This window comes from Burkholderia sp. F1 (assembly GCF_050813845.1).
Lineage (GTDB): Bacteria > Pseudomonadota > Gammaproteobacteria > Burkholderiales > Burkholderiaceae > Burkholderia > Burkholderia ubonensis.
Window position 1 is genome coordinate 1,843,636 of the sequence record NZ_CP172421.1, and the last position, 57,671, is coordinate 1,901,306.

Annotated in this window: 37 protein-coding genes, 1 pseudogene and 2 riboswitches (2 of these 40 only partly in view); of the genes and pseudogenes, 27 read left to right on the top strand and 11 right to left on the bottom strand. The window is 70.3% G+C overall.

Annotated features, from left to right (window positions below; genetic code table 11):
- The 11 genes and pseudogenes from ACFIMZ_RS08845 to bamE form a co-directional block, all read left to right on the top strand.
- Nucleotides 1-9,374: pseudogene (locus tag ACFIMZ_RS08845) on the top strand (amino acid adenylation domain-containing protein); it begins 263 nt to the left of the window's first position.
- A gap of 9 nt (nucleotides 9,375-9,383) precedes the next feature.
- Nucleotides 9,384-14,360 carry an amino acid adenylation domain-containing protein gene (locus tag ACFIMZ_RS08850; RefSeq protein WP_431822287.1) on the top strand — a complete coding sequence of 1,659 codons (4,977 nt, stop codon included), beginning with the start codon at nucleotides 9,384-9,386 and terminating at the stop codon, nucleotides 14,358-14,360.
- Entirely contained in the window at nucleotides 14,350-15,366 is a 1,017-nt protein-coding gene (locus tag ACFIMZ_RS08855; RefSeq protein WP_431822288.1) for a GNAT family N-acetyltransferase, read from the top strand. The genes ACFIMZ_RS08850 and ACFIMZ_RS08855 overlap by 11 nt, the downstream gene beginning before the upstream one ends.
- A gap of 32 nt (nucleotides 15,367-15,398) precedes the next feature.
- Nucleotides 15,399-16,766, top strand: coding sequence for a lysine N(6)-hydroxylase/L-ornithine N(5)-oxygenase family protein (locus ACFIMZ_RS08860; protein WP_431822289.1), 1,368 nt, complete (start codon nucleotides 15,399-15,401; stop codon nucleotides 16,764-16,766).
- Nucleotides 16,767-16,811: 45 nt separating this feature from the next.
- Nucleotides 16,812-19,022, top strand: a complete 2,211-nt coding sequence (locus ACFIMZ_RS08865; protein WP_431822290.1) for a TonB-dependent siderophore receptor — start codon at nucleotides 16,812-16,814, stop codon at nucleotides 19,020-19,022.
- Nucleotides 19,023-19,093: 71 nt separating this feature from the next.
- Nucleotides 19,094-19,942, top strand: a complete 849-nt coding sequence (locus ACFIMZ_RS08870; protein ID WP_431822291.1) for a formyltransferase family protein — start codon at nucleotides 19,094-19,096, stop codon at nucleotides 19,940-19,942.
- Nucleotides 19,942-20,982, top strand: coding sequence for a GNAT family N-acetyltransferase (locus tag ACFIMZ_RS08875; RefSeq protein ID WP_431822292.1), 1,041 nt, complete (start codon nucleotides 19,942-19,944; stop codon nucleotides 20,980-20,982). The genes ACFIMZ_RS08870 and ACFIMZ_RS08875 overlap by 1 nt, the downstream gene beginning before the upstream one ends.
- A 259-nt stretch (nucleotides 20,983-21,241) precedes the next feature.
- Nucleotides 21,242-21,505, top strand: coding sequence for a type II toxin-antitoxin system VapB family antitoxin (vapB, locus tag ACFIMZ_RS08880; protein WP_431822458.1), 264 nt, complete (start codon nucleotides 21,242-21,244; stop codon nucleotides 21,503-21,505).
- A complete protein-coding gene (locus ACFIMZ_RS08885) occupies nucleotides 21,502-21,918 on the top strand; it encodes a PIN domain-containing protein (RefSeq protein WP_431822293.1) in 417 nt (138 codons plus the stop codon). Before vapB ends, ACFIMZ_RS08885 begins: the two co-directional genes overlap by 4 nt.
- A gap of 124 nt (nucleotides 21,919-22,042) precedes the next feature.
- Nucleotides 22,043-23,206 carry a M20 aminoacylase family protein gene (locus ACFIMZ_RS08890; RefSeq protein WP_431822294.1) on the top strand — a complete coding sequence of 388 codons (1,164 nt, stop codon included), beginning with the start codon at nucleotides 22,043-22,045 and terminating at the stop codon, nucleotides 23,204-23,206.
- Between the two features lie 204 nt (nucleotides 23,207-23,410).
- Complete coding sequence (bamE, locus tag ACFIMZ_RS08895; protein ID WP_431822295.1) at nucleotides 23,411-23,950, top strand: outer membrane protein assembly factor BamE domain-containing protein; 540 nt, start codon at nucleotides 23,411-23,413, stop codon at nucleotides 23,948-23,950.
- Nucleotides 23,951-24,016: 66 nt separating this feature from the next.
- On the opposite strand, the gene ACFIMZ_RS08900 is transcribed toward bamE, so the two are convergent.
- The 6 genes from ACFIMZ_RS08900 to ACFIMZ_RS08925 form a co-directional block, all read right to left on the bottom strand.
- Nucleotides 24,017-25,318 (bottom strand): cobyrinate a,c-diamide synthase, encoded by a 1,302-nt coding sequence (locus ACFIMZ_RS08900; protein ID WP_431822296.1) that lies wholly within the window; start codon nucleotides 25,316-25,318, stop codon nucleotides 24,017-24,019.
- A gap of 3 nt (nucleotides 25,319-25,321) precedes the next feature.
- The gene (gene cobO / locus ACFIMZ_RS08905; protein WP_431822297.1) at nucleotides 25,322-25,924 is read right to left on the bottom strand and encodes a cob(I)yrinic acid a,c-diamide adenosyltransferase; all 603 of its coding nucleotides are present in this window, start codon (nucleotides 25,922-25,924) and stop codon (nucleotides 25,322-25,324) included.
- Between the two features lie 28 nt (nucleotides 25,925-25,952).
- Nucleotides 25,953-26,327, bottom strand: coding sequence for a cobalamin biosynthesis protein (locus ACFIMZ_RS08910; RefSeq protein WP_080340768.1), 375 nt, complete (start codon nucleotides 26,325-26,327; stop codon nucleotides 25,953-25,955).
- Nucleotides 26,327-27,100, bottom strand: a complete 774-nt coding sequence (cobA, locus tag ACFIMZ_RS08915; RefSeq protein WP_431822298.1) for a uroporphyrinogen-III C-methyltransferase — start codon at nucleotides 27,098-27,100, stop codon at nucleotides 26,327-26,329. The genes ACFIMZ_RS08910 and cobA overlap by 1 nt, the downstream gene beginning before the upstream one ends.
- Before the next feature lie 168 nt (nucleotides 27,101-27,268).
- Nucleotides 27,269-27,509, bottom strand: a riboswitch (cobalamin riboswitch).
- A 58-nt stretch (nucleotides 27,510-27,567) separates the two neighbouring features.
- Nucleotides 27,568-29,430 carry a DUF3857 domain-containing transglutaminase family protein gene (locus tag ACFIMZ_RS08920; protein WP_431822299.1) on the bottom strand — a complete coding sequence of 621 codons (1,863 nt, stop codon included), beginning with the start codon at nucleotides 29,428-29,430 and terminating at the stop codon, nucleotides 27,568-27,570.
- 769 nt (nucleotides 29,431-30,199) lie between these two features.
- Nucleotides 30,200-32,338 carry a TonB-dependent receptor gene (locus ACFIMZ_RS08925; protein ID WP_431822300.1) on the bottom strand — a complete coding sequence of 713 codons (2,139 nt, stop codon included), beginning with the start codon at nucleotides 32,336-32,338 and terminating at the stop codon, nucleotides 30,200-30,202.
- Between the two features lie 187 nt (nucleotides 32,339-32,525).
- Nucleotides 32,526-32,789: riboswitch (cobalamin riboswitch) on the top strand.
- 188 nt (nucleotides 32,790-32,977) lie between these two features.
- Here ACFIMZ_RS08925 and ACFIMZ_RS08930 point away from each other — a divergent pair.
- The 11 genes from ACFIMZ_RS08930 (at nucleotide 32,978) to ACFIMZ_RS08980 (ending at nucleotide 47,468) form a co-directional block, all read left to right on the top strand.
- A complete protein-coding gene (locus tag ACFIMZ_RS08930; RefSeq protein WP_431822301.1) occupies nucleotides 32,978-34,036 on the top strand; it encodes a HoxN/HupN/NixA family nickel/cobalt transporter in 1,059 nt (352 codons plus the stop codon).
- A gap of 26 nt (nucleotides 34,037-34,062) precedes the next feature.
- Nucleotides 34,063-35,142 (top strand): cobalamin biosynthesis protein CobW, encoded by a 1,080-nt coding sequence (gene cobW, locus ACFIMZ_RS08935; protein WP_431822302.1) that lies wholly within the window; start codon nucleotides 34,063-34,065, stop codon nucleotides 35,140-35,142.
- Between the two features lie 6 nt (nucleotides 35,143-35,148).
- Nucleotides 35,149-38,952 (top strand): cobaltochelatase subunit CobN, encoded by a 3,804-nt coding sequence (gene cobN, locus ACFIMZ_RS08940; RefSeq protein ID WP_431822303.1) that lies wholly within the window; start codon nucleotides 35,149-35,151, stop codon nucleotides 38,950-38,952.
- Nucleotides 38,949-40,031, top strand: a complete 1,083-nt coding sequence (locus ACFIMZ_RS08945; protein ID WP_431822304.1) for an ATP-binding protein — start codon at nucleotides 38,949-38,951, stop codon at nucleotides 40,029-40,031. The genes cobN and ACFIMZ_RS08945 overlap by 4 nt, the downstream gene beginning before the upstream one ends.
- 140 nt (nucleotides 40,032-40,171) lie before the next feature.
- Nucleotides 40,172-40,723 carry a vWA domain-containing protein gene (locus ACFIMZ_RS08950; RefSeq protein WP_431822305.1) on the top strand — a complete coding sequence of 184 codons (552 nt, stop codon included), beginning with the start codon at nucleotides 40,172-40,174 and terminating at the stop codon, nucleotides 40,721-40,723.
- A 719-nt stretch (nucleotides 40,724-41,442) separates the two neighbouring features.
- The gene (locus tag ACFIMZ_RS08955) at nucleotides 41,443-42,096 is read left to right on the top strand and encodes a glycoside hydrolase domain-containing protein (protein WP_431822306.1); all 654 of its coding nucleotides are present in this window, start codon (nucleotides 41,443-41,445) and stop codon (nucleotides 42,094-42,096) included.
- 19 nt (nucleotides 42,097-42,115) lie between these two features.
- Nucleotides 42,116-43,246: a hypothetical protein gene (locus tag ACFIMZ_RS08960; protein WP_431822307.1), complete on the top strand. Its 1,131-nt coding sequence runs from the start codon at nucleotides 42,116-42,118 to the stop codon at nucleotides 43,244-43,246.
- Nucleotides 43,247-43,256: 10 nt separating this feature from the next.
- The gene (locus ACFIMZ_RS08965; RefSeq protein ID WP_431822308.1) at nucleotides 43,257-44,423 is read left to right on the top strand and encodes a hypothetical protein; all 1,167 of its coding nucleotides are present in this window, start codon (nucleotides 43,257-43,259) and stop codon (nucleotides 44,421-44,423) included.
- On the top strand, nucleotides 44,420-46,357 hold the full coding sequence (locus tag ACFIMZ_RS08970) for a pYEATS domain-containing protein (RefSeq protein ID WP_431822309.1): 1,938 nt from the start codon (nucleotides 44,420-44,422) through the stop codon (nucleotides 46,355-46,357). Before ACFIMZ_RS08965 ends, ACFIMZ_RS08970 begins: the two co-directional genes overlap by 4 nt.
- 200 nt (nucleotides 46,358-46,557) lie before the next feature.
- Nucleotides 46,558-47,130 carry a DUF1993 domain-containing protein gene (locus tag ACFIMZ_RS08975; RefSeq protein WP_431822310.1) on the top strand — a complete coding sequence of 191 codons (573 nt, stop codon included), beginning with the start codon at nucleotides 46,558-46,560 and terminating at the stop codon, nucleotides 47,128-47,130.
- An 11-nt stretch (nucleotides 47,131-47,141) separates the two neighbouring features.
- Complete coding sequence (locus ACFIMZ_RS08980; protein ID WP_431822311.1) at nucleotides 47,142-47,468, top strand: low molecular weight protein tyrosine phosphatase family protein; 327 nt, start codon at nucleotides 47,142-47,144, stop codon at nucleotides 47,466-47,468.
- 31 nt (nucleotides 47,469-47,499) lie between these two features.
- On the opposite strand, the gene ACFIMZ_RS08985 is transcribed toward ACFIMZ_RS08980, so the two are convergent.
- A complete protein-coding gene (locus ACFIMZ_RS08985; protein WP_431822312.1) occupies nucleotides 47,500-48,003 on the bottom strand; it encodes a hypothetical protein in 504 nt (167 codons plus the stop codon).
- Nucleotides 48,004-48,239: 236 nt separating this feature from the next.
- On the opposite strand from ACFIMZ_RS08985, the gene ACFIMZ_RS08990 reads away from it, so the two are divergent.
- On the top strand, nucleotides 48,240-48,452 hold the full coding sequence (locus ACFIMZ_RS08990; protein ID WP_431822313.1) for a hypothetical protein: 213 nt from the start codon (nucleotides 48,240-48,242) through the stop codon (nucleotides 48,450-48,452).
- Between the two features lie 56 nt (nucleotides 48,453-48,508).
- Here ACFIMZ_RS08990 and ACFIMZ_RS08995 read toward each other — a convergent pair whose 3' ends face one another.
- Both ACFIMZ_RS08995 and ACFIMZ_RS09000 read right to left on the bottom strand, forming a co-directional pair.
- Nucleotides 48,509-48,781, bottom strand: coding sequence for a hydrogenase maturation factor (locus ACFIMZ_RS08995; RefSeq protein WP_431822459.1), 273 nt, complete (start codon nucleotides 48,779-48,781; stop codon nucleotides 48,509-48,511).
- Between the two features lie 406 nt (nucleotides 48,782-49,187).
- Nucleotides 49,188-49,502, bottom strand: a complete 315-nt coding sequence (locus ACFIMZ_RS09000) for a hypothetical protein (RefSeq protein ID WP_431822314.1) — start codon at nucleotides 49,500-49,502, stop codon at nucleotides 49,188-49,190.
- A gap of 274 nt (nucleotides 49,503-49,776) precedes the next feature.
- Here ACFIMZ_RS09000 and ACFIMZ_RS09005 point away from each other — a divergent pair, with 274 nt between their 5' ends.
- From ACFIMZ_RS09005 to ACFIMZ_RS09020, 4 genes are all read left to right on the top strand, one after another.
- Nucleotides 49,777-50,928, top strand: coding sequence for a CaiB/BaiF CoA transferase family protein (locus tag ACFIMZ_RS09005; protein ID WP_431822315.1), 1,152 nt, complete (start codon nucleotides 49,777-49,779; stop codon nucleotides 50,926-50,928).
- 132 nt (nucleotides 50,929-51,060) lie between these two features.
- Nucleotides 51,061-52,362 (top strand): CitMHS family transporter, encoded by a 1,302-nt coding sequence (locus tag ACFIMZ_RS09010; RefSeq protein WP_431822316.1) that lies wholly within the window; start codon nucleotides 51,061-51,063, stop codon nucleotides 52,360-52,362.
- A gap of 36 nt (nucleotides 52,363-52,398) precedes the next feature.
- Complete coding sequence (locus ACFIMZ_RS09015; RefSeq protein ID WP_431822317.1) at nucleotides 52,399-53,565, top strand: acyl-CoA dehydrogenase family protein; 1,167 nt, start codon at nucleotides 52,399-52,401, stop codon at nucleotides 53,563-53,565.
- A gap of 72 nt (nucleotides 53,566-53,637) precedes the next feature.
- Nucleotides 53,638-54,381: an IclR family transcriptional regulator gene (locus ACFIMZ_RS09020; RefSeq protein ID WP_431822318.1), complete on the top strand. Its 744-nt coding sequence runs from the start codon at nucleotides 53,638-53,640 to the stop codon at nucleotides 54,379-54,381.
- A gap of 94 nt (nucleotides 54,382-54,475) precedes the next feature.
- On the opposite strand, the gene ACFIMZ_RS09025 is transcribed toward ACFIMZ_RS09020, so the two are convergent.
- Nucleotides 54,476-55,834 (bottom strand): chitinase, encoded by a 1,359-nt coding sequence (locus ACFIMZ_RS09025; protein WP_431822319.1) that lies wholly within the window; start codon nucleotides 55,832-55,834, stop codon nucleotides 54,476-54,478.
- A gap of 211 nt (nucleotides 55,835-56,045) precedes the next feature.
- Nucleotides 56,046-57,671, bottom strand: the 3' portion of a protein-coding gene (cobJ, locus tag ACFIMZ_RS09030) for a precorrin-3B C(17)-methyltransferase (protein ID WP_431822320.1). 78 nt of this gene lie beyond the right edge of the window; the window shows 1,626 of its 1,704 coding nt (coding positions 79-1,704); the start codon falls outside the window, past its right edge; its stop codon occupies nucleotides 56,046-56,048.

Consider the following 57,671-nt stretch of genomic DNA (forward strand, 5'->3'; position numbering starts at 1 on the left):
GCTCGACCCGCGGCACCCGGCCGCGCGCCTCGACTGGATCGTGCGCGACGCGAACCTGCGCCACGGCATCGTCGATGCGGCGGGGCGCGCGGCGCTCGGCACGCCGTTCGCGCACGCGTTCGACGTCGCGGACGTCGATGCCGACACGGCGGACGCAGCGCTCGCGTGCGCCGATGAAGACGACGCGCCGGTCCATCCGCGCGCGGCCGCCTACATGATCTACACGTCGGGCTCGACCGGCACGCCGAAGGCGGTCGTCGTCGAGCACGGGCCGCTCGCCGCGCATTGCGATGCGCTCGCGGCCGCGCTGCCGATCGAGGCCGGCGACCGGCTGCTGCATTTCGCGTCGGTCAATTTCGACGCCGCGCACGAATGCTGGCTCGCGCCGCTCGCGGTCGGCGCGAGCCTCGCGGTCGCGCCGCCGCAGCCGTTTGCGCCGGACGCCGCGCATGCGCTGATGGTGCGCGAGCAGGTCAGCGTCGCCGCGTTTCCGCCCGCCTACCTGCGCGAGTTCGCGGCGCTCGCCGCGCGCGACGGCGTGCCGCCCGCGCTGCGCGTGCTCGCGTTCGGCGGCGAGGCGCTGCCGCAGCAGGCGTTCGAGTTCGTGCGCGACACCTTTCCGGCGGTGCGGCTCATCAACGGCTACGGGCCGACCGAGGCGGTGATCTCGCCGATGCTGTGGCCGGTCGAGCCGGGCGAGACGCCCGCGCTCGCCGCGGACGACGCGTTCGCGGCGCTGCCGATCGGCCGGCCGATCGGTCCGCGCGTTGCCCGCGTCGACGGGTTCGACGGCGCCGGCGAGCTGCTGCTCGGCGGCGTCTGTCTCGCGCGCGGCTATCACGGCCGTCCGGCGCTGACCGCCGAGCGCTTCGTGCCCGATCCGGACGGCGCGCCGGGCGCGCGCGTCTATCGCACCGGCGACCTCGCGCGGGTGCGCGACGACGGCGCGTTCGATTACCTCGGCCGCCTCGACGATCAGGTGCAGGTGCGCGGCGTGCGCGTCGAGCCCGCGGAAATCGCCGCGTGCCTGCGCGCGCATCCGGCCGTCGCCGACGCGGCGGTGGTCGCGGAAACCGACGGCGGCCCGACGCGGCTCGTCGCGTGCGTCGCGCTGCGCACGGAGGCCGACGACGCGGCGCTGAAGGCGCACGTCGCCGCGCAGCTGCCGGCCGCCTGGCAGCCGCACCGGTACGTGCGCTGCGACGCGCTGCCGTACACGCTGAACGGCAAGCTCGACCGCGCGGCGCTGCGCGAGCGGATCGCCGCGGCACGTGCGGACCGCGCGGCCGGCGACGCGCCGCGCACGGACACCGAGCGGCGCACGGCCGACCTCTGGCAGACGCTGCTCGGCCTTGACGCGCCGCCGTCGCGCGACGACCGGTTCTTCGCGCTGGGCGGTGATTCGCTCGCGGCGATGCAGCTGCAGGCGGCGATTCGTGTCGAATGGCGCGTCAACCTGCGGCTCGACATGCTGTTCGCGGACCCGGCGCTCGCCGCGCTGGCCGACGCGATCGACCGCGCGGAGCGCGAAACCGGCGCGCCGCTCGTCGCGATCGCGGCGCGCGCCGGTGCGCCGGCCGGCGCACCGTATGCCGAGCGCGCGGCGTCGCTGGCGCAGCAGCGCTTCTGGGTGCTCGCGCAGACGCGCGACGCGAGCGCGGCCTATCACATCGCCGCGCACTGGACGATCGACGGCGCGCTCGACCGCGCCGCGCTGCAGCGCGCGCTCGATCACGTGATCGGCCGGCACGACGCGTGGCGCACGACGCTCGTCGAGAACGACGACGGCGTCGTGATGCAGCGGATCCACGCGCGCCTGCCGGTGGCGATCGCCGAAGTCGACCTGCGCGGCCTGCCGCCGGCCGGCCGCGACGCGCAGGCGGCAATCCTCGCCGAGCGCGACGCCGGCGCGCCGTTCGACCTCGCCGAAGGCCCGCTCGTGCGCGCGACGCTCGTCGCGCTCGCCGACAACCGCCACCGGCTGCTGCTGACCGCCCATCACGCGATCACCGACGGCTGGAGCTCGCGCTGCGCGTTCGAGGAGCTGACGGCGGCCTATGGCGCGTATGCGAACGGCGTCGCGCCGGCGCTGCCCGCGCTGCCGATCCAGTACGCGGACTATGCGGACTGGCAGCGCGACATGCTCGCGGGCGGCGAGGGCGAGCGGCAATTGAACTACTGGCGCGCCGCGCTGCAGGATGCGCCGGGGCCGCTCGCGCTGCCGGTCGACCGGCAGCCGGGCGCGGCGCGCACGCTGCACGGCGCGCGCACGTCGCTGCGCCTGCCCGACGCGGTCGCGGCCGACGTGCGCCGGCTCGCGCGCGACGCGCATGCGACGGTCTTCACGGTGCTGATGGCCGCGCTCGACGCGTGGCTGTCGCGCCTGACCGGCGCGACCGACGTCGTGGTCGCGGTGCCGGTCGCGCACCGGCAGCGCCCGGAAACGCGCGCGCTGCTCGGGCTGTTCCTGAACACGGTGGCGCTGCGCGTGCGCGTCGCGCCGACGCAGCCGTTCGCCGCGCTGGTCGACGCGGTGCGCGCGGCGGCGCTCGATGCCTATGCGCATCAGGACGTGCCGTTCGAGCGCGTCGTCGACGCGGTGAAGCCGCCGGTGCGGCGCGGCGACGAATGGCTGCGCGTCAAGTTCGCGCAGCAGTTCGACGCGCGGCTCGACAGCGCGCTGCCGGGTGCGACCGCGGTTGCGACGCCGGGGCCGGATCTCGCCGCGCGCTTCGATTTCGCGCTGGATTTCACCGACGATGCGAGCGGCATCGAACTGGTCGCCGCGTATGCGACCGACTGCATCGACGCCGACACCGCGCGCGCGTGGCTCGCCAGCTACGCGGCGCTCGTCGCGGCCGCCGCGCGCGATCCGCGGTGCGCGACCACCGCGCTGCCGTGCGACGGCGCGAGCGCGGCGCGGCAGCCGCGCGACGGCAGGGCGCTGACGCCCGAACACGCGGACGTCGTCGCGGCGTTCGCGCGGCAGGCCGCCGCCTATCCGCATCGCGTCGCGCTGGCCGATGCGGCGGCGTCGCTGACGTTCGCGGAACTCGACGACGCGTCGGATCGCGTCGCCCGCGCGCTGCAACTGCGCGGCACGGCGGCCGAGGAACCGGTCGTCGTCTGCATCGAGCGCTCGGCACGCTTCGTCGTCGGCCTGCTCGGCGCGCTGAAGGCGGGCGCGCTGGCCGTGCTGCTCGATCCGGCGCAGCCGGCCGAGCGGCTCGCGGCGGCCGCCGCCGATTGCCGCGCGCGCTCGGCGCTCGTCGTCGGCGACGCCGCATGGCCGGCCGGCACGCTCGCGCAGGCGCTCGACGTCGACGCGCTCGCGGCCGACGCGACGCTCGCGCAGGCGGCCGCCGCGCGCATCGCGCCGCACCCGGACCAGGGTGCGTACCTGATCTACACGTCCGGCTCGACCGGCACGCCGAAGGGCGTCGTCGTGTCGCATCGCTCGCTCGCCGACTACGTGCAGGGCATGCTCGACGAACTCGCGTTCGCGCCGGACGCGTCGTTCGCGATGGTGTCGACGGTCGCGGCCGACCTCGGCCATACGACGCTGTTCGGCGCGCTGTGCGCGGGTCGCACGCTGCATCTGCTGCCGGCGTCGTGCGCGTTCGATCCGGACGCATTCGCCGACGAGATGCGCCGCCGCGACGTCGGCGTGCTGAAGATCGTGCCGAGCCATCTGCAGGCGCTGCTCGAAGCCCGCGCGCCGGCCGACGTGCTGCCGAGCCATGCGCTCGTGACGGGCGGCGAAACGCTCGCGTGGGCGCTGGTCGCGCGCATCGCCGCGCTCAAGCCCGCGTGCCGCGTGATCAATCACTACGGCCCGACCGAGGCGACCGTGGGCGCGCTGACGTGCGACACGGCGTCGATGGCCGCCGATGTGCACGACGGGGCGCGCGGCGTGCCGCTCGGCGGGCCGCTGCCGAACGCGCGCGCGGTCGTGCTCGATGCGTTCGGCGCGTGCGTGCCGGCGGGCGCGACCGGCGAGCTGTATCTCGGCGGGCCGGGCGTCGCGCGCGGTTACTGGGGCCGGCCGGCGGCGACCGCCGAGCGCTTCCTGCCCGATCCGTTCACGCCGGGCGCGCGCGTGTACCGCACCGGCGACCGTGTGCGGCTGCGCACGGACGGCCGCATCGAATTCCTCGGGCGGATCGACGACCAGGTCAAGATCCGCGGCTATCGCGTCGAGCCGGGCGAGGTGAGCGCGGCCGTGCGCGCGGCCGACGGCATCGCACAGGCGGAAACGCTGGCGGTCGAGCACGACGGTCGCCTGCGGCTCGTCGCGTTCGTCGTCGCGCGCGACGGTGCGGCGTTCGACGAGGCCGCGCTGCGCGCGGCTCGCGGCGACGCTGCCGGACCATATGGTGCCGGCGCAGATCGTCGCGCTGCCACGCCTGCCGGTGACGGCGAACGGCAAGATCGATCGCGCCGCGCTGCGCGCGCTGGCCGCCGCGCCCGCCGCGAGCGTGCAAGGCGACGCGCCGCGGGGCGCGGTCGAGACGACGCTCGCGGAGATCTGGCAGGCGGTGCTGAAAGCGCCGCGCGTCGGCCGCGACGACAATTTCTTCGAACTCGGCGGCGACTCGATCCTCGTGCTGCAGGTGATCGCCCGCGCGCGCAAGCGCGGCGTGCGCTTCACGCCGAAGCAGCTGTTCGACGGCCCGACGCTCGCCGAGCTGGCGCGCGTCGCGAAGACGGAAGACGTGGCACAGCCCGCCCCGGTCGCGCAGGTTGCGACGACAGCGACCGCCGCGCGCGTGCTGACGCCCGCGCAGCAGCGCTTCTTCGCGCTCGACGTGCCGCATCCGGGCCACTGGAACCAGGCGATCGCGTTCGACGTGCGCGGGTCGTTCGATCCCGCCGCGTTCGCGCGTGCGTTCGATGCGCTGCTCACGCATCACGAGGCGTTCCGCCGGCGCTTCACGCGCGACGCGCATGGCGCGTGGCAGGCCGACGACGCCCAGCGCCCGTACGACGCGCTGCCGTTCGTCGAAGTCGCCGCGCGCGACGACGCCGACGCGCTCGCGCACTTCGATGCGCTGCAGCGCCGGCTCGATCTCGGCCGCGGGCCGCTCGCCTGCGCGTGCGCGGCGCGGCTGCCGGACGGCGCGACGCGGCTGTTCGTCGCGATCCACCATGCGATTGTCGACGGCGTGTCGTGGCGAATCCTGCTCGACGATCTCGACACCGCGTACCGCGCCGCCTGCGAGCAACGGCCGGTCCGGCTCGCGCTGCAGGGCCTGTGCGCCGACGCGTGGGCCGCGCGGCTCGCGCGCGCGGCGACCGATCCGGCGTCCCCGTTCGCGAACGAAATCGCGTACTGGACCGGGATGGCGCAAGGCGACGACATCGCGCCCGACCATCCGGACGCGCCGGCGACCCACGCGGACGCGGCCGTCGTCGTGCAGACGATCGACGCCGCGCTGACCCGCGCGGCGCTCGCCGACGCGCACGCCGCGTACCGCACGCAGACGATCGAGCTGCTCGCCGCCGCGCTTGCCATTGCGCTGACCGACGGGCGCGACGCGGCGTCGTGCCGCGTCGAACTGGAAGGGCACGGCCGCGAGGCGCTGTTCGACGATGCGGATGCGAGCCGTACGATCGGCTGGCTGACGAGCCATTACCCGGTTTCGCTGCCGGTCGCGGCGAGCGCGCGCGACACGCTGTGCGCGGTCAAGGACGCGCTGCGCGCGGTGCCGCACAAGGGGCTCGGCTTCGGCGTGCTCGCGCACTACGGCGATGCGGCGACGCGCGCGGCGCTGGCCGGGGTGCCGCGTCCGCGCGTGACCTTCAACTATCTCGGCCAGTTCGACGCGCCGCGCGACGCGACGCTCGTGCCGCGTTTCGGCGGCGCCGGCGTCGAGCGCGATCCGCAGGGGCCGCTCGGCAACGCGCTTGCGATCCACGCGTATCTCGACGAGGACCACGACGGCGGACGCACGCTGAAGCTGCACTGGGTGTACGGCGCGCCGCAGTTCGAGCGCGCGACGATCGACGCGTTCGCCGCGCGGTTCGCGGCGGCGCTCGTCGCGCTCGTCGACGCGTGCGCGGCGCGCATCGCCCATCGCGGCGGCGGCGCGACGCCGGGCGACTTCCCGCTCGCGCAGGGCGCTGGCCTCACGCAGGCGGCGATCGAGCGCGCGCCGCTCGACTGGCGCACGGTCGACGACGTGTATCCGCTGTCGCCGATGCAGCAGGGCATCCTGTTCCATGCGCTGTTCGCGCCGGGCCATGCGAGCTACGTGAACCAGCTGGTCGCGACCGCGGCGGCGCTCGACGCCGACCGGCTCGCGGCCGCGTTCGACGCATCGATCGCGCGGCACGACATCCTGCGCACCAGCATCATGCCGGACGAAGCGGCGCCGCTGCAGCGCGTGCACCGGCAGGCGGCGCTGCCGGTCGAGCAGCTCGACTGGCGCACGCGCGGCGCGACGCTCGACGCGGATTTCGGCGCGTGGCTCGCGGCCGACCGCGCGCGCGGCTTCGACTGGAACCAGCCGCCGCTGATGCGGCTCACGCTGATCCGCGTGACCGACGACGCGTGGCGCATCGTGTGGACCCGCCATCACGTGCTGCTCGACGGCTGGAGCACCGCGCGGCTGCTCGCCGACGTGCTGCGCGACTACCGCGACCCGGACGCCGTGTCGCCGTTCGCAAGCCGCCCGGCGCTGCGCTACCGCGATTTCATCGCGTGGCTCGGCGCGCGCGACCGCGACGCGGACGAACGCTTCTGGACCGGGCGGCTCGCGCGGCTCGACGCGCCGACGCTGATCGCCGAGCGCACCGCCGACCGCGCGGACGCGACGATGCTCACGTGGCGCGCCCGCATCGATGCGGGCGCGTTCGCACGCGTCGCGCAAACGGCGCGCGCGCTGAAGCTGACCGTCAACACGCTGGTGCAGGGCGCGTGGGCGCTCGCGCTGCAGCGGATGACGCACCAGCCGGCGGTCGCGTTCGGCGCGACCGTCGCGGGCCGTCCGGACGCGCTGCCGGACGTCGATGCGGTGCTCGGCCTGTTCATCAACACGGTGCCGGTGATCACCGCGCCCGCGCCGCAGCAGCGCGCGGCCGACTGGCTGCAGGCGCTGCAGCGCGACAACGCGGCGGCGGCCGAGCACGCGCATGCGCCGCTCGCCGACATCCAGCGCTGGGCGCGCGGCGCCGGCGGCGCGCTGTTCGACACGCTGGTCGTGTTCGAGAACTATCCGGTCGACGACACGGCGCACGACGCAGACCCGCGCGCGCTCGCACTGCGCGACGTGCGCAGCATCGAGGCGACCGATTTCGCGCTGACGCTCGTGATCGAGAGCGGCGCGGACCTGACGATCGACTACGGCTACGACACCGCGCGCATCGACGCGGGGCAGGTCGAGACCTGGCATCGCGCGTTCGCGTGCGCGCTCGACGCGCTGGCGAGCACGCCCGATGCGCTGCTCGGCGCGTTGTCGATCGGCGGCGACGCGGCGCGCGATGCGCTCGCGCAGCGCGAGGCGACCGCCCGCGCGTGGTCGGCGCATCAACAACTGCCGCTGCACGCGCAATTCGAAGCGGCGGCCCGCGCGACGCCCGGCGCAGTCGCGCTCGAATACGCGGACGCGCACGGCGGCCTGAACCGGATGACCTATGCCGAGCTCGACGCCTGCACGTCGCGGATCGCCGCCGCGTTGCGCCGGCACGGCGTGCAGCCCGATACGCCGGTCGCGCTGTGCGTCGAGCGCTCGTTCGACATGGTGAGCGCGCTCGTCGGCGTGCTGAAGGCCGGCGCAGCGTATCTGCCGGTCGACCCCGACTATCCGGCCGAGCGCATCGCGTACCTGCTGCGCGATGCGCGGCCCGCGGTCGTGCTGACGCAGGCGCACCTGCGCGCGCAGGTCGAAGCCGCGCTGGGCGACACCGCCGACACGCAGCTGCTGACGGTGGCGGACCTGCTCGCGCAGGACATCGCTCCGGACACGACCGAGCCGGTCGCGGTCGCCGACGCGCAGCTCGCGTACCTGATCTATACGTCCGGCTCGACCGGCAAGCCGAAGGGCGCGGGCAACACGCACGGCGCGCTCGCGAACCGGATCGCGTGGATGCAGCATGCGTACCGGCTCACGCGCGACGACGTCGTGCTGCACAAGACGCCGTTCGGCTTCGACGTGTCGGTGTGGGAGTTCGTATGGCCGCTGTCGCAGGGCGCGAAGCTCGCGATCGCCGCGCCCGGCGACCATCGCGATCCGGCGCGCCTCGCCGCCGCAATCCACGCGCACCGCGTGACGGTGCTGCATTTCGTGCCGTCGATGCTGGCCGCCTTCGCCGCGCATCTCGACGATTTCGGCGCGGCCGCGCAATGCGACAGCGTACGGCTGATCGTCGCGAGCGGCGAGGCGCTCGCGCCCGAGCTGGTCGCGAAGGTCGCGCGCCTGTTGCCGCGCGCGACGCTCGTCAACCTGTACGGGCCGACCGAGGCGGCGATCGACGTGTCGCACTGGACCTGCGGCCCGGCCGATGCGCATGCGCACGCGGTGCCGATCGGCCATCCGATCGCGAACCTGCAGCTGCACGTGCTCGACGCCGCATGGCAGCCGGTGCCGGCGGGCGCGACCGGCGAGCTGTACCTGGCCGGCGCGGGCCTCGCGCGCGGCTACCTCGGCCGGCCCGGGCTGACGGCCGAACGCTTCGTGCCCGATCCGTTCGTGCCGGGCGCGCGCATGTACCGCACCGGCGACCTGGCGCGGCGCCGCGACGATGGGGCGCTCGACTACCTCGGCCGCGTCGACGCGCAGGTGAAGCTGCGCGGCCAGCGGATCGAGCCGGGCGAGATCGAGGCGCTGCTGCGCGCGGCGCCGGGTGTGCACGACGCGGTCGTCGTGGTGCGCGACGAGCAGCTGGTCGGCTACGTCGCCGGCGGCGACGCGGGCGCGCTCGACCCGGCCGCGCTCCTCGACGCGCTGCGCGCGCAGTTGCCAGCCTACATGGTGCCGTCGCAGCTGATCGCGCTCGACGCGCTGCCCGTCACGCCGAACGGCAAGTGCGACCGCCATGCGCTGCCGGCGCCGGTGCGCGAGGCGGCGGCCACGGCCGAGCTCGCGACCGACACGGAGCGCGCGCTCGCGGCGATCTGGCAGCGCGTGCTGCGCGTCGACGCGATCGGCCGCGATGACGACTTCTTCCTGCTCGGCGGCCATTCGCTGCTCGCGACGCAGGCCCATGCGCAGGCGAACCTGCACTGGGGCCTTGCGCTGCCGCTGCGCACGCTGTTCGACACCCGCACGCTCGCGCGCTGCGCGCAGGCGCTCGACGCGGCCTGCGCGGCGCGTGGCGCGACCGACGCGGCGAGCGCGATCGACGCATTGCTCGGCGAACTGGAAATTCAATAAGGACGACGGATGACGACGGTTCAACCCGACTGGCTGGCGCTCGCGACGCGTTTCGCGCAACTGCCCGATGCGCAGCGCGCGGTCTTCATCGACAAGCTCGGCGCGGCCGGCATCGATTTCCGCGTGCTGCCGATTCCGCCGCGCACGCCGCGTAGCGAGCGCGTGCCGGCGTCGTTCGCGCAGACGCGGCTGTGGCTCCATCAACGGCTGATCGACGCGAGCGACGCGTACCACATCACCGAGCGGCTCGCGCTGACGGGCCCGCTCGACGCGCATGCGCTGCGGCGCGCGTGCGACGCGCTGATCGCGCGCCACGAGGCGCTGCGCACGACCTTCGTCGAAGCCGCCGACGGCGTCGCGCAGACGATCCATCCGCCGCTGCGCTGCCCGTGGCGCGAAACGGACCTGGCCTCGCTCGCCGAGCCGCAGCGCGGCACGCGCGCCGACGAAGTCGCGGCGGTGGACGAGGCGCAAGCGTTCGACCTCGGCGTCGCGCCTCTGGTGCGCGCGCATCTGATCCGGCTTGACGCGACGCATCACCGGCTCGCGCTGACCGTGCATCACATCGTGTCGGACGGCTGGTCGTCGGGCGTGATGCTCGACGAACTCGCGGCGTTCTATCGCGCGTACGCGACCGACACGCCGGTGCCGCTCGCGCCGCTGCCGATCCAGTACGCGGACTACGCGCTGTGGCAGCGCCGCTGGCTCGACGCCGGCGAGCGCGACCGGCAGCTCGCGTTCTGGCGCGAACAGCTCGACCCGCAGCGCGGCGTGCTGGCGCTGCCCGGCGCCGCCGCGCGGCCGGCCCGCCGCAGCGCGCGCGGCGCGCGCCACGTGTTCGCGCTCGACGCGCCGCTCGCCGCACGGCTGCGCGCGTTCGCCGCAGCCGCCGGCGCAACGCCGTTCGCGGTGCTGCTCGCCGCGCTCGACGCGCTGCTCGCGCGCGCGACCGGCGACGCGCGAATCTGCGTCGGCGTGCCGGCCGCGAACCGCGAGCGCGCGGAGACGGCCGGGCTGATCGGGTTCTTCGTCAACACGCTGGCGATCGACGTCGACGTGACGCCGGGCGACGGCTTCGCGGCGCTCGTCGCGCGCACGCAGCGCGCGCTCGTCGACGCGCAGATGCACCAGGACGTGCCGTTCGAGCAGGTGGTCGACGCGCTCGGCGTGCCGCGCAGCGCGAGCCACCATCCGCTGTTCCAGGTGATGGCCGCCTACGGCGAGCGCCGCGCGCTGCCGCCGCTCGGCGCACCCGGCAATGCGGTGGAAGTGGCGGTGCTGCCGTCCGGCACGCCGTCCGCGAAATTCGACCTGACGCTCAGCGTCGAGGCAACGCCGTCCGGCACGTTCGACGCCGCGTTCGTCTATGCACGGGACCTGTTCGACGCCGACGCGATCGCGCGGCTTGCGCAGCGCTTCGTCACGCTGCTGGCCGACGCGCTCGCGCGGCCCGACGCGCCGGTCGGCGATCTCGACTGGCTGCCGGAAGCGGAACGCGCGCAGCTGTTCGCGTGGAACGCGTCGCCTGACGCCGGCGACGACGAGCCGTTCATCCCCGTGCACGCGCGTATCGCCGCGCATGCACGGGCGCGGCCGGATGCGCGCGGCGTTGCCGACATCGATCGCGCACTGACGCGCGGCGAGGTCGATGCGCGCGCGGCGCGGCTCGCACGCCAGCTGGTCGCGGCCGGCGTGCGCCCGGAAATGCGGGTCGGCGTCGCGCTGCAGCGCTCGGTCGACCTGCTCGTCGCGCTGATCGCGGTGCTGAAGTCCGGCGCGGCGTTCGTGCCGCTCGATCCCGCGCATCCGCGCGAGCGGCTTGCGCAGATCGTCGGCGATGCGCGCATCGAGCACGTGCTGACCGATGCGCGCAGCGAAGCCGCGCTCCCCGAATTGCCGTCGCTGCGCGTGTGGCGTGCCGACGCGCTCGACGCGCTCGACGACCTGGCGCACGTCGCGCTGCCCGACGTGCTGCCGGGCCATGCGGCGTATGCGATCTACACGTCCGGCTCGACCGGCGCGCCGAAGGGCGTGATCGTCGACCACGCGTCGTTCGCGCGGCACTGCGCGGCGATCGCGGATCGCTATGGCGCGGGCGAGGACGACGTGTTCCTGCTGTTCCAGTCGGTCAACTTCGACGGCGCGCACGAGGGCTGGTTTTCGCAATACATGTCGGGCGCGGCCGTGTCGGTGACGGCCGACGTGCTGTGGCCGCCCGCGCAGACCTGCGCGATGATGGCCCGCGACGGCGTGACGATGACCTACGTGCCGCCCGGCTGCGCCGCGCAGCTCGCCGAATGGGCGCTCGCGCACGGCGCGCCGCCGACGCTGCGCTCGCTGACGGTGGGCGGCGAGGCGACGTCGCGCGAAGCGTTCGCGATGCTGCGCCGCGCGCTGCCGAACGTACGGGTGGTCAACGGCTACGGCCCGACCGAGACGGTCATCACGCCGACGCTGTGGATGTTCCGCCCGGGCGACGACCTCGCGAAGCTCGGTGACGCCGCGTATCTGCCGATCGGCACGCTGGTCGGCGCGCGCACCGCGCACGTGCTCGACGCGCGCCTGCATCCGCTGCCGGTCGGCGTGATCGGCGAGCTGTATCTCGGCGGCGAGGGGACCGGCGTCGCGCGCGGTTATCTCGACCGGCCGGCGCTGACCGCCGAGCGCTTCGTCCCCGATCCGTACGGCGCGCCAGGCGCGCGCCTGTATCGGACGGGCGACCTCGTGCGGCGCCGCGCGGACGGCGTGTTCGACTTCATCGGCCGCGTCGATCACCAGGTGAAGCTGCGCGGGTTGCGGATCGAGCTCGGCGAGATCGAGGCGCAGCTCGCCGCGCACGACGCGGTGCGCGAGGCATGCGCGGTCGTGCACGGGCAGCGCGGCGACGCGCAGCTGGTCGCCTATGTCGAACTGACCGACGACGCGCGCGCGGCCGCGCAGCCGGTCGATGCGGCGACGCTCGACGCGCACCTGCGCCGCACGCTGCCGGACTACATGGTGCCCGCGCAGATCATCGTGCTCGACGCGCTGCCGCGCAACGCGAACAGCAAGGTCGACCGCGCGCGGCTGCCCGCGCCGGTGCGCGTCGAGCGCACGTACGAAGCGCCGCGCGACGGCGACGAGGCCGCGCTCGCGGCGATCTGGCAGGACGTGCTGAACGTCGCGCGGGTCGGCCGCGGCGATCATTTCTTCGAGCTCGGCGGTCATTCGCTCGCCGCGGTGCGGGTCGCGACGCGCGTTGCCGAGCGGCTCGGCCGCGACGTGCCGGTGCGCGCGCTGTTCGAGGCGCCGGTGCTCGCGCAGTATGCGCGGCAGGTCGCCGACGCGCCGCGCGCGGCGCACGACGGCGCGCGCGCGAGCGGCGCGGCGGCGCTGCGGCCCGACGCGCACGGCGTGTGGCCGCTGTCGCCGGCGCAGCTCGGCCTGTGGTTCCTGTGGCGCGCGCAGCCGGACAGCGCCGCCTACGTCATTCCGGTCGCGCTGCGCATGCGCGGTCCGCTCGACGCCGATGCGCTGCGCGCCGCGTTCGCGGACGCGGCGGCGGCCCATCCGGCGCTGCGCACGCGGCTCGTCGCGCGCGACGGCGCGCCGCCGGGGCAACGGATCGACGCGCTGGCGCCGGTCGCGCTGCCGGTCGTCGACCTGTCCGCTACGCCCGACGCGCTTGCGCGCGCGGCCGCGCTGACCGACGACGACGCGCTGACGCCGTTCGACCTCGGCGCCGCCGCGCCCCTGTGGCGCGCGCGCGTGCTGCGGCTCGCCGCCGACGATCATGTGCTGTCGATCGCGATCCATCACATCGTGTCGGACGGCGAATCGATCGAGCTGTGGCTGGATGCGATCCGGCGGCATTACGTTGCGCGGGTGCAGGGCGGCAACGCGCCGGTGGTCGCCGACTGGCCGTTCGTGCTGCCGGCGCCCAGCGTGCCCGCGCGGGTCGCGTACTGGCGCGACGTGCTGGCAAGCCTGCCGCGGCGCGTGCTGCCCGAGCGCGCCGACGCACCGGCCATTCCGCAATGGCGCGCGACGCGCACCGCGTTCGAGTTCGATGCGACGCTGATCCGCGCCGCGCGCGACGCCGCGTCCGCCGCGCACGCGACGCTGCCGATGCTGCTGCACGCGGCGCTCAACGCCGCGCTGTTCCGCGCGACGGGCGCGGCCGACCAGCCGGTCGGCGTGCTCGCGTCGACGCGCGAGCTGACCGGCGACGCCGCGCGCGATGCGCTCGGCCTGTTCATCAATGCGGTGGTCGTGCGCACGCGGCTCGACGCCGCCGACCGCCGCGCGGACGTGCTGGCCCGCGTGCGCGACGCGGCGCTGGCCGCCTACGCGCATGCGGACGTGCCGTTCGCGGACGTCGTCGCCGCGCTCGGCGCGCCGCGCGCGGCGGCCGCGAATCCGCTGTTCCAGGTGATGTTCAACTACCTGCGCTCGACCGGCGCGGCCGCGCGCGACTGGGCGGGCCTGTCGCTCGCCGGATTCGACGACGTGCGGCACCGCGTGGTGTTCACGCTCGAGCTCGACGTCGTCGAGCATCCGGACGGCCGCGTGAGCGCGGCGTTCTCGTATGCGAACGAACTGCTCGACGGCCGCTTCGTCGACGCGCTCGTCGATACGTACCGCGACGAGGTCGAGCGCTTCGCGGTTGCAGGCGGGATGGTGCTCGGCGGCCCCGACTCGCTGGCCGCCAGCGAAGCTGCGCCTGCCGGGGCCCGTGCGCCGGCGCGCGTTTCCGCGTCGCGAACTGCTGCCACGCTCGCGGCACTGTGGTGCGACACGTTCGCATCGGCCGCACCGGCGGCGGACGCGGACCTGTTCGAGGCCGGCGCGACGTCGTTCGACGTGGTGCGCTTCGTCGATGCCGCGTGCCGCGCCGGTCACGCGCTGACGGTGGCCGACGTGTTCGCCGCGCCGACGCTCGCCGCGCTCGGCGCGCGACTCGACGCACCGGCGGATGCGGGCACGGAGGTGCGCCATGCTGGCTGAAGTGCGCCCGGACGGGCTGACCCCGATCGACACGTTCCGTCTCGCGCTGGCGAACGACCTGGTCGCCGTGCGCGACGGTGCGGAGATCCGCGTCGCGCATGGCGAGGGCATCGGCGCGCAGCTGCTGCGCGCGCAACTGGCCGACGACGGCGCGCTGCGGCTCGTCGCGTACAACCATCGCGCGGCGCCGGCCGACCAGCGGCGCGCGCTGCTGGCCGCGCTCGCGGCTGCATTCGCCGGCGGCGACGGGCATGCGACGGTGCGGCTCGATCCGGCCGCGTGGCCGGCGGCGGCGCTTGATGCGCTGCGCGCGAGCGGCGTGCTCGCCGACGGCGGCCGGTGCGTGCGCGACGGCTGGGCGCAGCAGGCGGACCAGTGGCTTGCCGGCGCGCGGCCGCCGTGCGCGACGCTCTATACGCTGACGCACGGGCGGCGGCATCCGCGCCGCCCGCCCGCGCCGCGCGGCGACGTGTACGCACGCGACCTGCCGGCGCTCGGCGTGCGCTTCACGCTGCGCGGCTGGCAGCCCGACGAGGACGGCGCGCGGCTCGCACGCTGGTTCGACGACCCGCGCGTGCGCACCGGCTGGCCCGGCGCACCGGCGGGCACGACGCCCGCCGCCGATCCGCACGTCACGCCGCTCGTCGGCTGCTTCGACGACGAGCCGTTCGCGTACTTCGAGGCGTTCTGGCTGAAGGAAGACGCGCTGGCGCCGCACGTCGCGCCGCGCGACCACGACCGCGGGCTGCGGATGCTGGTCGGCGAGCCGCGCCGGCGCGGCCCGCACTGCGTTGCCGGCTGGCTGCCGTCGGTCGTCCATTACCTGTTTCTCGACGATCCGCGCACCGAGGCGGTCGGCTGCGCCGTGCCGGCCGGCCATGCGCGCGTCGTCGACCACCTCGCGCGCCACGGCTTCGCGCGACAGCGCCGGCTGACGCAGGCCGCCGCGCAGCCGCTGTGGATGCGCACGCTGCGCGAGGCATTCTTCGCCGGCCGTCACGTCTGACGCGCCGGTTTCACCGACAAGGGAGCTGAGACATGCAGAGAGAAACCGTATTCGACCTGATCGGCGTCGGCTTCGGGCCGTCGAACCTGGCGCTTGCCGTGCGGCTCGCGGAGCGCAGCGGCACGCGCGCGCTCGCGCATTGCTTCGTCGAGCGGCAGCCGGCGTTCGGCTGGCATCGCGGCATGCTGCTCGACGACTGCCGGATGCAGATCTCGTTTCTGAAGGATCTGGTCACGATGCGCGACCCGACGAGCCGCTACACGTTCATCAACTACCTGTTCCAGCGCGGCCGGCTGAACGAGTTCATCAACCTGAAGAACTTCTATCCGACCCGCGTCGAGTTTCACGATTACCTGAGCTGGGTGGCCGACGCGTTCGACGAGCACGTCCATTACGGCGAGACCGTGACCGGCATCGAGCCGGTGCGCGGCAGCGGCGCGCGCGTCGACGCGCTGCGCGTGCTGTCGCGCGACGCCGCCGGACACGAGCGCCAGCGCGTGACGCGCGCGCTGTCGGTCGGCGTCGGCGGCGCGCCGGCGATACCCGACGCGTTCGCCGCGCTCGGCCAGGACCGCGTGATCCATTCGTCGACGTACCTGGCCGACATCGGCCGGCTCGCGGGCGCGGCGGGCGGCGAGCGCCGCCGCATCGCGGTGATCGGCGCGGGCCAGAGCGCGGCCGAGGTGTTCATCGACCTCGCGCGGCGCTTCCCGCACGTCGACGCGAGCCTCGTGATGCGCGCAGGCGCGCTGAAGCCGGCCGACGACAGCCCGTTCGTCAACGAGATCTTCAGCCCGGCGTTCACCGACGTCGTCTACGCGCAGCCGCAGGACGCGCGCCGCGCGCTGCTCGAACGCTACCGCGACACGAACTACGCGGTGGTCGACCGGCCGCTGATCGAGCAGATCTACGAAATGCTGTACCTGCAGCGCGTCGACGGCGCGCCGCGCCACGCGCTGCTCGCGAACCGCGCGATCGAGGCTGCCGCGCGCACCGCGACCGGCCAGATCGAGCTGACGCTGCGCGACCGCCTGAGCGGCGACACGCACACCAAGCGCTTCGACGGCCTCGTGCTCGCGACCGGCTACCGGCGCGACACGCACACGGCGCTGCTCGACGGGCTCGCGCCGCATCTGGGCGACGCGCTCGCGCGCGGCGACGTGACGCGCGACTACCGGCTCGACACGCCCGGGCACTTCGCGCCGCACATCTATCTGCAAGGCTACTGCGAAGGCAGCCACGGCTTGTCCGACACGCTGCTGTCGGTGCTCGCGCGCCGCGCGGACGAAATCTGCGCGTCGCTCGAAAGCGCAAGCGCGCACCCGGACGAAGACGTCCGGCCACCACAGACACGACATGAAATCGGGGTGAGCGCCGGCCGGCTGGCCGTAGCGCTTTGACAAAAGGGCGGCCGGGAGGCCGCCAAACAAGTGGAGCAACGAAAGATGGAGTGGGTAACAGGCACGCGTCGGCGTGCGATCGCAGCCGCGGCAGGCGTGGCATTTTATGCGGCGGCAGGCCAGGCGATGGCCGAGGCGGCGCCGAACCCTGCGGCCAAGGCGGACTCCGCCGCGCAGGCGAACGGCGCGGCGTCGGGCACGCTGCCGGCGATCAGCGTCAATGCGGCGTCGGAAGGCAACGGCACGGTCGGGCTCGTCGCGCGACGCAGCCGGACCGGCACGAAGACCGACACGCCGATCAGCGAAATCCCGCAGACGATCAACGTCGTCACCGCGCAGCAGATCGAGATGACGGGCGCGACCGACGTGAACCAGGCGCTGCGCTATATCCCGGGTTTCTCGTCGTACGGCTCGGACAACCGTTCCGACTGGTACGCGGCGCTGCGCGGCTTCACGCCGACGGCCTACGTGAACGGGCTGCAGGTGCCGAATACGATCAACCTCGCGAGCTGGCGCGTCGATCCGTACATGATCGACAGCATCACCGTGCTGCGCGGGCCGACGTCGGTGCTGTACGGCGCGGGCGACCCGGGCGCGATCGTCGACGTGCAGACCAAGCTCGCCGACGGCGAGCGCGTGCGCGAAGCGGGCGTGGAGCTCGGCAACTACGCGCGCAAGCAGTTCATGTTCGACGTCGGCGACAAGCTCGACGCGGACGGCAAGTACGCGTACCGCTTCGTCGGCGTCGCGCGCGACGGCAACGCGCTGACCGGCCCGAACAACGACCAGCGCGTCGCGCTCGCGCCGTCGTTCCGCTGGCGGCCGAACGCGGACACGTCGCTGACGGTGTCTGCAACCTATCTGCAGGACTGGGGCGACATCTCGTCGAACTTCCTGCCCGCGCAGGGCACGGTGCTGGGGAACCCGAACGGGCAGCTGTCGAAGGACGTGTACCTGGGCGACCCGGGCTTCAACCATTACCGCAAGAAGCAGTGGTCGCTCGGCTACCAGTTCGAGCACAACCTGAACTCGATCTGGACGGTGCGCCAGAACGTGCGCTGGATGCACCTGTCGCTCGACAACGGCTCGGTGTGGGGCGCGGGCTTCGTCGACGGCAGCACGACCGACGTGTCGCGCTGGGCGGGCCTGTTCCAGATGAACTACAGCCGCTTCGACATCGACAACAACGCGCAGGCGCGCTTCGGCACAGGGCCGCTCGAGCACACGCTGCTGCTCGGCTTCCAGTACAACCGGCAGACCTCGACCGACAGCGAATGGATCGCGGCGGCGCCGCCCGTGAATCTCTACAACACCGTGTCGCCGCCGGTGACGACCGCGCTCTTCTCGGACCCGAATGCCACCTCCCGCACCGACACGTACACGACGATGAACACGTTCGGCGTGTACGCGCAGGACCAGGTCAAGTGGAATCGCTGGGTGCTGACGCTCGGCGGCCGCGAGGACTGGGTGAACATGCGGCAGGACGACCGCGCGGGCGGCACGCAGTCGAAGGCGGACGTCACCGCGTTCAGCGGGCGCGTCGGCCTCGCGTTCCAGGGTGACTACGGGCTGTCGCCGTACATCAGCTACGCGACGTCGTTCAACCCGCAGATCGGCGTGAACCTGTTCGGCGGCGGGCTGGCCAAGCCGACGCGCGGCAAGCAGATCGAGCTGGGCCTGCGCTGGCAGCCGCCCGGCAAGAACCTGATGCTGAACGCGGCGATCTACCAGATCAACCAGACCAACGTGGTGACGCCGACGCCGACGGACCTCGACCCGCGCGGCACGACGTCGGTGCAGACGGGCGAGGTGCGTTCGCGCGGCATCGAGCTGAGCGCGACCGGCAAGGTGACGCCGAATCTGTCGATCATCGCGTCGTACGTGTACCAGGACGTGAAGAACATCAAGGCGAACGACGCGTCGCTGAACAACTGGCCGGTCGACATCCCGCGGCCGCGCCAGATGGCGTCGCTGTGGGCCGACTGGACGTGGCACACGGGGCCGCTCGCCGGCTTCGGGCTCGGCGGCGGCATGCGCTACCAGAGCGCGTCGGCCGGCGCGGCCGACAACTCGCTGTCGGTCGCGAGCTACACGGTCTACGACGCGGCGATCCACTACGACGTGCGCAACTGGCGTTTCGCGGTGAACGCGACGAACCTGTTCAACCGCCACTACATCAGCGGCTGCCAGTCGACTTCGGTCTGCATGTTCGGCAACGAGCGTACCGTGGTCGCCACCGCGAAATACAACTGGTGACGGCGCGCGCCGCGGCGTGCGGGCCGGTGCTTGCGCGTCGCGGCGGCGTCGTCCTTTTCCCATCACGACCCATGCCGAAGAAAAATCTCGTCTACATCCAGTCGCTGCGCAACGGCGCGGCCGATCGTGCCGGACAGCCGGTCGCTTACAAGGGCGGCACGCGCTACATGAAGGCGCCGCTCGAATTCCTCGTCGAGCGGCTGAACGGCTCGGCGCTCGGCGAGCGCTACACGCTCGCGGGCGTGATCGTCGACGACGACGACGGCTCGCCCGCCGACCGCGCGAAGCTCGCCGACTACGGCTTCGCGCGCACGCCCGGGCGGCCGTGGCTGCTGCCGGACGGCCTCGCGGTGCAGGGCCGGCCGGTCGACGCGCTGTTCTGCGCGATTCCGTCGACGTATCGCCGGCTGCCGCGCGATGTGCACGACGTGCGCGAGCGCGCGGCGGGCAAGGCGGCGTTCGAGCGCCGGCTGCTCGAGCGCCTGCTCGAACTGAACGCCGACATCGTCGTGCTCGACGGGCTGCTCGTGATCCTCGACGAGCTGGTGCGGCCCGGCGCGCGCTTTCACCGGCGCATCGCGAACATCCACCCGGGCATCACCGCGGACGGCTCGCCGTTCCAGCGGCGCGGCGCGTACGCGACGCTCGATGCGCTGCACGGTGCGCGCGGCGAGCGGGTCGACTGGGCGACCGGCGCGACGTCGGCGATCGAGCCGGTGACGATGACGGGCGCGTCGTTTCATTACGTCGACAACGGCATCGATTCCGGCGAAGTGATCTGCGACGTGCTCGACACGCCGATCGCGCCGGACGACACGATTCTCGAGCTGCGCTGGAACAACTTCCAGCGCAGCCTGTTTCCGGCGCTCGAGCGGGGGCTTGGCATCCTCGCGGACCGCCACGACGCGGAGGCCTTGTGATGACCGACACGCTGACGAACCCTGCCGATCCGGCGGAGGCCGCCGAGGACGCGACGGCGGCCGCCGTCGATTTCGCCACGCCTGCGCGTGGGGCGGCATCCGCATCCGCATCTGCGACGCACGACGCCGATCGCGTCCTCGACGCATGGCGGCCCGACGATCCGCCGGCCGCGCTGCTCGCTGAATTCGTCGCGCTGTTCAACACGGAGACGCAGCGCGCGTCGGCGACGCTCGCCGTGCCGCTCGCGGGCGCCGACCCCGCGGCGGTCGCGGCGTATGTCGGGCGCGCGGTGCGCGAGGGCGTGATCGACGACGCGCGGCCCGTGAACGGCCGGCTGCACCTGGGCGTGTCGCGCACGACGTTCTGGCAGCATCCGCTGCCGTGGCTGAAGGCGCCGGGCGCGGGCGGCATGCCGCTGCGCTATGCGGTGACGAACGAGCGACGTCACCCGGTGCGTGCGCCGACCGTGCCCGGCGAGATCTACGCGCGCTACATGCCGCAAGTCGGCATGACCTTCAGCCTGCGCACGGTCGACGTCGACGCGCACGCGGACCTGTTCAGCGGCTGGATGAACCTCGATCGCGTCGCGCATTTCTGGGACCAGCGCGGCACGCGCGACGAGCACGCCGCGTATCTCGCGGAACGGCTCGCCGATCCGCACATGCACCCGATGATCGGCTACTTCGACGACACGCCGTTCGGCTATTTCGAGTTCTACTGGGCGAAGGAGGACCGCCTTGCGCCGTTCTACGACGCGCACGACTACGATCGCGGGCTGCATCTGCTGATCGGCGATTCGCGCTTCCAGAGCGCGGGCAAGCTGCACGCGTGGTGGAGCGGGGTGCTGCATTACATGTTCGTCGACGAGCCGCGCACGCAGCGGCTCGTCGGCGAGCCGCGCGTCGATCATGTGCGGCATATCGCGTACATGCACCGGCTCGGCTTCCATACGCTGAAGGAGTTCGATTTCCCGCACAAGCGTGCTGCGCTGGTGATGATCGACCGGGATACGTTCTTCGAGACGTTCCGGTTGCCGTGACGGGGCGGGGCGTCCGCCGTCGCGCGAGCGGCGGGCGCGACGGTTTCCCGTCGAGGTCGCCCGCGTTGGCCGTTTGGTGTATGGACCGCGCGCATGCGGACGCGAAAAATGGGGCCTCTCACATGACGAGGACTGCAAGCTCATGGACAAGGCACTATTTGCGACAAGCTGGCGCACGGCGCCCCGCACGCAGGCATCGATATTGGCATATGCGAGCATATGTCTAAAATGGCCGCATCGTTCCCTTCAGGAGTGGGTCATGCGCACCGTTTCCATTTTCAAGAATGCCCGCAATCAGGCGATCCGCATCCCGAAGGACATGGAGTTCGAAGGCGTGACGGAACTCGAGATCCGCCGCGAGGGCGACACCCTGCTGCTTCGCCCCGTGCGTCCCACGTGGACGTCGCTCGCGCACGAACCGCTTGCGGATGCCGATTTCCTCGTCGAGCGCCCGGCCGTCGTCGAATCCGGCCGTTTCGACCTGTCCGGCCCCGACGATGCGCGGACGGAGTCCGGCCAGTGACGAAGCTCTACATGCTCGATACGAACATCTGCTCGACCATCATGCGGGAGCGGCCGCCGGTCGTTCTGTCGCGGCTGCAGTCGTGCGTCGGCGCGCAGCACCGGATCGTCGTGTCGGCCGTCACCTATGCGGAGATGCGCTTCGGCACGATCGGCCGGAAGGCGTCGCCGAAGCATGCCGACCTCGTGACCGCATTCGTCGAGCGGCTGGACGGCGTGCTGCCCTGGGATGCGGCGGCCGTCGACGCGACCACCGCCGTGCGCGCCGATCTTGCGGCGCGCGGCACGCCGATCGGCGCGAACGATGCGTCGATCGCGGGGCACGCGATCGCGGCCGGCGCGGTGCTGGTGACCCACGATACGCGCGAATTCGGCCGCGTCGACGGGTTGTCGTTCGAGGACTGGGCGGATTGAGCGGCGCGCGGCGCCTGCGCGTGATAGCCGGCAACCGCCGGTTGCCGGGCTGACGACATTTCGTCTATCCGGTTGACGTCCGACGGACTATCCTTGCCGCACATCTGACACAGGAGACGACACCGTGACGCACAGCGTGATCCCCGCAGGCCTCGCCGACGAAATGACCGCCATCCGGCACCGCATCCACGCCCATCCCGAGCTGGGTTTCGAGGAATTCGCGACGAGCGACCTCGTCGCCGAACGGCTACACGCGTGGGGCTACACCGTGCATCGCGGGCTCGGCGGCACGGGCGTCGTCGCGCAGCTGAAGGTCGGCGACGGCGCGAAGCGCCTCGGCTTGCGCGCGGACATGGACGCGCTGCCGATCCACGAGACGACCGGCCTGCCGTACCAGAGCACGATTCCCGGCAAGATGCACGCGTGCGGCCACGACGGCCACACGGCGATGCTGCTCGCGGCGGCGAAGCATCTCGCGCGCGAGCGGCGCTTCTCGGGCACGCTGAACCTGATCTTCCAGCCGGCCGAGGAAGGGCTCGGCGGCGCGAAGAAGATGCTCGACGATGGCCTGTTCGAGCAGTTCCCGTGCGATGCGATCTTCGCGATGCACAACATGCCCGGCTTTCCGACCGGCCGGTTCGGCTTCCTGCCGGGGCCGTTCATGGCGTCGGCGGACACCGTGATCGTCGACGTGCAGGGGCGCGGCGGCCACGGCGCGGTGCCGCACAAGGCGATCGATCCGGTCGTCGTGTGCGCGCAGATCGTCGTCGCGCTGCAGACGATCGTGTCGCGCAACGTGTCGCCGCTCGACATGGCGATCGTCACCGTCGGCGCGATCCACGCGGGCGACGCGCCGAACGTGATTCCCGAGCACGCGCAGATGCGCCTGTCGGTGCGCGCGCTGAAGCCGGACGTGCGCGACCTGCTGCAGACGCGCATCACCGAAGTGATCCACGCGCAGGCCGCGGTGTTCGGCGCGAGCGCGACGATCGACTACCGGCGCCGCTACCCGGTGCTCGTCAACGATGCGGAGATGACCGCGTTCGCGAAGCAAGTCGCGCGCGAGTGGGTCGGCGACGCGAACCTGATCGACGACATGGTGCCCCTGACCGGCAGCGAGGATTTTGCGTTCCTGCTCGAGCAGCGTCCGGGCTGCTACCTGATCATCGGCAACGGCGACGGGGAAGGCGGCTGCATGGTGCACAACCCGGGCTACGACTTCAACGACGCGGCGCTGCCGACGGGGGCATCGTACTGGGTGAAGCTCGCCGAGGCGTTTCTCGTCTGATTCGCGAATGTGACGCGAATGCTCATGGTGCCGTATCGAGCGGGATTTGACGCTCCTTGACATCCCGGCGGCAGGTCGCGTGCTACGCTGCGTCGCGGCGACAAGCCAGGGTTCGCCGGTCCCGCCCGAGGCTCGCGCAGCCGCCTCGTTCGGCGAGGCCGGCGCGTGGCGTCGAACCGGCGCAATGGATACGGCACATACGAAATGCGAAAACTTCTCCTGACCGCGCTGACGGCGTGCGCGGTCGGCTTTCTCGTGACGGGTTGCGACGACCAGAAGGTCGCCGACGCAGTCAATGCAATCAAACCGGATAACCTGGCCTTCGGCAAACTGCAGCCAGGCGTGTCGACGGTCGAGGACGTACTCCGCGACGCGGGCAAGCCGGAGATGGTCAGGCAGAACGACGACGGCTCGCAGCGGTTCGAGTACCCGCGCGGCCCGTTCGGCACGAGCACCTACATGCTCGATTTCGGGCCCGACGGCAGACTCGTGTCGATCACGCAGGCATTGACGGCGGAAAACATCGCGAAGGTCGTGCCGGGCATGACGAAGGACGATGTGCGGCAACTGCTCGGCAAACCGACGTCGGTCGCGCAATACGCGTTGAGCCACGAAGAGGTATGGAGCTGGCACTGGGCCGAGGGCGGCGTATCGGGCGATGCGATGTTCAATGCGCATTTCTCGCCCGACGGGACTGTCGTCAGAACGTCGCGATCGGAGGCGCCCGGACGGGAAGGGCGGTGACGGCGCGGTGCCGGGGCAGCGCGTTCTTCCGCATGCGACCCGCTTGATGGCGGACGCCTCCTTCCTTCAGAACGCCGCGCCGTCGAACAGCGCCGCCGCCGCAAGCGGATTCGACGGCCAGTACATGTGCATGTAGGTTGCAACGATCGAGCCGACCCGGTACACGGCCTCGCCGTCGGCGGCTCCATCGGAACGAACCGCGGCCGCGACCGGCGCAAGCGGCGTGTCGAGCCGCGAATAGTGGAACGTATGCCCGCGCATCGGCCCGGTGCGCGTATCGAGCTGCTGCATGCCCAGCGCAGCGAAGCGCCGCTGCATCGTCGCGCGGCCCGGCAGCAGGCCGAGCATCGGCGTCGTCGCGCCGTCGACCTCCGTCAACGCATCGCACAGATACACCATCCCCCCGCATTCGGCGACGATCGGCTTGCCGGCCGCCGCATGCGCGCGGATCGCGCCCGCGCTCGTCGCGTTCGCCGCGAGCGCCGCCGCATGCAGCTCCGGATAGCCGCCGGGCAGGAACAGCGCGTCGCAATCGCCGGGCACCGGGTCGTCGGCGAGCGGCGAGAAGAACCGCAGCTGCGCGCCGAGCGCGTCGAGCAGCGCGAGATTCGCCGGATAGATGAACGAGAACGCGGCATCGCGCGCAATCGCGATCCGCTTGCCGGCGAGCGCGCGCGGCAGCGGCCCGGTGGCGTCCGGTTCCGCGAACGCGACCGCAGGCGGCAATTCCGCAAGCGCCGTACTCGCAAGCACGTCGGCCGCGCGGTCGAGCCGCGCGTCGAGATCGTCGATGTCGTTCGGCTGATGCAGGCCGAGATGGCGCTCCGGCAGCGCGATGCCGGCATCGGCCGGCACGTGCCCGAGCCAGCGCAGGTCGTCGGGCAGCGCCTGCTGCAGCAGTTCCGCGTGACGCGCGGAGCCGACCCGGTTCGCCAGCACGCCGTGAAACGGCAGGTCCGCGCGAAACCGCGCAAGGCCGAACGCGATCGCGGCGAAGGTCTGCGCCATCGATTTCGCGGAGATCACGGCGACGACCGGCACGCCGAACGCGACGGCCAGATCCGCGCTGCTCGGCGTGCCGTCGAACAGCCCCATCACGCCTTCGATCAGGATCAGGTCGGCGTCGCGCGCCGCGTCGGCGAGCAGCGCGCGGCAGCCGGCCGCGCCGACCATGCCGAGGTCGAGCGCGTGCACGGGCGCGCCGCTCGCCCGTTCGAGCAGCATCGGATCAAGAAAGTCCGGGCCGGTCTTGAACACGCGCACGCGGCGGCCGAGCCGGCGGTGCAGCCGCGCGAGGCCGGCCGTCACCGAAGTCTTGCCCTGGCCGGACGCGGGCGCGCTGACGAACAGCGCGGGGCAGGCGGGCATCGTTCAGAACTCCACGCCGCGCTGCGCCTTCACGCCTTGCTCCTTGTACGGATGCTTGACGAGCCGCATCTCGGTGACGAGGTCGGCCGCGTCGATCAGCGCGTCGGGCGCGTGGCGGCCCGTCACCACGACGTGCAGCGACGCGGGGCGCGCGACCAGCGTCGCGAGCACTTCGTCGAGCGGCAGGTATTCGTACTTGAGCACGGTGTTCAGCTCGTCGAGGATCACCATCTGGTAATCGCCGCTTTCGATCATCCGGCGCGCCTCGTCCCAGCCCTTGCGGGCGGTCGCGATGTCGGCGTCGCGGTTCTGCGTGTTCCACGTATAGCCGTCGCCCATCGTCACGAAATCGCAGTGCGCGACCGCGCCGAGGAAATCGCGCTCGGACGTGTGCAGCGCGCCCTTGATGAACTGCACGACGCCGAGCCGCATCCCGTGGCCGAGCACGCGCACGGCCATGCCGAACGCGGCGGTGCTCTTGCCCTTGCCGTTGCCGGTGTGGACCATCAGCAGGCCCTTTTCGTTGACGGCGGCGGCCTGCTTCTTCTCGTGGCCGGCGCGGCGGCGCTCGGTCATCCGCTGGTGCGCTTCGGGATCGGTTTTCATCGGGAGTCGTCCTGTCGAAAGAATGGGTTCAAAGCGGGCCGGCGAGCGCGACCGTCACGCCGTCCCGCGCGAGCTTCGGGCCGAGCAGCCGGCCGCGCGGCGCGGCGAGCCGCGCGCACGGCTCGGCGACGCCGGCCACGCCGAAGCGGGCGAGCGCGGCGGGTGACGGCGCGCTCTCGGCCAGTTCGGGGTGTGCGGCGAGCTGCGCCGCGTCGAAGGCGACGAGCGGCCAGCCGCGCCGCGCGCAGAGCGTGCGCAGCGCGCGCGCGCGGGATTTGCCGGCAAGCGTCGCGACCACGGCCGGCTGCGCGTGCGGGTGCCGCGCGAGCGCCGCGCGAACCGCGGCGTCGAGCTGTGCGGCGGTGACGCCCGCGCGAAAGCCGAGACCGAGCGCGACCCGCATCACGCGGGCTCCGGCGGCGCAGGTTCGGCCGGTGCGGCCAGCGCGGCCTGCACCGAGGGATCGGCGGCCAGCGCCGCGACGCGGCCGACCACGATGATCGCGGGCGAGCCGATGCCGGCCGCGCCGACACGCTCGACGAGGGTCGTCAGCGTCGCCAGCACGTGCCGCTGCCCGGGCCGCGTCGCCGATTCGATCGACGCGCACGGCGTGTCGTCCGGCAGGCCGCCCGCGCGCAGCGCGGCGGTGATCGCGGCGAGGCGGCGGATGCCCATGTAGATGACGAGCGTCATGCGGGTTGCGGCGAGCGCGCGCCAGTCCGGCTCGTCGTCGCCCGCGCCGTGCCCGGTGACGAAGATCACGCCCTGCGCGTCGCCGCGATGCGTGACCGGGATGCCGAGGGCGGCCGGCGCGGCGATGCCGGCCGTGATGCCGTGGACGACCTCGACCGGAAAGCCCGCCGCGCCGAGCGCGATCAGCTCTTCGCCGCCGCGGCCGAACACGAACGGGTCGCCGCCTTTCAGGCGCGCGACGCTGCGGCCCGCGCGCAGGTGCGCGAGCATCGCGGCGACGATCGCGTCCTGCGGCGTCGACGCGTGGCCGCCGCGCTTGCCGACGTGCTCGATGCGCGCATCGGCGCGCGCATGCTGCAGCACCTCGGGATTCACGAGATCGTCGACGAGCAGCACGTCGGCCGCGCCGATCGCGCGCACGGCCTTGAGCGTCAGCAGGTCGGCGTCGCCGGGCCCCGCGCCGATCAGCCAGGCGCGGCTCATCGGAGGCGGCACGGCGCGAACCGTGGCGAAGACGGGGAAAGCGGCGAACGGGTGGCGCGAAGCCGGCCTGCGGAATGGCGATGCATAGCGGAATGAAAGCAGCCCGCTCGAAGCGGGCATAAGCGCACGCAGTCCGTCCCCCGCGGACCGGGCGTTCGGCGAGCGTATCGCTCGCCCCTTGCGTCGGCCGGTATCCGGGCTGGCCGCTTGCCAGGCCGCGGCCTTCCCACCCGAGGCAGGCGGGCAGTGGCATCGTGGGCGGCATGGGCGCGCGCGCTTGGAAGCGCGTCGCGCGGGCGGCGTACCGTTGCGGGGACAGCACAGGCCGGGCGGATGTCCGCCTCCTGTTTCCCGTTTGACTGCGCCTGCCGGAGGGCAGGCGCGAGCACCGAACGCGGCGCATACGATAGCACAGCGCGCCGGCGCAAACGCATGCGGGGCAGGCGGTCGCCAGCCGGCACCGGCGCTTACCGATACAGGATCTGCCGCTTCAGATCCTTCGAGATGCTGCGCGCGGCGTCCGCCCATTCGGCGAGCTTCGCGCCGCTGCATACGTTGGCGCCGAGATCGCGATCGAGCACGCGTGTCACGTCGACGGTCCGACCGTCACGGCGATAGGTCGCGCGATACGCGATTTCGCCGGAGCGGACGTCGGCATCGGGCGGAATCGCCAGTATCTCGACGTCGGCCGGCAGGGTGATCCGGTAGCGTTCCTCGAGCCGCGTTCCGGCGCATACGCCTTCGAAACGCTTGTCCTTCTGCTGAAGGACGAAGTCGGCGAACTCGCGGATCCGGCCGAAATTCGGCAGCGACGGCACCGCGAACGCCGCAGGGCCCGGCATCAGCGACAACTGGTTCAGCGTGCCGCGCAGCGCGATCGAGAACGGCTGGTCGAGTGCGTCGAGATGATGCGGGGTCATCTGCAGTTCGCCCGAGAGACCGGAGCGGCGCAGCATCTCGTCGGCCAGCCGTTTCGGCTGAACGTACACGAACATCTGCCGCGCGTGCTGGACCGCCTGGCCGTCGAGCGCGATGTCGCCCGTCATCGTCGCGTTGCCGTCGCGGTCGAGATCGAGCGTGTAGGCGAGCAGCGAACGGCTGTTGCGGCCGTTTTGCGGCGGCGTGCGGATCACGTTGCCCGTCGCGGTGTCGAGCGCGGGCTTGCCGCTTGCCTCGAACTGCAGCGCGCCGAACGGCAGCACGCCGGCCGTCGTATCGGCGAACACGTCGAATTCGGGCAGCCATACGACCGCGTGATTGAACGTCAGCACGTCCGGCGCGTCGGGCAGGCGGTAGCGATTGCCGAGATTGACCAGCACCGTGCGGCTCTCGATGCCCTTCGCCGCGAGCAGCGCGGACAGCAGCGTCACCTGGTCCTTGCAGTCGCCGTAGCGGTTCGCGAGCACGGCGTCGGCCTGATGCGGGACCACGGGCCCAGCGCCGAAATACACGCCGACGTAGCGGATGTTGCGGGCGACCCACGCATACAGCCGCATCGCCTGCTCGCGACGGTCGGCGGTGCCCGCGGTGATCTGGTCCGCGAGCGCGCGGATCGCGGCGGCCGGCGCCTGCTTGTCGGCGGCGCGCGCCTGATATGCGCGCGCGATGTCCGCGTAGCCCGAGAAATTGCTCGCGATGAAGACGGGAGCGACGTCCGTCCACGCGACCGTGTTCGCCTGTTCGTCGATCGGGCCCGACGGAGGCGTCTGATAGTGATACATGCGGGTCCGGCGTCCGTCGCGCGTCGCGTCGGAAGTCGCGCGCATCCCCCGCGCGTCGATCGCGACGGCCATCCCGGCCGGCGTGTCGAGCGTGACGTTCGCGGCGCGGTAGTCCTCGATCGGCGGAAACGCGAGCTGCACGCTGAATTTGCCGGGGAACAGCGTGTCCGTGTCGGTCAGCGTGTACGAAAGCCGGATCGAGTCGCCTTTCGCGAGCGCGGGGAACGCGACGATGCGCAGATGATCGGCGCTGAATTGCGGCGCCGCGACCGTGACGGGCGCGGGCCGGTCGAAGATGCCGTGCTGGACATCGACCGGCACCGTCGAGCCGTCGGCGTGCACGGTCTGCGCGGAACTGACGTCGAGCGTCTGAAGTTGCGAGTTGTAAGCCAGCACGTACTGGCCGAAGCGGGCGATTGCCGCATCCGTCAGCAGCTTGACCGACAGATCGACCTTCGCGACGCGCTTGCCGGCGGCGTCGACCTTGATCGTGTTGTCGAATTGTTCGACCTGGTAGTCGGCGGCGAAAGCGATCGGCGGCGCAAGCGTCAGCACCGCGGCGATGCCGTAGCGCGCGAGGCGCGAGAGAGGCGTCCGAAGTCGAATCATGGGTGAAATCGGTTGTCAGGAATCGAGAGGGTGAAATCGGGCCGTGGCCCGCGACTGTAGTCGGGTTTTGCTATCGCAACGTGCAACGTCACGGATACCGCTTTGATGCACGCAGCGTTTGCAGAATGCAGTACGACCACACCGGTACTTTTGCGATTGCCGCGAAGGGAGCATCTACCTCCTTCACTGCGAATGGAAACGTGACTGCCATAGTCAGCCACACGACGATGGCGGCGGATAACCGGAGCATATTCATGGTTCGAATGGGTATCGACAAGACGTCAATACGCGTGAGGTTCACGAACCATGAAAAATTGTACATTTTCCGAGATGAGATTGTGTGTGGATCTGAATGTCATGGAATAGTGATGCGATTTCATATCTCGCGCAGGGCAATCAAGAGATTTTTGCTTTACGGGCTGTTTCCTGATCCTTTCAGTAAACGATATGGCGGTGGCGGGCTCGGCGTCTTGTTGGGTGCAGCTACCCGGGCGATTCTTTTCGGGTTTGGGTCGGCGCACTGGACTGTTTTTTCGCTCCCGGAGCATTTTCTGCGGTGAATCTGATATTGATGACGATGGTTTTTTTGCGTACAGCATATTGCTGGAGGGGCATTTGACTCGTCAGTCTGATCGTCAGGAAAGGAATCCTGGTAAGAGATAGTGCGCAAGTCCTTTGGAAGCGAACTTTTCATGACGAACCCATTCAGGCGGATTCGGAGCCGTCGGCGTGCACGGTCCGCGCGGAGCCGACGTTCGCTCGCCCCGAATCAGAACTTGTACGTGGCCGTGACCGTCACCGTCCGTGGCGCACCCGGCATGACCTGCGCGACACTCGTCGCATTCGCGACATAGTCGCGATCGAACAGGTTGACGACCGCGAGCGTCAGTTCGACGTCGCGCGTGCGGTAGCCGAGCTTGCCGTCCCAGCGCGCATAGGCGGGCAGCGTGAGCAGGTTGTCGCGATCGGCGTAGCGCGCGCCTTCATAAATCACGCCGGTTTCCGCGAAAAAGCCGGTCAGCGGCGCATAACCGACGAACAGGCTGCCGTTCGACGACGACACACCGGCCGATCGTTTGCCGGCCGTTTGCGCTTCGGCTTCGACGATCCGCGCGTTCTGCCAGCCGATCCCGCCGCGCACGAACCAGTCGCCGGCCAGTCTGCCGGCAACGCCGAATTCGACGCCGCGATTGCGTTCGAGTCCCGCGAGCTCGAAAAATCCGGGCCGCACGGGGTCGGCGACCTTGCGGTTGTACAGGTCGATCTGGAACAGTGCGAGCGTGGTGCTCAGCCTGCCGTTGAGCCAGTCGCTCTTGACGCCGACTTCATGCTGCCGGCTATATTGCGGGCCGAGATCGTTCGCGTTGCCGCGCGCGCCCGGCGTGATGCCGATCAGGTCGCCGCCGACCGGCGCGAAGTTCTTGCTGTAAGAGGCGTAGACGCTATGCGCATCTACCGGCGACCACACGATGCCGACCCGCGGGCTCCACGCAGTCGACGCGCGCCGCGCGTGCAACCCGTTCAGCCGGTTCGTCGATGCGGCGGCGAAGCGGTCCACGCGCAGGCCGGCCAGCAGCTTCCACGCGCGGCCGACGTCGATGCGGTCCTGCGCGTACAGCGCATGGTCGGTCGCGAGGTGGCGGTTCGTCATGTACGGCGCCGGTGCGGAACCACCATGATCGAAGATGTCGGGATCGGTGATCGACACCGGCGCCGCGGTCGCGCTCCACAGCCGCGGCGCGCGTCGCTGCCAGCCGTACTCGACGCCGAACAGCAGGTGATGGGCGACCGGCCCCGTCGTCGCGCTGCCGCTCAGTTCGAGATCGGTCTGCACGTTCAGATGGCGCATGTCCTGCTGATAGCGGGCACGCTGCACGCGCCCGTAGTCGCGCGGTTTCGCCAGGTAGCTCTGCGTGACGTACGTGTTGTCGAACGTGCCGCGCAGATCGAGCACGCTCAGCAGATGGCGCAGTTGCCAGTCGCCGCCCAGTTGCCGGGTGAAGGTCGAGCGCCAGTTCATGTTCGCGTCGCGGATCGTGTCGCGGTCAGCGACGCCGAAGAACGTGTGGCGCGACGCGCGCGGCAGTGCGTACGCGGTCGGCTTGCCGGCCCGATCGGCCGCGGCGACCGGCGCGGGTATCCCGCGATCGGGCACGCGCGCGTAGGAATCGTATTCGAACTGCAGCAGCCAGCTGCTGCGCTCGCCTTGCCATTTCAGCGACGGCGCGACGTACTGGCGCGTGCCGTCGACTGCGTCACGGAAGCTGCGCTGGTACTCGCGTCCCGCGTTGACGCGCATGCTCCAGCGCGGCGACAGTGCGCGGTTGAGGTCGGCCGATACACCGAGCCGGCCGAAGCTGCCGGCCGTCGCCGACACGCTGCCGAAGTCGTCGGGCAGCGGCTGCTTGCTGATCCGGTTGATCACGCCGCCGCCGCTGCCGCGCCCGTAGAGCGCCGCGGCCGGGCCCTTCAGCACCTCGACGCGCTCGATGTTGCCGAGACTGCGCAGGTACTGTGCGTCGTCGCGCATTCCGTCGAGCAGCAGGTCGCCGGCGCTGGAGAAGCCGCGAATGCGGAACGCGTCGAAGCGCGTGTCCGACGTGTTCGACACACCGGGCACGCCCGCAAGCGCGTCGGCCAGCGTGCGGCCGCCGTAGGACAGCGTGTCGTCGGCCGACACGGTCTCGATGGTTTGCGGCACGTCACGCGGATCGCTGTCGGCGCGGGTCGCGGTGCTCACGCGCTCGGGGCGCGGATCGTGCGGATGGCGGCGCGCACGCACTTCCAGCGCAGGCAGGTCGCCTTCGGATTCGGTGGCCCCGGACGCGCAGGGGAGGGTCGACAGCAGCGAGCAGAGCGCGAAGGCCAGCGTATCGTGGCATCGCCCCGGAATTGGACGTTTCGGCATGGAAATATCAGGATGACTGAATGATCTGGATGGCCTGCATCGATTCGACTGAGGGATAAGTTTATCTTTCAAAGTTGAAAACGACAATCATTCTCGTCTGAAACGCGCGGTGCGCTGCCGAGCGGTCGCCGGACCGGCCCGTGCTTGCCGTGCCGCCCGCCGCCTTGACGCCCCCGCCCGCTCCACCTACACTCGCACGCGTTTCGGTGCTCGCGCGCGCCTTCCGGCGCGCGCAGTTAAACGGGAAACAGGGAGCGAGCCTGCATTGCAGCCGCGCCAACCTGTGCTGCCCCCGCAACGGTAAGCGAACGCTTCACGCCACGCGCGAAGCAGCGCCGCTTCGCCGCACGCCACCCGCGTGCGGACGACCGCCACTGGACGCGTCATGCGTCCGGGAAGGCGAAGCGGCGTGTTCGTCAGCCCGGATACCGGCCGAGACGAGGGGTTCAGCGCCGCGGGGATGCGGCGCATCGTCCACGGCCGCAGCCACAGTGCGTCCGGCGCCCGAGCGTCTCCCGTGTTCCGATCCGTCGCGCGCTTCGCGCAGACCGGCCCGGCATCCGGCGGCGTGCGCGGGCCCGCGCATCCGGCGTCGGCCGTGTTGGCATTCATCATGTCGACCGTTCGCCAGGGAGCACCATGCTCGACTCGCTTTTCCGCCTGTTCAACGACAGCCCGTCCGGGCTGCGCGGCAAGATCATCGCCATCTATTCATTGCTGATCGCCTTCAACGTCGGCGCGTGGATCTGGGCGTTCATCGCGTTCCACGGCCAGCCGGTGCTGCTCGGCACCGCGCTGCTCGCGTACGTGTTCGGCTTGCGCCACGCGGTCGACGCCGACCACATCGCGGCAATCGACAACGTCACCCGCAAGCTGATGCAGGAAGGCCGCAGCCCGCTCGGCGCCGGCCTGTTCTTCTCGCTCGGCCATTCGACGGTCGTGATCGTGATGTCCGTCGTGGTCGCGCTGACGGCGGCGTCGCTTGCGCGCTTCGAGAGCATGAAGGCGTGGGGCGGCGTCGTCAGCACGTGCGTGTCGGCCTTCTTCCTGCTGCTGCTCGCGACCGCGAACCTGCTGATCCTGATCTCCGTGTACCGCACCTTCCGCGCGGCGCGCCGCGGCGAAGCGATCGTCGACGCGGATCTCGACATGCTGCTGAACCAGCGCGGCGTGCTCGCGCGCCTGTTCCGGCCGCTGTTCCGCCTCGTGTCGCGCAGCTGGCACCTGTATCCTGTCGGCTTCCTGTTCGGCTTCGGCTTCGACACCGCGACCGAGATCGCGCTGTTCGGCATCTCCGCGACGCAGGTGCAGGGCGGCCTGTCGTTCTGGTCGGTGATGGCGCTGCCGGCGCTGTTCACCGCGGGCATGACGCTCGTCGACACGACCGACGGCATCCTGATGATGGGCGCGTACCGCTGGGCGTACGTGCGGCCGATCCGCAAGATCTACTACAACATGACGATCACGTTCGTGTCGGTGCTGGTCGCCGCGCTGATCGGCGGCATCGAGGTGCTCGCGCTGCTCGCCGACAAGCTGGCGCTGCAGGGCCCCGTGTGGGACTTCGCGTCGATGGTGGCGTCGCACTTCGGCATGCTCGGCTACTTCGTGATCGGCCTGTTCATCGCGTGCTGGGTCGTGTCGGCCGCGATCTACCGCCTGAAGCGCTACGACGAGATCGACGTGACGATCTCCGCCTGACTCCCTTTTTCGATACAGGACCATTCATGACCATGCGCAAGCTGCCCGTCACCATCGTCACGGGCTTTCTCGGCAGCGGCAAGACGACGCTGATGCGCCACATGCTGCAACACGCACAAGGCCGCCGCATCGCGGTGATCGTCAACGAATTCGGCGAGCTCGGCATCGACGGCGAAATCCTCAAGGGCTGCGGGATCGGCTGCGACGACGCGCAGGGCGAGGCGTCCGGCCAGCTCTACGAGCTCGCGAACGGGTGCCTGTGCTGCACCGTGCAGGAGGAGTTCTATCCGGTGATGGAGGCGCTCGTCGAACGCCGCGCCGACATCGATCACGTGCTGATCGAGACGTCCGGCCTCGCGCTGCCGAAGCCGCTCGTGCAGGCGTTCAACTGGCCGACGATCCGCAACAGCTTCACGGTCGACGCGGTCGTGACCGTCGTCGACGGGCCGGCTACCGCCAGCGGCCAGTTCGCGGAGAACCCGCAGGCGGTCGACGCGCAGCGCCGCGCCGATCCGAACCTCGACCACGAATCGCCGCTGCACGAGCTGTTCGCCGACCAGCTGTCGGCGGCGGATCTCGTGATCGTCAACAAGGCCGACCTCGTCGACGGCGCGCAGCTCGCGCAGGTCGAGGCGGCGATCCGCGAGGAAATCCCGCCGCAGGTGAAGATCGTCCGCGCGACGCGCGGCGAGCTGGATCTTGCACTGCTGCTCGGGCTCGAATCGGCGTCCGAGGAAACCATTCACCTGCGCCACGACCATCACGGCTCGGCCGACGATGAAGATCACGACCACCATCACGACGATTTCGATTCGGTCGTCGTCAGCGGCGACGCCGGCTCGCGGGAGGCGACGATCGCGGCGCTCAAGCGCGTCGTCGAGACGCACACGATCTATCGCGCGAAGGGCTTCGCCGCGCTGCCGGACGCGCCGATGCGGCTCGTGATCCAGGGCGTCGGCCGCCGCTTCGACAGCTACTTCGACCGCCGCTGGCAGGACGGCGAAGCGCGCGCGAGCCGCTTCGTGCTGATCGGCGAGGATCTCGACTCGGCCGCACTGCAGCGCGCGTTCGACGCGGCGCTCGCGGCCGAGCTGCAACAGGCGTAACCGGCGATGCATCTGCTGCGCACCACGCCGGGCGGCTTCGTCGACGATACGCAGGGCGTCGTCCGGATCGACCAGCAGCCCGCCGAGATCGTGATCCTGAGCTCGGCGGACACGACGCTGTCGCTGCTCGCGAGCGTCGTGCCGCGCCTGCCGGCGGGCTTTCCGAGCGTGCGGCTCGCGAACGTGACGTTCCTGCGCCAGCCGGCGTCGGTCGATTTCTACGTCGACGACGTGCTGCAGCATGCGAAGACGGTCGTGATCGACCATCTCGGCGGCGAGGCGTACTGGCCGTACGGGATCGAACAGGCGATGTCGCTCGCGTCGCGCCGCGGGCAGCGGCTCGCGATGTTCTCGGGCGACCTGCAGGAAGATCCGAACCTGATCGCGAAGAGCACGGTCGCGCCCGGGTTGTGCCGCCTGTGGTGGCGCTACCTGCGCGAGGGCGGCGCGCACAATGCCGAGGCGCTGCTGCGCAGCATCGCGTTTCACACGCTCGGCTTCGGCGACGAGCCGGCGCCGCCGCGCCCGCTGCCGGCCGCCGCGCTGTATCACCCGGCGCGCGATCCGGCGAGCATCGACGACTGGCAGCCGCGCTGGACGCCCGGCGCGCCGGTCGTCGCGATCCTGTTCTACAAGGCGCACTGGCAGGCCGCGAACACCGCGGTGTTCGACGCGCTCGCCGACGCGCTGATCGTCGAAGGCTTGAATCCGCTGCCGATCGCGGTGACGTCGCTCAAGGACGCGGTGAGCCGCGAAGTGATCGCGCGGCTTTGCGACGCGCTCGACGTCGCGCTGGTGCTGAACACGACCGCGTTCGCGGCCGGCGCGATCGATGGCCCGGAGCCTGACATCCTCGCGGGCGATGCGCCGGTGCTGCAGGTGATCCTGTCCGGCGGCAACCGCGACGCGTGGCTCGCGGACAACCAGGGCCTGCATGCGCGCGACATCGCGATGCACGTCGCGCTGCCCGAGGTCGACGGGCGCATCGTCACGCGCGCGGTGAGCTTCAAGGGGCTCGCGTACCGCTGCGCGCACACCGAGGTCGACGTGGTGCGCTACCAGCCCGACGCGGAGCGCATCGGCTTCGTCGCGGCGCTCGCGCGCGGCTGGTGCCGGCTGCGCACGCTCGACCACGCCGACAAGCGCGTCGCGCTGATCCTCGCGAACTATCCGCAAAGCGAAGGCCGGATCGGCAACGGCGTCGGGCTCGACACGCCCGCGTCGGCACTCGGCGTGCTCGCGATGCTGCGCGACGCGGGCTACCGGGTTGCGGACCTGCCGGCCGACGGCGACGCGCTGATCGCGCGGCTCACCGAAGGCGTGACCAACGACCCGGCGATGCAGGCGCTGCGGCCCGCGTTCCAGAGCTTCGCGCTGGCCGACTACCGGACCCATTTCGACCGGCTGCCGGCCGCCGTGCGCGCCGCGCTGAACGATCGGTGGGGGCCGCCCGAAGCGGACCCGACGCTGCGCCAGGGGCGCTTCACGATCGCGGGCTGGCGCGCGGGCAACGTGTTCGTCGGCATCCAGCCGTCGCGCTCGCGCGGCGAGAACGACTACGCGAGCTATCACGACGCGGACCTCGTGCCGCCGCACGCGTATCTCGCGTTCTATTTCTGGCTGCGTCATGCGTTCCGCGTCGACGCGGTGATTCACCTCGGCAAGCACGGCAACCTCGAATGGCTGCCGGGCAAGAGCGTCGCGCTGTCCGATGCGTGCTGGCCGGACCTCACGCTCGGGCCGCTGCCGCACCTGTATCCGTTCATCGTCAACGATCCGGGCGAGGGCAGCCAGGCGAAGCGGCGCGCGCAGGCGGTGATCGTCGATCACCTGATGCCGCCGCTCACGCGCGCGGAGAACTACGGCCCGCTGCAGGACCTCGAGCGGCAGGTCGACGAATACTACGAAGCGCTGATGGTCGACGCGCGGCGCGCGAAGCTGCTGCGCAAGACGATCCTCGCGACGATCGCCGAACACCGGCTGCACGACGAGCTGAGCGTCGCGCCGCCGCGCGACGCGAGCGACGAGGATGAGCTGCTGACGCGCGTCGACGCGTGGCTGTGCGAGCTGAAGGAAGCGCAGATCCGCGACGGGCTGCATGTGTTCGGCGCGTCGCCGGTCGAGCGCCAGCGGCGCGACACGCTGCTCGCGCTCGCGCGCTTTCCGGTCGGCGACGGGCAGCAGGCGCGCGCCGGGCTGATCGGCGCGCTCGCGCGCGATCTCGCGCTCGGCGCCGACTTCGATCCGCTCGCCGCCGACTGGGCCGCGCCGTGGCTGGGCCCGCGGCCGGCGCTGCTGCAGGCGGTCGATGAATCGACGTGGCGTCATGCGGGCGATACGCGCGAACGGCTCGAACGGTTTGCGCAAGCGTGGCTCGATCGCTTGTGCGCGGCGGCGCCCGGCGTCGAATGCGAGCCGCCGCCCGGCGACTGGGCGCACACGCTGCCGGTGATTGCGCGTGTTCGCGCGACGCTGATGCCGGCGCTCGACGCATGCGGCGGCGAGGAGATGCGCCAGTTGCTGCGCGGGCTCGACGGCCGTTTCGTGCCGCCGGGCCCGAGCGGCTCGCCGTCGCGCGGCCGCCCCGACGTGCTGCCGACCGGCCGCAACTTCTACTCGGTCGACACGCGCGCGGTGCCGACGCAGGCCGCGTGGTCGCTCGGCCTGAAATCCGCGCAGCAGCTGATCGAACGGCATCTGCAGGATCACGGCGACTATCCGCGCGCGATCGGCCTGTCGGTGTGGGGCACCGCGACGATGCGCACCGGCGGCGACGACATCGCGCAGGCGTTCGCGCTCATCGGCGTGCGGCCGAAATGGGCGCACGGCAGCCACCGCGTGACCGACTTCGAGATCCTGCCGATCGAGATCTTCGACCGGCCGCGCATCGACGTGACGCTGCGCGTGTCCGGCTTCTTCCGCGACGCGTTCCCGAACCTGATGCACCTGTTCGACGCGGCCGTGCAGGCGGTCGCGGCGCTCGACGAGCCCGAGCATCTGAACCCGATCCGCGCGCGCGTCGAGCGCGAGCGCGCGAAGTGGATCGAGCAAGGCGTGCCGCCCGACGAAGCGCGGCGCCGCGCGGGCTGGCGCGTGTTCGGCGCGCGGCCCGGCAGCTACGGCGCGGGCCTGCAGGACCTGATCGACCAGCGGCGCTGGCAGACCGACGCGGATCTGGCCGACGCCTATCGGCAGTGGGGCGGCTACGCGTATGCGCAGAACAGCGCGGGCGACGCCGCGCCCGACGTGTTCGGCGAGCGGCTCGCGGCGATCGACGTCGTCGTGCAGAACCAGGACAGCCGCGAGCACGACATCCTCGATTCGAACGACTACTACCAGTTCCAGGGCGGCATGACCGCCGCGGTGCGGCATCTGTCGGGCCGCCAGCCGAGCCTGTATCACGGCGATCACGCGAACCCGGCCGCGCCCAGGATGCGCACGCTGCGCGAGGAAATCGCGCGGGTGATCCGCTCGCGCGTCGTGAACCCGAAATGGCTCGACGGCGTGAAGCGCCACGGCTACAAGGGCGCGGCGGAAATGGCCGCGACCGTCGACTACCTGTACGGCTATGACGCGACCGCGCGCGTGCTGGCCGATCATCAATACGCGCTCGTCGCCGACGCGTACCTGTTCGACGACGCCACGCGCGCGTTCCTCGAACGGCATAATCCGCGTGCGCTGCAAGGCATCTGCGAGCGCTTCGTCGAGGCGATGCAGCGCGGCCTGTGGCAGCAGCCGGGCGACTATCGCGAGCGGATCGAGGCGGTCTGGCTCGCAAGCGAACACCATCTGGAAGGAGGTCGGCGATGACCGATCCGACGCACCGCCTGCGCGCGGTGTCTCCCGCAGTATTCCCGTTTACCGCGCTCGTCGGGCAGGCAGCGCTGCAACAGGCGCTGCTGCTCGCGGCGATCGACCCGTCGCTCGGCGGGGTGCTCGTCAGCGGGCCGCGCGGCACCGCAAAATCCACGGCTGCGCGCGCGCTCGCGGCGCTGCTGCCGGAAGGGCAGTTCGTGACGCTGCCGCTGTCGGCGAGCGACGAGCAGGTGACCGGCTCGCTCGATCTCGCGCATGCGCTCGCGGAGAACGGCGTGCGCTTTCGGCCGGGGCTGCTCGCGCGCGCGCATCGCGGCGTGCTGTACGTCGACGAGGTGAACCTGCTGGCCGACGGGCTCGTCGATACGCTGCTCGACGTCGCCGCGAGCGGCGTCAACATCGTCGAGCGCGATGGCGTGTCGCACGCGCACGACGCGCGCTTCGTGCTGGTCGGCACGATGAATCCGGAGGAAGGCGAGCTGCGGCCGCAACTGCTCGATCGCTTCGGGCTGATGGTCGAACTCGAGAATTGCTTCGACGCCGCGCAGCGCGAGCAGATCGTGAAGGCGCGGCTCGCGTTCGATCTCGATCCCGATGCGTTCCGCGCGCGTCACGACGACGCGCAGCGCGCGCTGGCCGGGCGGATTCGCGCGGCGCGCGAACGCCTGCCGGCGCTGGCGTTCGGCGACGCGGTGCATGCGCGGGTCAGCGCGCTGTGCATCGACGCGGCCGTCGACGGCCTGCGCGCCGATCTCGTGATGCTGCGCGCGGCGCGCGCGCTCGCGGCGCTCGAAGGCGCCGAGGCGGTGACGGTCGAGCACGTCGAGCGCGTCGCGGAGGCGGTGCTGCGGCATCGCCGCGCCGCGCATGCGACGCCGCCGGCCGCGTCGGGGCCGCGGGACGCGGAGAACCCGGCGTCGGCGGCGAACGCGGGCGGTTCGTCCGCTACGCCGCCTGACACGGCGCGGCCGCGCGACGCGGATGCGCAAGGCGACTGGGGTTATCTGCCGCCCGAACCTGCCGGCTTGCAGGCGGTGAAGGGCGTGGTGCCGCTGCCGCTAAAAAAACGCTGAGCCATCGAGCCGGCGCCGCCGCGACTTCGCTTCGCGGTCCTCGATGGCAGCAGGGCGCAACCGGGTGCACGCCGGGCGTCGCACGCGCCGGCGCGGCCGTTGCCTGGCCGGCGACGTTCGCGCTCAAGCGTGCCGGGCGATTGCAGGCCGATCATCTGCGGTTCCGGAAGCAGGCGGGCGCGCCGCGCGCGCTGCATTGCTTCGTGCTCGACTGTTCGGCGTCGATGCTGTCGTTCGAGCGGCTCGCGGTGGCGAAGGGGCTGATCGTCGCGTACTTCGATCAGGCGGCGCATTCGCGGGCGGAGACGGCGCTGATCTGTTTCGGCGGGACCGGCGCGGAACGCCGGTTCGGGCCGGCGGTGCCGAGGTGGTGGAACGCGCGCTGGCTCGAGCCGGTGGGCGGCGGCGGCGGTACGCCGTTCGCGGACGGGATCGAGGCCGCCGCGCGGCTGCTCGCGCGGGAGGCGCGGCGCGAGCCGGACCAGCAGCGGTGGCTGTGGGTGCTGTCGGATGGGCGGACGCAGGAGATGCCGGCACGGCCAGCGGCGGCGGATCATGTCGTGTTCGTCGATTTTGATGATGCCGCCGTGAGGGTCGGGCGCGGGGCAAGGATCGCGGCCGAGTGGGGCGCGGAGTGGGTGTCGCCGGAGGGGTTGGTGGCCGCTTCGCCGGTGCGTGGGCAGCGCGCATGACGACCCGGCATGCCGGGAGCAAAACGCAAATCAGCGCTCGTTGAGATATTCGGGCGTATGACTCTCCAAAATCAAGATGCTCGCTATTGAGTAGGCGCTTAGTGCAAATGCGCGATCGACGCGCGCCTGCGCCGGTTGATGACGATATTTTGCATGCCGACGCTTCCAATTGAAGCGGCCGTATCCTAGTCTTTCAGAGCGGCGCGTGTTATGCGTTGTCGATGCGCGCTTGCAATAAGCAAAACGTAAACGGGGTGTGCATTCAAACGTCAGATTTGAAGGAGGGGGCCAATGAGCGACGATATCTCTCTCGCGATAACTCAAGAACAAATATCAGCGCCCGCTGAGCAGATAAAGAAGAGTGTCACGAGTGTCGACCTGGGCGAGCCGACGGCAACGTCTGAATTCTTGCGCGGCCGCGGGAAATATTGCTTCAGGCGCCGTATGCCCTAAACCCTGACGCGCAGATCGCGCGACGACATCAGCCGAGGTGGCTGACAGATTGGCCGATGCCTCGAAGCTCCGCAGTCGAACGGGGCTTCATTTTGTCGGCGCGGCAGGTCGGTCGCTGGGTCGTCTGCGCCAATTCGGGGAAATTCCCAAAGCGGTATTCGGTGAAATTTATCGTCCGTGCTCTATGGTCGTTTGCGGGAGCGGCGGTTTTTCTCGTCAATCACCGAAATGGTAAATAAGCGGAAACAAACCAGGAGGCCAATCAAATGTCATCGACAATTTCCATACCGACCGGGTCGGTCGGATTCGATCATAGCGGCTCGCGATTAACGTCCCAGCAGGCCGCGGATTACGCCAAAGACTACAAATTCTGCCTGCGTTACATTCCCAATCCACTGTCGTCAGGCGCTACCGATTTGACTAAAGAGGAGGCCGACATAATCCTGGCGTCGGGCCTATGGCTGGGGGCAGTCCAGCATTGCTGTGCAGAGAGCAAAAACGCCCAGTTCGAGCCGACGCCTGACATGGGAACCGAATGGGGGCTGCTTGCCGCGCAGCAGGCCGCAAAAGCCGGCCTCACCGCCGGCACCACCGTCTGGCTCGATCTCGAGGGCGTCAAGGCCGGCACCGCCGTCGCGGATATCGTGGGGTTCTGCAACAATTGGTTTGCCCAGGTCACGCTGGCGGGCTTCGCATCGGGGGTCTACGTCGGATTCAGTCCGGGCCTTTCGTCGGATCAGCTCTATTCTCAGTTGACCACGCAGCATTACTGGCGCGGGGCGTCGAATGTCCCGGACGTCGCGCACCGTGGCTACCAGCTCATCCAGAAGATCGTGACCGACGCCGGAGGCAACGAGATCGACGTCGATCACGCGCAAAACGACAATCCCGGAATGAGTGCGACCGTCACTTCGCAATGACCTGACCGGGAGGGGGCAGATGGCACAACTGGTGTTCGTTCATGGTGTCGCAACGCGCGACACGCCGGAGTATCGGGCCGCGATCGCAAACCGTGACAAGCTGTTTCGCGAATTGCTGTTCACTGGACGCGACATTGCGATCCACTCGCCATTGTGGGGGCGGTACGTTCCCGCAATCCCGCACGGCGTATTCGAAACCGACCACAAGTTGGCGGCCTTCTCGCTGAATCTGGGCGCGACGCCAGGGCTTGGCGCTGGCCTGATGGGGGGCGGGCGCGCAGCGGACGCAATCGACGTGTCGATCGGCGCCGTCGGGAAGCAGGATCCCGTGGCGGCGCTTGACGCCATTTGTTCGGAGATTGCCGACCGGGCCGCGCGCGAGCAACGCGCCCTCCAGCCGGAGGAGCTTCACGCGTTCCGCAAGGCCGCCGAGCTCATCGCGTCGAACCGCGCCGCGACCGCGTTCGTCGGCGATGCCGGCGCTCAGGCGATCGCGGATCAGCTCACCGCCGACATGCCGGGCGCGTACCGCGTCGTCAGCCGGATCAGCGAAGCCGTCTCGGCCGTGACGGATCGAGTGCGCAATGTGGCGTCGACGCTCGGTTTCGGCGCGATCAGAGGCAGCCTCAGCCCTGCCATCGGTCTCTTCATCGGCGACGTGTTCGTCTATCTGAAGGAAGGGGAGCATCGCCGGAGAATCCGGAGCGAAGTCGGGAAGAGCCTTGCCGGCGCCTATGAGGCGGTCAAGGCCGGCAAGGGCCCCCTCGTGGTGGTCGGGCACAGCATGGGCGGCGTCATTCTCGTCGACATGCTGACCAACCCGGATTCGGCGGATCTCCCGGACGGGTTCAAGGTCGATGCGCTGCTGACCGTCGGCTCGCAGCCCGGCTTCTTCGCGGCGCTCGATCTTCTCGCGCCCAGCCTGCCGTCCGATTCGGCGCGTCGCAAGCCCGACTGCGTCACGCACTGGCTCAATGTCTTCGACCCGATCGATCCGCTGGCCTTTCGCACGGACATGATCTTCGAGGGCGCGGTCGACCTTGCGTTCGACTCGGTGACCGGGATTGCGGACGCGCATTCGAAATATTTCCAGCGGCCGCAGTTTTATGCGCGCTCGCGCTCGCGCCTCCAAGGGTTCGGGGTTTTGTGAGGACAAGACGATGCCACTTCTGCTCGATCGCCTCGTCGAGGGCCCCGGGACCCACGCCTTCGTCATCGGCGTGGGCCAATACCCGCACGCGAAGGCGGGCAGCGGTGTTCTGGATATCCTCGGCAAGGTTCCGGATCTCCCCAGTGCCGCGGACAGCGCCAAGCTCATGTGCGACTGGTTGCTCGACAATCAGGACAGGCTCGCTGCGCCGCTCGCCACGCTCGACGTGCTGATATCCGATCCGGCGAACCCCAATCACCGCTATCAGTGGGCGCGCGGGCCGGTCGACACGGCCACGAAGGCCAACGTCGCCGCTAGAGGACGGGTGTGGTATGAACGCGTCGTCGCCGAACCGGGCAACGTCGCGTTCTTCTATTGCTGCGGACATGGCGCCTCGCATCTCCAGCAGCCGGTCCTGTTCCTCGAAGACCTGAACCAGAGTCCGGATGACGTCTGGACGCATATCAACCTGAACCTGCTCGCGCTTGCGCTGAGAAAAAGCCAGTCCATTTCTGCTGCTTTCCTGTTTTCCGATGCGTGCGGCCAATTTGTGCCCGAGTTCGAACTTGAGAGGGACGTGCAGGATTGCCGGTTCTTCCAAAAGCCCAATCTGTTTGCGCCGAGCCGCAACCAGGTGTCGCTGCTATGTGCCGCCGCCGAGGGCCAATTGGCTTACGAGGGCGCGGACAGGGCGGGCAGCGACTGCCAGTTCGGACGCTTCACCCAGGCCGTGCTGAAAGGGCTGAACGGCTCGTCTGCGCGGTGGTCCAGGAACAGATGGGGCGTCAGCTGCCGTGACTTGCTTGGCGATCTCAAATCCCTGCGCCGCGTCTTTTTCAGCCATTGGAGCGAGAACGAACCGTTCGAGCCTTATCCGGCCGTCACGCAGACGGATCCGATCCCGATCGTGTATCCCGACGGGTTCGAATTGCCGCTCGTCGTCATGACCGATCCGCCGGACCGGATGCCCCACTACGACTTCGTCATCAGCCAGAAGCGCGAGCCGACAGGGCCGTGGTTGAAGAACAGAAACGCGGGCGACCCGAACGCGTGGCATACGACAGTTCCGCCCGGCCTCGACGCGCTCTATGCAATCGCGGTGAAGGGCGCCGATCACTATCCGCTGCTGTTCCAGCCCAAGGAACCGTTGTTCGATCAGTGGGTGCCCGTGCCATGAAAACGAGCCTGCATTTTGTCGCGCCGAGCGACCTATCCGTTGGAACCGTCAGGATCCAGGGCGAGGGACAAACGATCGCCGATTGGGTGGCGACGCCCGGCAATCGCACCTTCCTGGGATACGATCTGAAGCCCGGCATCTATTCCGCCGAAATCGGGCCCGCGGGTGTCTCGCCCCAGTCCGTCGTTTTCGAAATCGTGGAAGGGCAACCCAACCACGTGGTCCTGCCGCCCTTTTCGGCACTTGCTTCGTCCGGCAGCAATACGAGCTTCTTCGATGCGGCCAGCCTGCAAACGGTCGTGGAAGTGCCGCACTCGATCAGCCTGAGCATCCTGAATACGCCGGATCTGCCTGCATATCGGAGCGACGCATTCGCCGAGAGCGTTCGCGAGAACATCCTCGATTCCGGAGGGGCGCGGCAAGTCGACGTCTCCAGCGAAAGGAGGCGTATCGCCATCGGCCTGTCGGAAGAACAGCACGGCCGCGAAACCTTCGATACGTTCGCGGGCGAATCGAGGACGGCGCTGTTCTCCGGACGGCTTGAAATCGAGCTGCCGACGGACCCGCATCGCGATCCCTGGGCCGGTCATCGGGTCAGGCTGTCGGCCGCCATCGAGCAGGTGCGCATCGAGCGATGCCTTCTCCCGCTTTATCGAGGCGGGACGAGGATCATGGTCGCGGCGCCGCCTTTCGCACCCGCCGATCTCGAGCTCGGCATCGTGCCGGCCGATCCGAGGCTGCGAGCGCTTGCGCGGGCGCTGGACGCCGGCACTTCCGCCGAGGCGGCCGCGGTTCGCGACGACGTGGTCGGCAAGGGCGACCCGCTGGCGCAGCTCGCCGACGACGCCGATCCCTGGGCTGCCATGCTCGTGGGGCTCCTCGCAATCCGTTTTCCGGAGATATTCCCGCCGATCGAACGGACATGGGCCGACCAGCTCGTCGGACGTGCCAGCTGGGCTTTCGACGCACACGTCATCCGCGCCAGCCAGGCGCTTTCGTCGGCACAGGACGCTGCTCCCGAGGCTCAGCACGAAGCTGTCGCCGCTGCCATCGCTTTTCTCGCCAACGCGCAGGTCGCCGGTTCGCCTTATTACCGCTACACCAACCAGCTTTTCGCGGAAATGGCGGCAGGCATCGCCGACTATCTCAAGATGAACCAGTCCGGCGTCGATCCGGCCACCGCGGCGAGATTCGATCGGCTTTACGGCCGCTGGCATCGTGAGCTTCCGCTGCAACGGGGGGCGGGATGGACGTTCACGTGGCTTGCGCGCGATCTGGTTGCGCTGAAGGAGCGCAACGTCCTTGTCCCGAATCGGCACGCGTCCGGAAAGTTGCGTCGAAGAGATACGCTGATCCTGTTCGAAGGGCAGGTGAGCGCCGGCCAGATCGCGATCATCGGGGGAGGCCCGGACGCGCTTCGAGAAGCGCCGAATGGCGACGTGATTCATTCCACGCTCGACGAGCGGCCGGAGGACGTGCCCGAGCATGGCCTCTCCCGGATGCCGGCGCTAAGCCGGGCGCCGGGCCCCGACGAGGATCCTAACAGAGGCAGGTTCGGCGGGCGGGCTGCTGAAGGCGGCTTTCACCTGACGGCGGCGCTCGAGTCGGCGGAACACCGCGACCGGGCCACCGTCGTCCTGACGGTGGAGGCTGAGCGGTCGATCAGGATCGGGCTCGGCGACTTCGCATGGTTCATCCTTCACCCGACCTTCTCGCCGTCGGCGCTGAAAGTTGCCTTTCGCGGAAACCGCGCGACGCTGCGCGTTCAGGCATGGGGCGGATTCACCGTAGGCGTCTGGCTGCCCAAGGCCGGTCTCGAACTCGAATGCGATCTCGCGAAGATCGAGGCCGCGCCCGACTCGAACTCGAATGCGATCTCGCGCAAATCGAGTGCTCACCCGACTCGAATTCGAATGCGATCCCGCGCAGAGTGAGGGTGCGCCGGACATCATGAAATTGCGGTGACCCTGAATCGCGACAACGCCGACAGTCAACCGTGAAAGGCGCCGCGATCGAATGCATGCGCGCGCAACGACTGTCGGCGCGATTGCGCCCATTCATGCCGCACATCGTCGTTTGCCCTAATCTTCCCGCGCTGCTATCGTTACGCGACCCGAAAACATCGGAGGATTCCGTGTCGCTGACCCAGTTTCTCGTTCCAACCTTCACCCAGTTTTTGCGCGGCCTGTCGTCGTGGCTCGACAAGGCCGCGGCCCATCGGCAGGCGGCCGGCACCGAGCCGGATGCGCTGCTGTCCGAGCGGCTTGCGGCGGACATGTATCCGCTCGCGGCCCAGATCCGGTTCGCATGCTTTCAAGCACTCGAACCGGCCTGCCGGCTGCGCGGCGAACCGCTTCCGGACACGCTGCTGGCGGTGCGGCAGGAAGGATGGAACGCCAACGCGCAGCCGGGCACGTGGTCCGATGCGAAGGCGCGCGTTGCCGACGCGCTTGCATGGCTCGACGGCCTGTCGTCGAACGCGCTCGACGCAGGCGGCGCGCTGCCGATTGCGCTCGAACTGCCCAACGGCGTCGTCTTCGACATGACAGGCGAGCAGTACGCGCGCGACTGGGCGCTGCCGCAGTTCTACTTTCACCTGGTCACCGCGTACGCGATCCTGCGGAACCAGGGCGTCGAACTCGGCAAGGCGGACTACGTGTCGTACATGCTGGCGTATCTCCGGCCCGGCACGATGCCGCAAGGCTGATCGCAACCGGCATGACGCGGGCACTCTTCATCTGCAGCAGGAACCGGCTGCGAAGCCCGACTGCGGAAGAATGGTTCGCCGGCTGGCCGGGCATTGAAACGGATTCGGCCGGCGTCGCGCCCGATGCGGAGTCGATCGTGTCGCGCGAGCAGATCGCGTGGGCCGACATCATCTTCGTGATGGAGCGCTCGCACAAGGCGAAGCTGTCGAAGCAATTCGGCGCGGACTTGCGGAACAAGAAGATCGTCTGCCTCGACATTCCCGACAAGTACGCGTTCATGCAGCCGGCGCTGATCGCGCTGCTCGAGCGAAGGGCCGGGAAATTCCTGAGATCGTGAGTGGCGGGGCGCAGCGCGCCCCGTGTTCGGCTCAGCGATCGCCGTCATGCCATGTATGAACCTGCTTGCCGTCCTTCCGGAGCAGCGCCGACCTCAGCAAGCCGAACCCTCTCAGCCGAAAGAACATCGCGAAGTAGGCTTGCTCCAGCGCGTCCCAGGAGTCGTAGGATTCCGCGACGCCATCCGCGCCGTCGCAATAGAGGTCGCCGTTGGGCTGCCCCGCGAACGGTTTGGATGTCCACGCGCCGATCAAAGGCGCCTTCCAGAGGTCGCCCTTGATCGACCGGAGCACGGGTTGCGTTCCGGTCGTCTCTGGGGCGAACGCAATCAGTTGGCGCGCGTCGTCTTCGACGTGCAGCCTACCGCATGACGGGCATTGGTAGCAGGCGCGTGCATACGACCGATCGACGCTGCCGCGCGATTCGCTCGCTTCGACAAAGTCCTCCCAATCCTGATCCGCGATCAGATGCGCTTTGTTGGCGAGAAAATCGGTTTGGTCGCGGATGACCGCTCCGCAGATGCAGGCGAATTTCATAGAGTGGCTTCGGAAGTCGCTTCAGTTGGCCCACGTACAGCCTGAACTGGCGGACCGGATGATAGCAGTGCGGTTCCGCGTCGCGCTGAAACGACACCTCACGCAAGCATCGGCAGGAAAATCGTCGACCCTTTTATGGCCGGATATAGTCGGACACCGGAAGGCGACGATGCGCGGGCCCATGCTCACGGCGCGTCGCGCCTGACCAGAACAATATTGGCTACGGGTGTAACGACATGAGCGATTTCGACAAGACCACGTCCGGATCGGTCGGAGGACTGATCGCAGGCATCGCGATGATTGCCGCCGGCATCGGCGTCGGCGTGTATCCGGCATTGCGCCACGGCCCGGCCCGGCTGAGCGAATTCGTGGCCGTCGGCATCATGATGCTCGGCGCCTTCGTCGTCGTGTATCAAGGCCACGAACTTCGGCGCAAACGATTGCGCTGACGAGCGCTTTCGAGCTTCCCGCTGATGTCGGCGCGAAGCGCCGTTCCCGAACTGCCTCAATACGAGCCGGCGCTCGACAGCAGGTCGTCGACGATGATCTCGCCGGCCGTGCGGCCCGCGCTGAGCGCGTCCAGGCTGTCGGCGAACGGTTGCCCGCGATCGTCCGCGAGCCGCACCGGCGAGAAGAAGATCGACGAAGTATCGCCCGCCCGCACCTGGACCACGGCAACGTAGCCGGGGACCGGCGCGGCCATGTCGGCCGCCTCGGCCGGATGATGCTCGCAGCGCACTTCGATCGTGTATCCGCGGTAGTTGTACAGGCTCGTCATGTCGGGCTCGCTAAAAGTGGCGCGACGCTGCGCGCGCGTCGTGGGTGCAACCGGCTTGCTACGTACGGCGTCGGCGGAATCGCGATGCCGGTCGCCGCCGCCCGTGTGCCGACGGACGGCGGCTCGATGAGGCTCCTGGCGGCCGCGCACGTGCGCGGTGTTCCGCACCTGTCGCACGCGAGCCGCTTGCAACAGGCCAATAACGAGTGACTGCCTTTCGTCGGACAAATTCGACGTGCCGCTGCTGATGCGGCGTTCGGTGGCCGCTCCTCCCGGGACGCATGAAGACACGTCCGACCGAGCGCTCACCGACCACGCGTTGCCGAAAGAATAGGTTAACTCGCGCGGAATGGTGAGCACAAAATGCATCGCCATCCGAAACAATCGATCGCGTGCCGCCGCCGCTTCACGAATACCGGTAGATCCCGTGTCGCGTTGGCCTCGCATGCCGCACGTGGTGGCGATGCCGCTTGACTGTCGCGTGGCGGTGATGCCGGTGCGACCTCGCGTGCGGCCGCGGCGGCGCGGGCTTCGACGCCGGCACCGCGCCCAGCGGCAACGGCGGGGTCTGCACCGCGCCCGGCAGCGGCGCGGGTTGCGCCGGTTGCGCCGCGCCCTGCGGCTGCGTCCGGCCTTCGCCGAATTGATAGGTCTGGGTCTGCGCGTGCGTGACGCTCAGCGTCGCCGCGATCGTCACGGCGGCCAGCAGCAGGCGTTTCATGAAAGCTCCGGATTCGGGACCGTCGGAATGCCAGCTTAGCGAACGGCAGCGCGGCGCGGCAACCGGATCGCGTCCGTCCCGCTCCAGGCTCGCCCAATTCGCCGCCGTCGCACACGCGCTCGCGCGATCAGCATTTTCATCGCTTGACAGAAAAATTCTCGTGCGTGAATATAAATTCACATACAGGAATTATGCGTCGAATCGAAGCCGGCCTCGCCGCCACGCGGAGCCCGCCGATCCGGCGTGCCGATCGACCGGAGCAGGAGCGAGACACATGGCGGAACACGAACAGCAGGGTGCGCTGACGGGCTTGCGCATCGTCGATCTGTCGCGGGTGCTGGGCGGCCCTTACGCGACGCAGATCCTTGCCGACCACGGCGCGGAAGTGATCAAGGTCGAGCCGCCGTCGGGCGACGAGACGCGCACCTGGGGGCCGCCGTTCGAAGGCGACACGGCGTCGTATTTCCTCGGCGTGAACCGCAACAAGCTCGGCGTCGCGCTCGACCTGTCGCAGCCGGCGGACCGCGAGCGGCTGCTCGGCCTGCTCGAGCATGCCGACGCGCTCGTCGAGAACTTCCGGATCGGCACGATGGAGCGCTGGGGGCTCGGCTTCGACGCGCTGCATGCGCGCTTTCCGCGGCTCGTGGTTTGCCGCGTGTCGGGTTTCGGCGCGGACGGGCCGCTCGGCGCGCTGCCCGGCTACGACGCGGCGGTGCAGGCGTTCACCGGGCTGATGAGCGTGAACGGGGAGGCGGGCGGGCCGCCGCTGCGGATCGGCGTGCCGATCGTCGACCTCGTCACCGGGCTGAACGCCGCGCTCGGCGTGCTGATGGCGCTGCGCGAGCGCGACGCGAGCGGCGAGGGGCAGCTCGTCGAGGCGACGCTGTTCGACAGCGCGCTGTCGATCCTGCATCCGCACACGCCGAACTACTTCCATTCGGGCCGCGAGCCCGCGCGGACCGGCAACGCGCATCCGAACATCACGCCGTACGACAGCTTCCGCACCGGCACGGTCGACATCTTCGTCGCGGTCGGCAACAACGGGCAGTTCGCGGCGCTATGCGCGGAGCTCGGCGCGCCGGAGTGGCGCGACGATCCGCGCTTCGCCGACAACCGCGCGCGCAATGCGAACCGGGCGGCGTTGCGCGCGTTGCTCGAAGCCCGGTTCGCCGCGCATGACGGCGCGACGCTCGCCGACCGGCTGATCCGCCGCGGCGTGCCGTGCGCGCCGGTGCTCGGTCTCGCGGCCGCGCTCGACCACCCGCATGCCGCGCATCGGGCGATGCGGGTCGAGCTCGGCAACCATCGCGGGATCGCGTCGCCGATCAAGCTCGGTCGCACGCCCGCGACGTACCGGTTGCCGCCGCCCGCGCTGAACGAGCACGCGCGGCAGGTGTTCGCGCCGGTCGACGACAGCGCGTCCTGATCCGAGCCGCTGCTGCGCCACGGCGGCGCGGTGCAGCGAAACAAGCGCAGCCGGCCCGCGCCGGCGCACGCATACATACCCGAGACCCGGTCGTCCGCTTGCGCGGCGGCGCGCCGGAAGAGGAGACGCATCATGCTCGCATTGACCGGCGCGCTCGCCATCGTTGCGCTGTTCGTCCTGATCATCACGAAGCGCCTGTCGCCGCTCGTCGCGCTGATCGCGGTGCCGACGGTCGCCTCGCTCGCGGCCGGCTTCGGGCTGTCGACCGGCAAGTTCATCGTGCAAGGCGTGCAGAACATCGGGCCGATCGCCGGGATGTTCGTTTTTGCGATTCTTTTTTTCGGAATCCTCACCGATGCGGGCATGCTCGATCCGATCATCGCCGGCGTGCTGCGGCTGATCGGCTGCCACCCGCCGCGCATCGTGATGGGCTCGGCGCTGCTCGCGCTGCTGATTCACCTCGACGGCTCCGGCGCGGTGACGTTCCTGGTCACGCTGCCCGCGATGATGCCGCTCTACACGCGGCTGAACATGGACCGGCGCATCCTCGCATGCGTCACGTCGATGGCGGCGGGCGTCAATTTCCTGCCGTGGGTCGGGCCGATGCTGCGCGCATCGGCGGCGCTGCACATTCCGGGCACGGCGATCTTCATGCCGATGGTTCCGGTGCAGATCGTCGGCCTCGCGTTCGTGTTCGGCACCGCGTACGTGCTCGGCGCGCGCGAGGCGAAGCGGCTCGGCCTCGATCGCGCCGGCGCGGCGGCGGTCGTCGTCGCGCCGCGCGAGCTGACCGACGCGGAGCGCGCGCTGCGCCGCCCCGGCCTGTTCCAGATCAACATCGCATTGACGCTCGTCGTGCTCGGCACGCTGGTGTCCGGCATCGTCGATCCGGTGGTGATGTTCATGCTCGGCACGGTCGCCGCGCTCGTCATCAACTATCCGGACGTGCACGAGCAGCGCGCCCGAATCGACGCGCACGCGAAGGCGGCGCTGATGATGGCGAGCGTCTTGCTCGCGGCGGGCGCGTTCACCGGGATCATGTCCGGCACGGGGATGCTGAAGGCGATGGCGGAAGTCGTCGTCGCGCACGTGCCGGTCGAGCACGCGCGCCACATGCCGTTCGTGCTCGGCCTGCTGTCGATGCCGTTGAGCCTGCTGTTCGATCCCGACTCGTTCTACTTCGGCGTGCTGCCGGTGCTCGCGGAAAGCGGCAAGCTGCTCGGCGTGCCGCCGATCCAGATGGCGCAGGCGGCGCTGCTCGGCCAGATGACGACGGGCTTCCCGGTGAGCCCGCTGACGCCGGCGACGTTCCTGATCGTCGGCCTGACCGGCGTCGAACTCGCCGAGCACCAGAAGTTCACGATTCCGTTCCTGTTCGCCGCCACCGTGCTGATGGTGTTCGCCGCGGTCGCGACGGGCGTGTTCCCGTTGTGAGCGGCGCGGCCGCCCACGTTTCCCGAGAGGCTTCCCATGCAATTCGACCTGACCGACGACCAGCACGCGATCGAAAGCGCGATCGAGAAAATCTGCGCGCGCTTCGGCGACGACTACTGGCTCGAGCGCGACCGCGAAGGCGGGTTTCCGGCCGATTTCCACGCGGCGCTCGCGCAGGCCGGCTGGCTCGGCATCGCGATGGACCCCGCCCACGGCGGCGCCGGGCTCGGCATGACCGAGGCCGCGCTGATGTTGCGCACGATCAGCGCATCGGGCGCGGGGCTGTCGGGCGCGTCGGCCGTGCACATGAACATCTTCGGGCTGAACCCGGTGCAGGTGTTCGGCAGCGACGCGCAGAAGGCGCGCTTCCTGCCGCCGCTGATCGCGGGGCGCGACAAGGCGTGCTTCGCGGTGACGGAGCCCGACGCGGGCCTCGACACGACGCACCTGACGACGCAGGCGCGGCGCGACGGCGACCATTACGTGCTGAGCGGCCGCAAGATCTGGATCTCGACCGCGCAGGTCGCGAACAAGATGCTGATCATCGCGCGCACGACGCCGCTCGAGCAGGTCGCGAAGCCGACCGACGGGCTGAGCCTGTTCTATACGGATCTCGACCGCACGCGCGTCGAGGTGCGCGAGATCGAGAAGATGGGGCGCAAGGCGGTCGATTCGAACATGCTGTTCATCGACAACCTGCGCGTGCCGTGCGACGACCTGATCGGCGACGAGGGCGAAGGCTTCCGGTATCTGCTGCATGGCCTCAATCCGGAGCGGATCCTGATCGCCGCGGAAGCGATCGGGCTCGGGCAGGCGGCGCTGCGGCGCGCGACGCAGTATGCGCGCGAACGCGTCGTGTTCGGCCGGCCGATCGGGCAGAACCAGTCGATCCAGCATCCGCTCGCACAGGCGTGGATGCAGCTCGAGGCCGCATGGCTGATGGTGATGAAGGCCGCGACCCGCTACGACGCGGGGCAACCGTGCGGCGCGGAAGCGAACGCCGCGAAGTACCTCGGCGCGGAAAGCGCGTTCCAGGCCTGCCAGACGGCGATCGCGACGCACGGCGGGATGGGCTACGCGAAGGAATACCACGTCGAGCGCTACCTGCGCGAGTGTATGATTCCGAAGCTCGCGCCCGTGAGCCCGCAGCTGATCCTGTGCTACATCGCGGAGAAGGTGCTGGGCCTGCCGAAGTCGTACTGATCGTATCGACCGTACTGACGCACGGCGGCCCGTTCACGGCGCGGCGACCTTCCACCGTTTCGACCGCTCGTCATGGACGTCAAACTTGTCGCTCGGACGCTCGACCTGTTCGAGCTGTTCGCCGCCGAACGGCGGCCGCTGCCGCTCACCGAACTCGCGCGCCTGCTCAATGTGCCGGCGTCGAGCTGCCTCGCGATGACGCGCACGCTCGTCAGCCGCGGTTACCTGTACGAAGTGCGCAGGCGCGGCGGCTACTATCCGACGCGCCGCCTGCAGACGATCGCCGCCGCGATCGACGCGACCGATCCCGTGGTCGACATGGTGCATCCGCACCTCGTCGCGTTGCGCGACGCGAGCCGCGAAACCGCGGTGCTCGGCAAGATCCAGGGCGCGTCGGTCACGTATCTGGACGTCGTCGAATCGGAGCAGGCGATCCGCTATACGCGCCAGCCGGGCGAGCTGCGTCCGCTGCATGCGAACTCGATCGGCAAGGCGATCTTCGCGGAATTGCCGGCCGACGCGCAGCAGGCGCTCGGCGCGGCGCTGTCGTTCGAGCGCTTCACCGACGCGACGGTGACGAATCTGCCCGCGCTGATCGCGCAGGCCGCGCGGTGTCATGCGCAAGGTTGGGCCGACAATTTCGGCGAGAGTGCGCCGGAACTGTCGGCGGTCGCGGTCGCGCTGCCGCTCGACGGCGACTGGTACGGCCTGTCGATCGTCGGACCGACGGAACGCATTCGCCAGCATCACGACGCGCACGTCGCCGCGCTCGTCGACGAGAAGGCGCGCCTGCTCGCCGAGCACGCGCGCGGCTGAACGCTCGCGGTGAGCGGGCCGCGCCGGCGCAGACTGACGCCGGCGCGGCCCGGCTCGCGTCAACGGCCCGCGTCAACGGCCCACATGCGCGCCGTCACGACTTCACCCACACGCCGCCCGCGCTCGGCGTATCGCCCTGGGTCCACCATTTCGCGCAGTACTTCGCGCCCTGGTACATCACGCACGCGCCGGCCTGATAGGCGGTGGTCGCCGACCAGGCCGGGGTGCCGCCGCTGACGGCCTTCCACACCGACGACTGGCCGGGGATGTCGCCCTTGGTCCACCATTGCGCCTGGTAGGTGACGCCCTGGTACGTGACCGTCGCGCCCGCCGTGTAGACCTGGCTAGCGGACCACGGTGCGCCCGGCTGCGGCGTGCCACCGCCGTCCGAGCCGCCGCCGTAGTTCGGGTCCTGCGTCACGCCGGTGCCCCACTTGGCGTCGAGCTTCTTGAAGATCGACGCGAACGCGTACGGCTGCTGCGTGACGCCCGAGCAGATCGGCGACGCATAGCCGCTGTTGCTGTCGCACTGCTTGTCGCGGGTCGACGACCAGTAGCTGATGAAGCCGTAGCCGTTGTTGACGGCCGTATTCAGCACGCTCTGCGCGTTGTCGAGCGTGAACGTCTCGCCCTGCGTGTCGTTCACGCCGATCATCGGCGTGACGCCCACCATCTGCCACAGCTGCGAGCTGCTCTTCGGCTGGCCGGCGGACTTGTACGCGGTGTCGAGCTGCGAGTAGAGCCCCTGCGCCGCGCTGATCGCGGCCGCGCCCATGTCGATGCCGGCGGGGCCGTAGTCCATCGTCATCACGTTCACCGCGTCGAGGTTGACCTGGCTCGCGATCGCCGCGTTCAGGACGTTCAGGCCGTCCTGGATGAGCCCGGTCGGCATCGTCGGCAGCGTCAGCGTGACGTGCAGCGACTTGCCCTTCGCCGCATAGTCGGCCTGCAGCTGCGCGACCGCCTGGAAGTTGCGGGCGACGGCCGCGGAATCCAGCTGCGACGAGCCCTCGATGTCGAAGTCGACATGCGTGAGGCTGTACGTGTCGATCACGGTCTGGAGCGCAGTCTTCAGCGCGGGGACGCTCGTGCATGCCTGCATCAGCGGCGTGCCGTTCGCGCCGCCGAACGACACGGCGACTTCGCCGCCTTTCGCGCGATAGTTCGTGATGGCGGTGCCGATCGACGTGAGCAGGTCGCCGGTCGCGCCGTTGCCGATGGCCTGTACGCCGCCCCACGACGGCGTACAGCCGTTGCCCGCGACGACGAACGCGAGCGTGAATTGCTGGATGCCTTGCTGAACGCCGATGCGGTCCACGAGCGGCGTCGGGTAGAGCGTCACGTCGACGTAAGGCGCAAAGGCGCCCGCCGCCTGCGACACGCTCGCGCCGGCGAGCAGACAGCCCGCGGCGATCGCGCGCGGGATGAGATGCGACAACACGCTGTTTTGCATTGTGTTCTCCATGATGATGAGCGATACGCCGGTTTGCGTATCACCGCCGTAATCGGACCGGGCATGGGATGGACCCGGACGGCGGCGTGCTCATCTTGGAGGATTGCAGAACAATCGTGAATCCTTAATTACGTTTTTATTTTGTTTGGATCGCGGTACGAAACAATTACGTGCATTCAATACGGCGCCGGGCACACGGCCCGGCGCGCATTCAGCGATACCAGCGCGGCGTGTAGACCCAATCCCGTCCATTGTTGACGGAAAAGCGCCGCGTGGTGGACGAGCCGACGATCACCATCGTGCGCATGTCGACCTGCTCGGCGCGCAATGCGCCGAGCGTCGTGTTGACGAGCGTCGCGCCGGGCCGGCCGATGTCGCGGCCGAGCACGACGACGGTGCCCGGCGCGCGATGCGCGCGCACCACGTCGAGCGCGCGATCGAGCTGCCACGGCCGCGCGCGAGAGATCGGGTTGTAGAACGCCATCACGAGATCGGCCTCGGCCGCGTGCGCGAGGCGCGTCTCGATCACGTCCCACGGCTTCAGGTTGTCCGACAGCGAGATCACGCAGAAGTCGTGACCGAGCGGCGCGCCGGCCTGCGCGGCGGTCGCGAGCGACGCCGACACGCCGGGCTCGACGCGCAGGTCGACCGCGGCCCAGCGCGGATCGCGCGCGTCGTCGAGCGCTTCGAGCACGGCCGCGGCCATCGCGAACACGCCCGGGTCGCCCGACGACACGACCGCGACGCGCCGGCCCTCGGCCGCCAGCTCGAACGCGTGGCGCGCGCGCTGCATTTCCTCGCGGTTGTCGGTGCCGTGCACGCGCTGGTCCGCGCGGAACGGGCCGGCCATGTTCACGTAGGTCGTGTAGCCGAGGATGTCGGTCGCGTCGGCCAGCGCCGCGCGCGCGGCGGGCGTCAGCCATGCGGCGGCTCCGGGCCCGAGGCCGAGCACCGTGAGGCGGCCGCGCGCGCGGCCGAGCGTCGCCGGATCGACCGGATGCGCGGCGACCGCGCAGGCCAGCCCGTCGAGCGGGGCCTGCCGCGTGTGCGGCACGCGCAGTGCGTGCTCGAGCACGTCGGATGCGGTGGCGTCGGCTTCGGCATCGACGAAACGCAGCGGCGCGCCGAGCGCGTCGGCGGCCGCTTCGAGCGCCGCGTCGCCGATCGCTGCCGCCGGCGCGACGAGCGCAGCCAGCGCTTGCGGCGCGAGGCCCCGTGCGTCGAGCAACGCGCCGATGCGCGCGTCGAGCGGGATGTCCGATGCGGCCGGACGCGCGCCGATGCCGATCACCACGCTGCGCGGATGGATCACGAGCTCGTCGCGCGCGCCGCGCCATGCAAGCGGCGTGACGCGGATCGCATGCGCGGCCGCGTCGTCGCGCGGCAGCGCGACGTCGTCGAGCCACGGCGCGGCGCCGTCGATGCGCGTCGCGGCGCCCGAGAGCAGGTCGGACACGAAGCGCTTGCCTTGCGCGAGATCCGCGAGCGCGTAGCCGTCGGGCGGATTGAGCACGCACGCGCCGAAGCGCAGCTCGCCGCTCGTCGTGATCGCGGGCGCGACGCCGAGCCAGTCGGCCAGCTCGCGCGCGATCAGGTTCACGCCGGTCAGGCCGCCGAGCAGCGGCACGACGGCCGAGCCGTCTTCCGCGACCGCCAGCACCGGCGGCTCGACGCCCTTGTCGGCGAGCGCTGGCGCGATGCAGCGGATCACGATGCCGGCCGCGCACAGCGCGACGATCGGCAGGCCGCGCGCATACAGTTCGCGCAGATGCGCGCCGAGCTCGTCGAACGGCACGTCGGCGGCGACGCGCGACGCGAGGCCGTGCACCTGCGCGCC

Excerpts from the sequence above, each read along its gene's own strand:
- ACFIMZ_RS08850 (WP_431822287.1), top strand. The coding sequence starts at position 9,384 with ATGACGACGGTTCAACCCGACTGGCTGGCGCTCGCGACGCGTTTCGCG.
- ACFIMZ_RS08855 (WP_431822288.1), top strand. The coding sequence starts at position 14,350 with ATGCTGGCTGAAGTGCGCCCGGACGGGCTGACCCCGATCGACACGTTC.
- ACFIMZ_RS08860 (WP_431822289.1), top strand. The coding sequence starts at position 15,399 with ATGCAGAGAGAAACCGTATTCGACCTGATCGGCGTCGGCTTCGGGCCG.
- ACFIMZ_RS08865 (WP_431822290.1), top strand. The coding sequence starts at position 16,812 with ATGGAGTGGGTAACAGGCACGCGTCGGCGTGCGATCGCAGCCGCGGCA.
- ACFIMZ_RS08870 (WP_431822291.1), top strand. The coding sequence starts at position 19,094 with ATGCCGAAGAAAAATCTCGTCTACATCCAGTCGCTGCGCAACGGCGCG.
- ACFIMZ_RS08875 (WP_431822292.1), top strand. The coding sequence starts at position 19,942 with ATGACCGACACGCTGACGAACCCTGCCGATCCGGCGGAGGCCGCCGAG.
- vapB (WP_431822458.1), top strand. The coding sequence starts at position 21,242 with ATGCGCACCGTTTCCATTTTCAAGAATGCCCGCAATCAGGCGATCCGC.
- bamE (WP_431822295.1), top strand. The coding sequence starts at position 23,411 with ATGCGAAAACTTCTCCTGACCGCGCTGACGGCGTGCGCGGTCGGCTTT.
- ACFIMZ_RS08900 (WP_431822296.1), bottom strand. The coding sequence starts at position 25,318 with ATGCCCGCCTGCCCCGCGCTGTTCGTCAGCGCGCCCGCGTCCGGCCAG.
- cobO (WP_431822297.1), bottom strand. The coding sequence starts at position 25,924 with ATGAAAACCGATCCCGAAGCGCACCAGCGGATGACCGAGCGCCGCCGC.
- ACFIMZ_RS08910 (WP_080340768.1), bottom strand. The coding sequence starts at position 26,327 with ATGCGGGTCGCGCTCGGTCTCGGCTTTCGCGCGGGCGTCACCGCCGCA.
- cobA (WP_431822298.1), bottom strand. The coding sequence starts at position 27,100 with ATGAGCCGCGCCTGGCTGATCGGCGCGGGGCCCGGCGACGCCGACCTG.
- ACFIMZ_RS08920 (WP_431822299.1), bottom strand. The coding sequence starts at position 29,430 with ATGATTCGACTTCGGACGCCTCTCTCGCGCCTCGCGCGCTACGGCATC.
- ACFIMZ_RS08925 (WP_431822300.1), bottom strand. The coding sequence starts at position 32,338 with ATGCCGAAACGTCCAATTCCGGGGCGATGCCACGATACGCTGGCCTTC.
- ACFIMZ_RS08930 (WP_431822301.1), top strand. The coding sequence starts at position 32,978 with ATGCTCGACTCGCTTTTCCGCCTGTTCAACGACAGCCCGTCCGGGCTG.
- cobW (WP_431822302.1), top strand. The coding sequence starts at position 34,063 with ATGACCATGCGCAAGCTGCCCGTCACCATCGTCACGGGCTTTCTCGGC.
- cobN (WP_431822303.1), top strand. The coding sequence starts at position 35,149 with ATGCATCTGCTGCGCACCACGCCGGGCGGCTTCGTCGACGATACGCAG.
- ACFIMZ_RS08945 (WP_431822304.1), top strand. The coding sequence starts at position 38,949 with ATGACCGATCCGACGCACCGCCTGCGCGCGGTGTCTCCCGCAGTATTC.
- ACFIMZ_RS08955 (WP_431822306.1), top strand. The coding sequence starts at position 41,443 with ATGTCATCGACAATTTCCATACCGACCGGGTCGGTCGGATTCGATCAT.
- ACFIMZ_RS08960 (WP_431822307.1), top strand. The coding sequence starts at position 42,116 with ATGGCACAACTGGTGTTCGTTCATGGTGTCGCAACGCGCGACACGCCG.
- ACFIMZ_RS08965 (WP_431822308.1), top strand. The coding sequence starts at position 43,257 with ATGCCACTTCTGCTCGATCGCCTCGTCGAGGGCCCCGGGACCCACGCC.
- ACFIMZ_RS08970 (WP_431822309.1), top strand. The coding sequence starts at position 44,420 with ATGAAAACGAGCCTGCATTTTGTCGCGCCGAGCGACCTATCCGTTGGA.
- ACFIMZ_RS08980 (WP_431822311.1), top strand. The coding sequence starts at position 47,142 with ATGACGCGGGCACTCTTCATCTGCAGCAGGAACCGGCTGCGAAGCCCG.
- ACFIMZ_RS08985 (WP_431822312.1), bottom strand. The coding sequence starts at position 48,003 with ATGAAATTCGCCTGCATCTGCGGAGCGGTCATCCGCGACCAAACCGAT.
- ACFIMZ_RS08990 (WP_431822313.1), top strand. The coding sequence starts at position 48,240 with ATGAGCGATTTCGACAAGACCACGTCCGGATCGGTCGGAGGACTGATC.
- ACFIMZ_RS08995 (WP_431822459.1), bottom strand. The coding sequence starts at position 48,781 with ATGACGAGCCTGTACAACTACCGCGGATACACGATCGAAGTGCGCTGC.
- ACFIMZ_RS09000 (WP_431822314.1), bottom strand. The coding sequence starts at position 49,502 with ATGAAACGCCTGCTGCTGGCCGCCGTGACGATCGCGGCGACGCTGAGC.
- ACFIMZ_RS09005 (WP_431822315.1), top strand. The coding sequence starts at position 49,777 with ATGGCGGAACACGAACAGCAGGGTGCGCTGACGGGCTTGCGCATCGTC.
- ACFIMZ_RS09010 (WP_431822316.1), top strand. The coding sequence starts at position 51,061 with ATGCTCGCATTGACCGGCGCGCTCGCCATCGTTGCGCTGTTCGTCCTG.
- ACFIMZ_RS09015 (WP_431822317.1), top strand. The coding sequence starts at position 52,399 with ATGCAATTCGACCTGACCGACGACCAGCACGCGATCGAAAGCGCGATC.
- ACFIMZ_RS09020 (WP_431822318.1), top strand. The coding sequence starts at position 53,638 with ATGGACGTCAAACTTGTCGCTCGGACGCTCGACCTGTTCGAGCTGTTC.
- ACFIMZ_RS09025 (WP_431822319.1), bottom strand. The coding sequence starts at position 55,834 with ATGCAAAACAGCGTGTTGTCGCATCTCATCCCGCGCGCGATCGCCGCG.